Genomic DNA, 41,039 nt, shown 5'->3' with positions numbered 1-41,039 from the left:
ATTCCTGCGTAGCTCAGTTGGCAGAGCATCCGACTGTTAATCGGACGGTCACTGGTTCAAGCCCAGTCGCAGGAGCTCATAGAAAAGCCCCGGATTGCTCCGGGGCTTTTTCGTTAGCAGGTTGCCTATGGCCCTCTGGTATGTTCGAGTTATAGAACATTGTGATATCTGTTTGATATTCATAACATTATCTTGCTGATTTATGTTAGAATAATCTAACAATTGAGGTTGTGTTGAATGTGCCAGACAAAGGGGCAGACATGCGTGTAATGAGTAGTGTGGTGTCCATGTCGCAATTGGCCGTGACAATGCGAGACGCCCGGATCGTACAGAAAATGACGCAGGCGGAACTTGCCGAACGGGCCGGCCTGACACGTCCTTGGGTCAGCCAATTTGAACAAGGGAAAATCATCAATGCCAGCTTCGCGCGAGTGCTGTCGATGTGTCAGGTGCTTGGAGTGGCAGTGACGTTGGGATACGATGCCCCCGATTGTACCGAAGAAACGAATACGGAAGAATCGCATCCGGCGGCCGTTCTACCTCGCACTGATACGCAAGTCGAAACAGATGCAAAGACGCCAGTGGCCGAAGTGATGCCGATTACGGCTGCCTTTAATCAGCAAGGCCATGATTATGGTGAGGAATTGCAGTCGAAACTCCGTGAGTTTCGGAAGTCAATGAGTGTATCTACGGAAGATTATCTTAAGGGTCTGAGCGCATCCTAGCGAGATGGCTGAAGATTGGGCGTGACGGTCGTTCTTGGCGTGCGAGATAGGAAGGCGGCAAAGATGTCGGCAATCAAGGAACTGATTGTTCTGCTTGAGGGGCGTAAAGTCGGTGTGTTACGTGAAGAAGCCTCAGGGAGGCACACGTTTACCTATGACCTGAGCAGTTCTGATGTTGCGCAATTGTCCCTTGCTATGCCGAGACGAGTCGAACCATGGCGGGGCAACGCCGTAGAAGCATACATCGATGGCATTCTCCCCGATGATTCTTCCGTGCGTCAGAGAATTGCACGCCTGTATTCGGTGAACGCGCGTAATCCATTCGCTCTCCTGACCGCGATTGGACTTGATTGTGGCGGCGCCGTGCAATTTGTGGCACCTGGCACTGAGACGGGGAAAATGGTAGAAGTCCTGACTCCGATTAATGAAGAACAAATCGGCCAGAGGCTTGAATCTGTTACCGGTGCGGCACAGGCATCTTGGCAGAACAATGGCGAGCATTGGTCGTTGAATGGTGCGCAGGACAAATTGGCGTTACGGTATACCAATAATCAATGGTACGAAGCTGAAGGCGCAGCAGCTACGACGCATATCATCAAACCGGGCATACGTGGTCTGCGGGAACAGGCATTTAATGAATACCTATGCTTGACGACGGCCCGGAAAATTGGACTATCGGTTGCTCGATCCGATTATCGGGTATTCGGCAATGTGCCGGCTATAGTAAGCGCTCGCTGGGATAGACGCATAGATGATTCCACCATGCCGGCTACAGTGACCAGAATCCATCAGGAGGATTTCTGCCAGGCAATGGGAGTGATGACCAATCAGAAATACCAATCTGATGGTGGGCCAAGCCCTCAGGATATTGTGCGCTTTATGCGTGCTCATGGGTTTCTCGAGGAAGATGTGAAGGCGTTTTTCGCAGCCTTGATTTTCAACTATCTGATTGCCGGCTCCGATGCTCATGCAAAGAATTACGCGATTCTTGAGATTCCAGGGAAAGTACCGAGACTTGCGCCTTTATATGATATTGCTTCGCTGTTTGCCTACGATACACAGCGTAAAGATCGGAAACTCGCAATGAGTATCGGTGGAGAATACAATTGGGAGCGTATTGAGCTAAGAAATTGGCGGAAATTGGCAGAACAGTGCGGTAACGATAGTTGGAGCGTCATTGCACCCATGCTGCTGGATATTTCGTTGCGGATTCTTCCTGCGTTTGATGAAGCCGCAAAAGATGCGTTGGCCTGGTCCGGTATGCTGCCACATTGCACGGTGGAAAGTCAACAAAATAAGATGCTACTTATCGGACGAATTCGTGAGGGTATTGTGGCGCAGAGTGTGAGGACTCTGGACTGGTTTGCTGCTGAGCAAATAGGATGACGATCTGATTGCGGGTAAGGCTAGGGGTGCCATTGTCATGTTGTCATGCAATGGCACCCCTAGCCGTTGGTCGGAATGTTTGCCGTGCGGATCAGGCGGCCTTCTTGCGGCCGCGGCGCTTCATGGTGCCGGCGGTGGCGTTGGCGACGTCGAAGATCACGGTCTTGCTCTCCGGGTAGGCGGCACCGTTCACGGACTGGTAGGCCACCTCGCCCTCCGGGGCTTCACCCACGGGCAGATACGCCTTCACGGCCTCGACCAGCACCGGCTCCTTCACGCTCACGGAAGCGGCACCCGCCTTGGCGAACTTAACGGCGTTATCGGCCTTTTCGGTGGCCGGAGTCACGGCGATTTGCTTGGTCTTCTCGTTGATGAGCACCTTGACGTATGCGGGGGAGCCGAGCACCTCCACGGTCGCCTTGTTGAAGCGGATGGCGGAATCGGTGACCGTCATCACCGTCTTGCCCACCGGCTTGACCAGCTGGACCTCTTCAAATCCCTGCAGCAGAGAAGCCATAATTTGCTCCTTATTTGTCGAAGTTATTTGCATTCGTTATTGATTGTATGGGTGTGCGGGAAATATGACAAATAAATGGGCTTTCATATGCTTTATATAAAACTATGTTAAACCAAGATTGACATGGATCCATGTCTGACTACCCCTCAGTCAGCTTCGCCGACAGCTCCCCTGACAAGGGGAGCCAAAAATAAGGGCTATGTCGATTTTGATTTAACAGAAACTTATTTACGGTATCTTTTATGGACTGCTCCCTCGGTCACCTTTGGTGACAGCTCTCCTAACAAGAGAACCAAGGGCGGGCTTATAAGACTGTTTTACTCGCCGATTGTGTGGAATATGGTGTCGATGCCGTGTTTGATTTCGGCGTATACCTGCTCGAATACCTCGCGAGATTGGCGGTGGGGATCCACGGTTTCGTGTGCGACGGGCAGGAACGGGCGGATCATGGACATGGAGTCCGCCACTTCGCGCAATTTGGCTTCAATGGAGTCTCCGGGAATCGGGCCTTGATTGCCTAGATAGGCGCACGCATTGACGAAGTCGTCGAAGAGAAATGTCTTGCGCACGGCGGCCGGGTTCTGGCCCAACAATTCAGCGATTTGCGCGCGTTCAAAGCACAGGATGAGATTGGCGGTGCGAGTGATTTCCGCACTGATTGGTGCGGAACGGTGCGCGGTGGCGTCAATGCCGTCGGACGCAAGCATATCGATGGCCAATGGGTCGGCGGCGTGCGGTGGATATTGCAGCGTGCCGGCGCTGGAAACGGTGACGGCATCGGTGGTATTTTCGGCGTCGTTACCGAATTGGGTCAGACGGAATCGACAATAATATTCGGCCATCACCGAGCGGCACTGATTGCCGGTACATACGAAAAGCAGCTGCATACGTTCCTTTCTATCGCACAATACTGTGGCGGAGATTTCGGCTAATTATACGAGAGTGGAGAATTATCGTTTTCTGGCTTCTTCTTAATCTAGGAACTACCCCTCAGTCGGCTGCGCCGACAGCTCCCCTGACAAGGGGAGCCAAGAGGAAGGGGCAGTGGTTTTGCAAGGCATGAAAAAACCGGGAATCGGAAGTGATTCCCGGTTGAATTATTTACCATTTGAAACTACCCCTCAGTCACCTTCGGTGACAGCTCCCCTGACAAGGGGAGCCAAGAGGGTAGGCGCATGGCGTGCGCTCAGTGCTGGTTGGAGCTCTTGCGAACGGCGAACAGGGCGATGCCGGCGGCGGCCAGCATCAGGGCGGCCACGCCGTACGGGGCCACGGAGGCGCCCGTGTTGGCGGTGGTGCCGGAGCCGTTCAGTGAACCGGTGGCACCGGAGCCCGTGCCGTTGCCGGACTGGTCGCCGGCACCGGTGGCCGGCACGGTGATCTCGGCGGTGCGGGAACCGGTCTGGGCGCCCACGGCGGTCACGGTGATGGTCTGGCCGGCCTGGCCGTCCTTGAAGATGTAACGCAGGTTCAGGGAACCGTCGGCGGCGGCGGTGAACGTCTTCTGGCCGATTTGCTGCACATCGGCGATTATGGCGTCGTCCCAGGTCACGGTCACCTGCTCGTTCGGCTGGAACGCGCCGGCCGGGAAGGACACGGTGGCGGTGTTGCCGCTCACGGTCACGGATGCGCCGTAACCATCGCCGTCCACGGCGAATGCGGTGTTGGTGGCGAAGCTCAGGCCGAGCACCGCCGCGATGGTGGCCAGAACGGCCAGAATCTTCTTGGTCATGCTTTTCTCCTTATATGGTCCCCGATGCGGTGCACGCAACGCACAATGCCGCCTGTGGAAAGGAGCTATTGGCGAAATATCGGAATCCGCGGGCCGTGAAGGCGCGCCTGCCGTGCAAGCGCCGTAAGCATCCGGCCTGTTCCTGTGTTCGATTGTGTTGGGCTATGCCGCGCTGAGGGGAATCCCCGTGCAAACGCCCCCTAGTGTACATGCCCCCGTCCGACGAATTTCGGCCGTTTGGGGCAACCGAAGGGGGTGTGAAGTGGCATATGCCCAGCCGGGCCCGTGCTGCACGTTGGCACACCCCTTGGAAACCCTAGAAATCACTGGGATTCTGGCTACCGTCCGGTAAGCGCGAAGGCGGCTGTCCTGTATCCACATAGCGACACGCCGCGGTGGAAATGCCAACAAAAAAGCCCCGCACAGCAACGTGGCGGGGCTTCCATCGGGCATTCCAACCGGTGGGGAAATCAGCAGGAACGACGGCCGATCAGTAGTTGTTGTACGTGATCCAGTGGTTGTAGGCCGCGGTGATGCCGCCGTAACGCTGGTTGCAGTAGTCGATGAACCACTTGAACTGGGTCTGGTAGTTGGTCTGCCAGTCGGCGCCGGCGGAGGCCATCTTGCTGCCCGGATAGGCCTGGGCCAGACCGTACGCGCCGGAACTTGGGTTCGTGGCGGTGGGGCTCCAGCCGGATTCATGGCTGATGATGTAGTTCGCCGCGGTGAAGTCCTCTTCGGTGTACCCGTTGGCCAGCAGATAGTCATGCGCCCAGGACTGGATCTCACCGGCCGGCGTGGTGGTGCCCAGATCGTTGGCCGCCACGGTGGTGGAGGAGGAGCCGGTGCCCACCAGAATCACCTTATCCACGGGGGCCTTCTTGACCCAGGATGCGAACACGTTGGAGGAGACGATCTTGCCGCCCGCGCGCGTGACCAGCGACGTGGTCTCCATGATGCCGTTTTCGCCCTCGGTCTCCACCTTCTCCTGGCCCTTGGGCAGGCTGGAGGTCTCCTTGCGCACCTCGTTGAAGGCGATGGCGGTCTCGTTGGTCTCCACGTCCGCGCCGGCGCGGTCGATGGTGATGACCGTGGCCTCGGTCACCTTGGTCTTGAGCGACGGGTTCACCGCATCATCCGGCTCCAAAGTGATGTTGCCGGTCTCCAACACATCCTTGACGGTGGTCATGTCCTGCTTCTCGCCGAGCACCGTGCGTGAGTCGCCGTTGATCTTGACGGTGACGAACGTGGTGTTCTTGTCCGCGCTGTCGATGGCGCCGCGGGCCGCGGAACGGGAGGCCGCGGAATCGGTGGCCGAGAATGCGGTGACGTCGGAGAACGACTTCGGTGCATCGTTCTGATAGAAGTTACGGGAGACCACACCCGCCGCCCCGATGAATCCCACTGCCGCGATCACCGCCGCGACCTTGGCCCACTGGCGCTTGCTCAGGGATTTCAGCAGGGGGGTATGCCTGACGTGCTTCGACATTGCGCTCCTTGGTCGGATTACTCCGGTTGGATTTCACACACTGCCTTCCATGATAGGCGGGTGAGTGGATGAACGGCAAGCGACGATGGCGAATGCGTCCTAGATGTAGTGTCTGCAAAAAACAAAAACCGCCACATATGGTGGCGGCTGGAAAACTGAATCGTTCACCCGGCGCTTCCGGTTCGAGGTCGGGGCTGAACGGGACCGGCTCAGTTCTGCTGGGCGGCGGCCTGGGCCTTGGCGGCCGCGAGGTCGAGGGCCTTGGCCTGGGCGATCAGATCGTCCAGATCGGCGGCCTGCAGCGCGCCGGCCTGCTGGAAGATGACTTCGCCCTGCTTGGCGATCATCAGCGTGGGCACGGCCTGGATGCCGGCGGCCTGGGCTAAATCCTGATTGGCGTCGATGTCCACCTTGACGAAAGCGATGTCCGCGTTCTCCGGCTTGTCGGATGCGGCCTCGAAGATCGGACCGAACGCGCGGCACGGACCGCACCACGTGGCCCAGAAGTCAACGAACACGATCTCGTTGTCGGTCACGGTCTTCTCGAAATCGGCTGAGGTGATGGCCTTGGTTGCCATGATGCTTCTCTCCTCTTATATAGCGGGCACGCGCGGGGCGTGGGATGAATGGGAACTTCCGTTGTGCTGCGTACCAGCTTTCCAGTACCACCCAACATTTTTGCCCCGAGACGAACAGGCCGTGGCGTGTGCCCGAGCCATGCCTTCCGCGATGCGGGGAATATTCGGGATGCTTCCACCGCACGTGCGACTTTCGCGCGATAATGGGAGGCATGCCAGTCATGAATGATGAAGTGCCCGACGAGGGCGACTACGACGCCGGTCGCAACCGCGGCGAATTCGACAACATCACGCCCGAGGACTTCATCCATGGAGGCGGCTCGGGCCACGGCAACCCGCCGGGATGGCTCGGCCCGGCGGACATCAACAGGGCCCGTCACCAGATGCCCATCGCCTACGTGGAGATCGTGCCGGTGCGCACGGATGATCTGGGCCGCATCGCACAGGTCGGTTCTCTGCTGCGCGTCTCCGATGACGGTTCCATCGAACGTACGCTGATCACGGGCCGTGTGCTCTTCCACGAGACGCTGCGTGAGGCCATCGCCCGTAACGTGGCCAAGGACCTGGGCGACATCGCCCTGCCGATGCTGCCCGCCTCGCTTCAGCCGTTCACCGTGGCCGAATTCTTCCCCACGCCGGGCCTGAGCGAGTACTACGATCCGCGCCAGCACGCCATCGCGCTGTGCTATGTGGTGCCGATCGCCGGCGACTGCAAGCCGCAGGACGAGACTCTGGACGTGGAGTGGGTGGCGCCCAAGAGCGACATGATGGACACGTTCATCGCCCAGATGGTCAACGGCCACGGGCGCATCGTGCGCCAGGCGCTGGCCTGGGCTGGAGTATAGGTGCAAAAGGAGCGATAATGACAATCGAATTGGCCAATCATGTGATTCGCGACGGCGAGGGTGTGCCGGTGGTGCTGATGAACGCCTACCCGGTGGACCATCGCATGTGGGACGTGTGCGCGAAGGCGCTCGCCGACTTCGCCGATCTGGACGACGTGCCGCCGTTCCCCATCTGGGCGCCGGATATGGCCGGTTCCGGTCAGTCCCCGGTGCCGAGCGAGGCCGACTCCGGCCCGCGCATGGCCAATGGCGCATACAGCGAGGCGCTGGACCGTTTGGCTGAGGCCTACGTGGATCTGGTGAAGGCCGCGAGATACGGCAAGGCCATCTGGGTGGGCCTTTCGATGGGCGGCTACGTGGCGATGGACATCCAGCGCCTGCACCCCGAAGCCGTGGCCGGTCTGGCCCTGTGCGACACGATGGCCGCGTCCGATGGCACAGGCGGTGAGGGGCGCCTGACCATGGCCAACGCCGCCGAGGAGACCGATTCCGTGGAACCGGTGATGCACTTCGCGTATCCCGCCGAAGGGGATTCCACGGTGAAGCGCTCGCCGGAATTCATTCAAACGATGACCGAGTGGATCAGCGAACAGAGTCCTGCCGGCTTGGCCTGGCGTCAGCGCATGACCTACGGACGCCCCGAAATGGGGGAGGTGCCGGCCACCATTACGGTGCCCACCGTGGTGGTCTCTGGCGAGAACGACCCCACCAGCAACCCGAGCGTGATGAAGCCGCTCGCCGAGAAAATCCCTGGTGCGGAATTCGTGGCCATTCCCGACTGCGGCCACTTCAGCGCCGTGGAACACCCCGACACCGTGGCCCGCGCGCTGCTCTCGCTCGTCAAGCGCGTGCAGGAGCGCTGAGGGATTTGGCACTCTGACGTCCCTCTCCGAGGGGAGCTGGCGGCCCCGACGGTTGCCAGAGCCTTGGGCGTTGGCTGGCTTCCCTCTCTGAGGGGAGCTGGCGGCGAAGCCGGCTGAGGGGAGTGGCCGTGCATCCGTGGACTCCCCTCGGTCACCTGCGGTGACAGCTCCCCTCAGAGAGGGGAGCCAAAAACAGAGCTTGAATCAAAAGGAGTTTGGCATGACCGCCGATATTCATTTCTCACCATTGGCGCTGACGCGCGCGCTGCCGTTCCTGCCGTTGGCACAGGGCGACATCGATTATCAGGTGGATCGGCGTGACGAACCGGATCTCATCGAGAACCTGCTGACTGACCCGAACACCAAAGTGGTGCTCACCCGCGGCGGCCGTATCGCGGTACCGCGCGGACAAGGCGACCTGGTGGATTACGAATCCGTCAAAATGCGGCTCGCCACGCTGCCGGGCGGATACGTTGCCTCCGAGCTGAGGCGTTACCCGGAAGCGGTGGCCATGTTCCTGGGCTCCTATGGCGGCGCACGCGGCGCATCCGTCGTCGCGGTGGACATCACGCGCGTTCCAGAAACGGGCGCGTCATCCGAAATCAGCGGCCCCCGTCACGGCAACGGCGGCAATAACGGCAACGGCATGGATCCGGCCTCCTGCGGCAGCGGAGTGCCCGGCGTGCTGGGCGTCCAGGACTCCGGCACGGTGGACGGCGCGATGGGCCAGTCCAACCTGCCGTCCTCCGCAAGTCGCACGACCGCATCCCATACGGCCGGACAGCACATCGCCAGCCCGCTCGGCGTCTCCGATTCCGCCGGCCAGGGCGCGGACGATGCCTTCGACGACACCATCGACCCCTCCGCCGGGCACGAGGCTCCCAAGCCCACGTTGCTCCAGCAGGCCGTGGGCCGATTCGACTGGGTGGACCTGCGCGGATTCGCGCCCCACGCCAACGCGCGCGAGGCCGGACAGGCCACCAGCGCCATCACCCTGAGCATCTGGCATTCCCGCCAGCGGTTCTGCCCCACCTGCGGCGCGCCGGTGAAGGCCGCGCTCGCCGGCTGGGCGCAACGCTGCACCAATGAGGCGGACGGGCATCGCATCCTGTTCCCGCGCGTGGAGCCGGCGGTCATCACCGCCATCGTGGACGGCCAGGATCGCCTGCTGCTGCAGCACAACGCGGCCTGGAAGGATCCCAAACTGTATTCCGTGTCCGCCGGATTCGTGGAGGCGGGGGAGAACCTCGAGCACGCCTGCCGCCGCGAGGCCATGGAAGAGACTGGCATCAAGCTCGGCGAGGTGCGTTACCTCGGTTCGCAGCCGTGGCCGTTCCCCGCATCGCTCATGATGGCGTTCAAGGCGCATGCGATCACCACGGACGTGCATGTGGATGGTGCGGAAACCATGACCGCCCGCTGGGTCACGCGCGACGAATACACCGCCGAACTCATCTCCGGACGCATGGTGGCCCCCGGCAAGGCCACCATCGCACGCTACATGATCGAGGAGTGGCTCGGTCGCGAGCTGTGAGGTAGGCCGCGGCCTTGACGTCTGGCCGCACCGACCGATTTGGGTTAGGCTGGTGTGCATGAACGAAAATGACAACGAACAGCCATTGAACCTCGACATCCCCGACCACCTCGAATACTCCGAGGAACACGTGTGGGTGGACCGTTCGGTCGACCCCGCGATCATCGGCATCACCGAATACGCGGCCGACCAGCTCGGCGAGCTCGTGTTCGTGGACATGCCCGAGCCCGGCTCCCGCGTGGAGGCCGGCGACGAAGTGGTGGAGCTGGAGTCCTCCAAGGCCGTCCAGCCGCTCATCAGCCCCGTGGCCGGCACGGTGAAGTACGTGAACCATGACGTGGCGGACGATCCGTCCGTGGTCAACGGCGATCCGTACGGCGAAGGCTGGATCCTGAAGGTCGAGCTCGACGATGACGAGCCCGACCTGCTCTCCGCCGAGGAATACGCCAAGGTCGTCAAGTAGGCCGGCTGGGAGGGGTGGGCCACCTAAGTGCTCCCCTTAGGAGGGAGCCGAGTTTTCAGGGTGGAACTTAGCCCACTCATAACCACCATGGCCTAGTATGGGAGACCATGAGAAGCCCACGCGAGGATTTTGAAGCGGCCGAAAGGCGCTTGGCACGGCATTATCATGCAGGATCGGACCTCGATCCCGCTGGTGGAAGCACGCCGGATCTGGTGTCTGCAGACATGCAGACCGCCGGATCCGCAAGCGCCGCCGCGCCCGCTTCGTTCCATGCGGACAGCGCCAAACAGGCGGTCCCGAGCCCGTCCTCCGGCGATGACATGCCCACCGTACCCATCCCCGCGCGCAAGGCCATCACCACCTTTGATGCCGCCTCCAAGCGCGAACGCATCGAAGTCAAGCCCTTCGCCACCCGTCTGATGCGCCGCACGGTGACCGGCGCGTTCGGCATCTGGTCGCGCATCTCCACCACCGTGGTCCGCCGTCTCGGATGGTATCCGCGCGTCGAACCGTATGTGGGGTACGGCACCGGCGACTACTCCCGGCTCATCTGCCGTACGGTGTACTCGCCGGAGCACGCGCAGTCCGGCGTACTGATTCGCGGCATCCGCGGCATGCTCGCCGTGGCCGCGCCGCACACGCACGTGCAGGCCAGCATCGATGGCGTGCCGCTCAACACCGTTCAGGTCGGCGTGTCCGAAGTCTACGACCGCGTGGATTCCGCACGGGCCCATGGGGTGGAATACGCCGTCTCCGATTCCGCCGGCTACCTCGACCTGGTGGCCGCCCGCCGGTTGGAACCGGGCATTCACAGCGTCTACTACAGCGTGGAGAACCGCAAACCCGTGGCGGCGAACCTCTACACCATCCCGGCCAGCGCCAAGGTGGGCATCATCTCGGACGTGGACGACACCATCATGATCACCCAGGCGCCGGTGTTCTGGAAGGCCGCCTACAACCTGCTGCTGCTCGACCCCAAGAAGAAGGCCTCCGTGCCCGGCATGAGCGTGCTGTTCGCCCGCATCGCCGACCTGTTCCCGGGCGCCCCGTTCTTCTACCTGTCCACCTCGCCGTGGAACGTGGAGAGCTCCATCCGCAACTTCATCACCGATCACGGCTTCCCCGAAGGCCCACTGCTGCTGCGCGACCTCGACCCGCGTCCCAAAACCTTCGTGCCCACCGGCCCGCAGCACAAACTGGAGTTCGCCGAACAGCTCATGGCCGACTTCCCGGACATGAAGTTCATTCTCGTGGGCGACGACGGCCAAAAGGACCCGACCACCTACGCCACCATCGCCCGGCGATACCCCGGTCGCGTGCTGGCCATCGCCATCAGACAGCTGAGCCCGAAGGAATCCACCGGCATCGCCTCGGTGGCCGGCGTGACCGCCACCCAGCCAATCCCGGTCACGGACGTACCCGTGTTCACCGGCACCACCGGATCGAACCTGCTCAAGACCATGCTGCCGTATCTGAAAGCTCATCTGGATACGCTGGACTGACGCTCGGCCGGCGTTCAGCGGGGCGATGCCATGGCTCATGCCTATAATCGCGTTCATGACTGACCAGAGCAAGAACGGGGCGGCCGCGATGCCGCCAGTGGCCAAGCGCGAACCCAAGCGTCGCGAATTCCACGGGGACGTATTCGAAGACGATTACGAATGGATGCGGGACAAGGAATCGCCCGAAGTCCAGGACTACGTGGCCGCGCAGAACCGTTACTGCGACGAGCGCATGGCCCATCTGGCCGGATTCCGCCGCACCCTGTTCGAGGAGCTCAAGGCGCACGTGGAGGAGACCGACATGTCGGTGCCCACGCGCGTCAACGACTACTGGTACTTCACCCGCACCCAGCAGGGCAAGCAGTACGGCGTGCAGTGCCGCATGCCCGTGCGCGGTACGGACGACTGGGACCCGCCGGCCGTGGACCCGATGGGCGCGCCCGGCTCCATGCCCGGCGAGCAGATTGTGTTCGATGCGAACGTGGAGGCCGAAGGACACGACTTCTTCCGTCTCGGCGGCATGGATCTGAGCCATGACGGCCGCTGGCTGCTCTACGGCGTAGACGTCGCCGGCGACGAACGCTACGATTTCCGCATCCGTGACCTTGAGCATGACACGGCCGACGGCAAGCCGGTCGAGCTGCCGGAGGTGTTCAAAGGCATCGGCGGGGCATCCTTCACCCCAGACGGCAAATGGGTCTTCTGGGTGGAAGTGGACGATTCCTGGCGTCCCTTCGCCATCTGGCGGCACAAGGTGGGCACACCCGTGGACTCGGACGTGTGCGTGTACCGCGAGGAGGATGAACGCTTCTGGGTGGGCGTCGGCATCAGCTTCGACGAACGCAGCATTGTGATCGGCACCGGCTCCAAGACCACCACCGAGGTGCTCATGCTGCCGGTGGCTACGCCCGAAGGCGAGTTCCAGGCGTTCATCCCGCGCCAGACGGACATCGAATACGACGTGAGCTTCGCGTGCTTCGAAGGTGCCGGAAAGAACGGCGAGGACATCCCGCTGGCCGTGGTCTACCACAACGCCGCCAACCCGAACTTCGAAATCGATGTGATCGACATGCGCGACCACGAGCCGCCGTACCGTCTGGGCGAAGGCGTGTGCGTGGCCGCCGGCTCGCCGTACGGCTGCGAGCACGGTGAGCCTGACCGACCCATCACCGAGGCATATTTCAACCCCGTCAACCCTGCGATCCTGCAGGGCGCGCACGGTCTGGGCATCGAAGGCATCGGTCTGCACCGCAACTTCGTCTCCCTGAGCTACCGGTCCGATGGCCAGCCGCACGTGGCGTACATGACCAAGGCCGACGCCGCCGAAGACTTCCTGGCCGGCCGCCCTTGGCGGTTCCGTGAGCTCCTGCCGCCGCCGCTGGAGGACGACTGGGATATGGTGGCCGCCGACCGGTCCGACATGACCGGTGACCATGGCGAGACGCTGTGGCAGAACGGCGAATCCGGCGTGGGCGGGGCGCAGGACACCCATCCGACCGATCACACCTCTTCCTCGGACGGTGCCAGCGACGACCATCTGCCCGGCGAAACCCGCCGCCTCTACACCATCGGCATCGGTGGCAACCCCTCGTACGATGCGCCGCGCATGCGCTACTCCTTCGCCAGCTACACGCGCCCCGGCGAACTGCACGAGATCGACCCGGTGACCGGCCGTGACACACTGCTCAAGCGCGCCACCGTGCTGGGCGACTTCGACCCGCGCAACTACATGGAACGCCGCGTGTGGATCACCGCGCGCGACGGCGAACGCATTCCCGTCTCGCTGGTGTGGCACCGTGACTTCCCCGCGCAGGACTCGCCGATGTTCATCACCGGCTACGGTGCGTACGAGATCTCCTCCGATCCCGGTTTCTCGGTCTCCCGTCTGAGCATGCTCGATCGCGGTGTGCTGTACGCCGTGCCGCACATCCGCGGCGGCGGCGAAATGGGTCGCGCCTGGTACGAGCAGGGCCGGCGGCTCAACAAGATGCACTCGTTCGAGGACTTCGTGGACGCCACGCGCGCCCTGGAGGCCGCGCACCTGGCCGACCCGCGCCGCACGGTGGCCAACGGCGGTTCGGCCGGCGGCCTGCTCATGGGCGCGATCGCCAACATGGCCCCCGAATGCTATGCCGGCATCGAGGCGGACGTGCCGTTCGTGGACGCCCTCACCTCGATCCTCGACCCGGACCTGCCGCTGACGGTGACCGAATGGGACGAGTGGGGCGACCCGTTGCACGATCCGGAGGTCTACCGGTACATGAAGTCGTACACGCCGTACGAGAACGCGCCGGAGGCCCCCGTGGATGCCAAGGGCTTCCCGCGCATCTTCATCACCACCTCGATGAACGACACCCGCGTGCTGTATGTCGAACCGCTCAAATGGCTGGCCCGGCTGCAGACGGCCGGCGTGGATGCGGTGGCCAAGATCGAGGTCGAGGCCGGCCACGGCGGCATTTCCGGACGGTACAAGCAGTGGGAGGAAGTCTCCTACGAGAATGCCTGGTGCCTGGACGTCATGCATGTGACCCGCTGACGCCGTTGGGCGCCTTCCGCCGATTGATGCTGGTCATGCCGCGTGTCCATAAACTGAGCGCGGCGTGACCGTCCAGCGGATGCGCGACTAGGCTCCAGAAGCTATGGCAAAGACATACAAGATCGCCGTCATCCCCGGCGATGGCATTGGCAAGGAAGTCACGCCCTGGGCACAGAAGGCCCTTGAGAAGGCCGCTGAAGGCGTGGCTGATTTCGAGTACGAGCACTTCGACCTGGGTGCCGAGCGTTACCTGCGCGACGGTGCGATCCTGCCCGAGGACGAGGAGGAGCGCATCAAGCAGAACGACGCGATTCTCCTCGGCGCCGTGGGCGACCCGCGCATCAAGGCCGGCATCTTGGAACGCGGCCTGCTTCTGAAGCTCCGCTTCGACCTCGATCAGTACGTGAACCTGCGCCCCTCCAAGCTGTACAAGGGTGTCACCTCGCCGCTGGCCAACCCCGGCGACATCGACTTCGTGGTGGTGCGCGAGGGCACCGAGGGCCTGTACTGCGGTGCGGGCGGCGCCGTCCGCCGCGGCACCCCGAACGAGGTGGCCACCGAGGTGTCCATCAACACCGCGTACGGCGTGGAGCGTGTGGTGCGTTACGCCTTCAAGCTGGCCATGAAGCGCCGCAAGCACGTCACGCTGGTGCACAAGAAGAACGTGCTGGTCAACGCCGGCGACATGTGGCAGCGCATCGTGGACAAGGTGGGGGAGGAGTACCCGGAGGTCTCCCATGACTACCTGCACATCGACGCCACCACCATCTTCCTGGTCTCCGACCCGTCCCGCTTCGACGTGATCCTCACGGACAACCTCTTCGGCGACATCATCACCGACGAGGCCGGCGCCGTGGTGGGCGGCGTGGGCTACTCCGCCTCCGGCTGCATCAACGCCTCCGACGAGTACCCGTCCATGTTCGAGCCCATCCACGGCTCCGCCCCGGACATCGCCGGACAGAACAAGGCCAACCCGACCGCTGCCATCCTCTCCGCCGCCATGCTGCTCGAGCATCTCGGTTTCGACGATGCGGCCAAGAAGATCCACACGGCCGTCGAGGCGGATATTGAGGAGCTCGGCTCCACGGTCCGCAGCACCGACCAGGTCGGCCAGGACATCCTGAACCGTATGTGACGTCGTAGCGCTTGCTGCGCGGTATGCGACGTGATGGCCTCCATCGGATTCCCGGTGGAGGCCATTGTCGTATGTGCGGCACTCTCTCTGGCTCCCCTTGTCAGGGGAGCTGGCCGCGAAGCGGACTGAGGGGTAGTTCTGCGACAGAAAGACGCCATTGCACTATGGTGGGTGGCTATGGCTGAATTCGTGACGACCAAACGTGGGGAATGCAAGACGCCGGGCGGCAAGCTAGCGGCTGTGACCGTGACGTTCGCGGCCGACAGCACCGTGGCATCCTGCCGACTGGACGGGGATTTCTTCGTGGAATCACCGTCGGATGCGGCATCGCAGGAACTGCTGCACGGCATCGAAGAGGCGTTGACGGCGGGTGAGTCGGTGCAGGCCGTGATCGATGCCCACCCCGAAGCCCGTCTGATCGGCACCGATGCCGCCGCAATCGAAACTGCATACGGCAGGGCGATGGGGGAGCGGAAGGCCGATCAGGTCCTGTCCAAACCGCACGGTTCCGTTATCCCGGACGCTTCCGGTGCCGATTATCAATCGCGATGGGAGTCCCTGAAGCAGGACCTCGTCGTCCTTCACGACACCCCGCGAAGCCCCGCCGAACAGATGGCGATCGACGAAACCTGGGCCCGCGAAGTCGCTGTAGGCAAGCGCCGGTCAACCCTGCGCATCTGGGAATGGGCCGGGCCCGCCGTGGTGATCGGCAAATTCCAGTCGGCCCCGGACGAAGTCAACCTGGACGTGGCCGAACGGCTGAGATTCGACGTAGTGCGTCGCTGCACGGGCGGCGGCGCGATGTTCATCGAACCCGGCAACACCATCACCTATTCCCTGTACGCGCCGCTCGATTTCGTGGCGGGCGTGAGCATCGAGGAATCGTACCGGCTGTGCGACTGGTGGTTGGTCGAATCGCTGCGTGGACTGGGCCTCGATGTAGGGTTCGCGGGGCTTAACGACATCGCCTCGCAGTACGGCAAGATCGGCGGCGCGGCGCAACGGCGGTTCCCGGACGGCACGCACGCGGGGCCGGGCGCGGTGCTGCACCACGTGACGATGGCGTACGACATCGACGCCGAAGCGATGGGACGGGTGCTCAACACCAGCCGTGAGAAACTGTCCGACAAGGCGGTCAAATCCGCCGTCAAGCGCGTGGATCCGATGAAAAGCCAGACTGGTCTGAGCCGTGAGGCGATCATCGACCATCTGCTGGCGTGGTTCGGGGAGCGGATGGATACGGCGACTCGGTAGACAGGGCGGACGCGCTACAATATGACGGACAGCCGACGACGGCCCACGATAAGGCAAGGATGGTGCGATGAGCTTGGATACGCCGAACGCTTTTGCCGACGAGGAGAACATCCTTCTGCACACGGCGTTGTTCAAGCAGGTTTCTCCCACCGAGGCCGAGGAGTTGCTGCCGCACCTGAGGCGCGCGGTGTATGACAAGGGCGACTACATCTTCTCCGAAGGCGATACCGACCACCGCATGTACCTGCTGGAGCAGGGGCGCGTCAAGCTGATCCGCACTTCCTCGGACGATCGCGTGCAACTGTTGTCCATCCATGCGCCCGGCGAGGTGCTGGGTGAGATTCCCGTGTTCGACCCGCACGGAGGCCCCCGCACCGCATCCGCCGTGGCCATGAGCCATGGCACGCGCGTGGTCTGGCTGGAACATGACGCCCTGTTCGCGTGGTTGGACGAGCATCCGCGCGTGGCCATCGACATGCTGCAGGTCATGGCCAACCGTCAGCGTGCCAACAATGAACGCATCTCCGATCTGGTGTTCATGGATGTGCCGGCCCGACTCGCCAAGACGCTGCTCAACCTGGGATCCCGGTTCGGCGAGCCGGTGGAGCAGGGACTCAAGGTGCCGCACGACCTGACCCAGGAGGAGTTGGCCCAGCTGGTGGGCTCCAGCCGCGAGACGGTGAACAAGGCGCTCATGGACTTCTCGAACCGCGGTTGGATCGCGCGCGACGGCCGGTCCATCATCATCTTCCAGCCTGGCATGCTGATTCGGCGCTCGCGGCGATAGGCCCGAAGCCGATAGCCGCATTCGGCGAATATTCAGCGAATCCTATGCTGGTGCGGTTCTTGTGATGATATGTCCGTAAGGCTGAAGTGAAACACGGGTTGGTAGGGCGGCACCTTTAGAATGGGCCGCATGCCCAAAAAGAAGTCCCTCACAGTCCATCGTGTGCTTGTTCTCCTGCTGGCCTACATCATGCTCGCCGTCTCCGGCGGCGTGGTGGCCAGCGTGCTGCTCGTGCCGGGCGTGTTCGCCGCCAACAACGCAGCCAAGGCCGTGATCCCCTCGCTGAAGGTGGAGAACGTGGACTTCGATGTGACCAGCCTGCCGCAGAAGTCCATCATGTACGCGAACGACGGCAAGACCGTGATCGCCACGTTCTACAACCAGAACCGCATCGTGGTGCCGCTGAGCAAGATCTCCAAAACCATGCAGCAGGCCGTGGTCGCTCGTGAGGACCGCCGATTCTGGACCCACGCCGGCATCGACGTGCAGGGCGTGATGCGCGCCTTCGTACAGACCTACATGCTGAAGAACAGCCAGCAGGGCGGTTCCTCCCTGACCCAGCAGTACGTCAAGAACGTGCTCCTCATGCAGGCCATCGAGGACGACGACTCGATCGCGCAGTACCACGCCACCGAGGACACCATCGCCCGCAAGGTGCGTGAGATGCTCATCTCCGTGCAGATGGAGAAGAAGTACACCAAGCCCGAAATCCTGCAGGGCTACCTCAACATCGCCCAGTTCGGCGTGAACACGTACGGTGTGGAGACCGCCGCCCAGCGTTACTTCGGCGTGTCCGCCGCGGACCTCAACGTGGTGCAGTCCGCCACCATCGCGGCAATCACCAAGAACCCGAACAAGTACGACCCGCTCATCGAGGCGAACCTCAAGGAAAGCCAGAATCAGCGCAACATCGTGCTCAAGCTCATGCTGCAGGAAGAGTACATCACCCAGAAGCAGTATGACGAGGCCGTGAACACCCCGCTCAAGGACACCCTCAACCCGCAGAGCGTGAACGTGGGCTGCCAGGACACCGGCGACTACGCCTTCTTCTGCGACTTCGTGGTGCACCGCATCCAGAACTCCAAGGAATTCGGCAAGACCCGCGCCGAGCGCAACAAGCTCCTCCAGGAGGGCGGCCTGAAGATCGTGACCACGCTTGACGTGGACGCCAACGCGCAGATGATGGAGGCCGCGCGCAACGCCATCCCCGCCAACGATGCCAGCGGCATGGAGATCGCCATGGCCTCGGTCAAACCGGGTACCGGCGAAGTACTGGGCTTCGGTCTCAACCGCTACTATGACGCCACCTCCGCCGCGGACAATGACCCGACCAAGTCCGGACAGAACTTCGCGGTCGACCTCGCGGACGGCGGCGGCTCCGGCTGGACCATCGGCTCGTCCTGGAAGCCGATCAACCTCATCGCATGGATGGAAGCCGGCCATTCCATCAACGACAACCTCCAGACCACGACGCTTTACCCGACCACGGACTTCGCCTGCAGCAACTACACCGGCGGCGCGGATTCCTGGAGTGTGCAGAACGCGCTGGGCTCCGGTACGGTGAACCCTGAAAGCCCGTTCCTCGGTCTGGTCCGCTCCCACAACACCACGCAGGCCTCGATGGGTACCATCCTGAAGCTCTGCAAGGTGGCGGACACAGCCACCGAGGTGGGCTACCACGATGCCGCCACCGGCGAGACCATCGACAAGACCGCCCAGTACACCCCGTCCATGATGATCGGTTCGGTCAACGTCTCCCCGCTGACCATGGCCAGCATCTTCGCGGTGTACGCCTCCAACGGCGTGCAGTGCAGCCCGATCGCCCTGAAAAAGGTAACGGACAAGGACGGCAACGACCTCAAGGTGCCGTCCGCCAATTGCCACCAGGCGGTGGACAAGGACATCATCCAGACCTTGGCCTACACGCTGAACCAGGGTGTGGTCAGGTCGGACGGTGCCGGTTTCGCGTTCCAGCTCAACAATGGCCGCAAGTCGTTCGGTAAGACCGGTACGAGCGACGATCTGGCGATTTCGGCAGGATCGTTCATCCCGAACCAGATCGCCACGTTCGCCGTGGCCGGCGACGCGCAGAACCCGTACGCCAACCGCATCGCCAACATGACCATCAACGGTGTGTACGAAAGCGTCTGGGATGGTTCGATGATCCCGGCCCCGGCCGTACGCAACTTCCTCAACGCCTATGCGGACAAGAAGCAGTTGCCGGTAGACAACGACTATGGCACGCCGTCTTCCAAGTACACTGCCACGGGCAAGTACTACGGCATCGGCGGCCGTGAATACAGCGTGCCGCAAAGCACGACTAACAACAACCAGAACAGCACGACCACCAACAACGGTCAGGGTCAGACCACCACGAACGGCCAGCAGAACCAGACCAACAACGGTGGCACCACCAACACCACGCCGGGCACTGAGAACAACGGCCAGAACCAGAATCAGAGCCAGAACAACGGCGGCCAGACCAACAGTGGCCAGTGAGTGATGCTGGCGGCCGGCTGATTCGGCGGTGAAAAAATTACGTAGTTAACGGGCGTTCGTCTTTCAGACGGCGCCCGTTCTACAATATCTAGGGACTATATGGTCAGTCCTGTCCACAGGCCGCCGGGGACGGCCGACCAACGAAGGGGAGCGATGAACGACACCGATCAGCATGATGATCTCAAGCACGAGAATTTCGATTTCCGGGGGTTTGACTTGCCGGAGCTGAAGGCGGTCACCGAGGCCGCCTCGGCGAAGTCCGGGAAGAATTCGGCGAATGGGGGAGCGCCGCAATCCTCAGTGAAGACCAAGTCCGGCAAGCGTAAGCCGGTGGAAGGGCCGGACGCCAAGTCCGGCAAGAAGAAAGGCAAGGCCGTGGCCAAGGAAGACAAGAACGCCAAGAAAAACCGTCCCGGACTGTTCACGCCGATGACGCTGCGTGGCCTGACCGTGCGCAACCGCATCTGGCTGCCGCCGATGTGCACGTATTCCGCGTTCGCGCGCGACGGCCGTCCCACGCCGTTCCACTACCAGCATTATGTCTCCCGCGCATTCGGCGGATTCGGCATGATTATCGCCGAGGCCACCGCCGTGGCGCCGGAGGGGCGTATCTCCCCGTGCGACGTGGGCCTGTGGGAGGACGGCCAGATCGATGCCTGGCGCTGGATCGTGGACGGTATCCGCGAGGCCGGTGCCGTGCCCGCCGTCCAGCTCAACCATGCCGGCCGCAAGGCGTCGACCGGTTGCTTCGCCGTGGGGTATGAAGGCCAGAGCGTGCCCGAAGAGGCCGGTGGCTGGCCCACCGTGGCACCCTCGCCGATCGCCTTCGGTGGATTGAATACGCCGCGCGCGCTGTCCGTGGATGAGATTCACGGTCTGGTGGGGGCGTTCGCCGCGGCCGCCGGCCGTGCGGTGGCGGCGGGCTTCCAGGCCATCGAGATCCATGCGGCGCATGGTTACCTGATCTCCCAGTTCCTCGACCCGCTCATCAACGAACGTGAAGATGAATACGGCGGCGATCTGAACGGCCGTTCGCGTTTCCTAGTGGAAGTGGTAGATGCCGTGCGTGGTACGGTGCCGCAGGAGATGCCGGTATTGGTGCGTGTCTCGGCCACCGACTGGGCCGCAGGCGGATGGGACCTTGACCAGACCATCGCGCTGAGCAAGGTACTCAAGGAGCATGGCGTCGATTTGGTGGACGTGTCCACTGGCGGTATGGTGTCCGGCGTGTCCATTCCGGTCAAACCCGACTATCAGGTGCCGTTCTCGGAGCAGGTGCGGCTCAAGGCCGATGTGCCGGTGACCGCGGTCGGGCTCATCACCAAGCCCAAGCAGGCCGCCAAGATCCTCGCACGCGGACAGGCGGATGCCGTGGAGATCGGCCGCGCGGCGTTGCGCGACCCGTCCTGGCCGTTGCGTGCCGCCAGCAAGCTCGGCGTGCCCACGGCCGAGGCCCCGTATGCCCCGCAGTACGTGACCGGTGCGTACTAATTCCTTGTGATTTTGGCTCCCCTCTCTGAGGACATTGTCGTAAAGCAAACAGCACGGTGTGCTGTTTGCAGACAATGTGCGAGACGGCAGTCGAGCTAAGAGAGTGCTGGCGTAGCCTGTCCGTAATTGCGGGACGAGCTGTCAGCGAAGCTGACTGAGGGGAGTACTACGGGTTATTCGTGGTGCTCCCCTCAGTCTCACTGCGTTCGACAGCTCCCCTCAGAGAGGGGAGCCAAACATGGGTGAAGTCACGCATCCACGCCGACGGCGTCGGCGACGTGCTCGAAGCCGTCGCGGCGCAGCAGTTCGGCCAGTCCGCGCTTCAACACGGTGATTTGCTGCGGGCCGCGGTACATCAGCGAGCTGATGAACATGACCAAGCTCGCGCCGGCGCGGATCTTGGCATAGGCCTGCTCCGGAGTGAAGACGCCGCCGATGCCGGCGATGGCGAAACGGTCACCGTAGTCGCGGTACACGTTGCGCACCAGTTCGGTGCTGGCCACGGCGCACGGGCCGCCGGAGAGACCTCCCTCCCAGTCGCGCGGAATCTCGAGACCGGTGCGGTCCTTCTGCAGGTTGGCCAGCGAGACGCCCTGCACATTGTGCTCGGCCAGCACGTCCAGCAGCTCCTTGAACTCCGGCCATGGCTTGTTCAACGGCATCTTGACCAGCGTGGGCTGGGGACGGTCGATCTTGTCCAGCGCGGTGAACAGGCGGTCGAGCGCCTCGGGGGAGGACGTGAACGGCTCGCCCACGTGCGTGTTCGGGCAGGAGACGTTCACCTCCACCATCGCCGTGCGGCCGGCGGCCCGGCGCATCGAGATGCAGTAATCCTCGATGCCCTCGTCCAGATCGCCGCACAGCGCGTCGTTGGTGCGGGCGATGGAGACGGACACCTGCATCTGGCGGGCCTGCGTCCAGGCCTTCTCCGCGCGCTCGATGACCTTGTCCGAGCCGATGTTGGCCAATCCCACATGCACCATCATCGAATCGTATTCGGGCAGACGGTGGAACCACGGCTTGGCGTTGCCGGGGCATGGGCGGGCGGTGGTGGAACCCACGGTTTCGAAGCCGAAGCCGGCGTTGTCCAGCAGCACGGGCATCTCGCAGTTCTTGTCCAGGCCGGCGGACAGGCCGAACGGGTTGCTGAAGTCCACGCCCATCACCTGCGTCTCCAGAATCGGATCCGTGTAGTCGAGCATCGTGCGTTCGGCCCACAGCAGCGGCGGCATGTGCCTGACCGCGGAGCAGAAGGCGATCATCTGGTCGTGCGCCTCGTCCGGGCGATGATTGAATACGAAGTTCGGCTTGATGATGTGCTTATAGCCGAAGGTGAAGAGGTCGGTGGTGGCTTTGTTGACGGCATCATGCCAGAAGCTTTGCGAAACGTAGGTCATGACTCCTATTGTCTCACGGGTTCCGCATGCCGGACGGACCTGGGTCATGCGCCGTGGAACCGGTATCGGGCTGCCGGTTTGTGCGGCCCGATGTCCTGATGCCCCCGAGAAATGTGCGATTTTGCGCGATTTCGGGGGATCGTGCCGTGATTCGGCGAGGAAAAGTACAAGAATTTCAGGATTTTGTCCTCAAAACGCTCAGGCCGGTTTGTTTTGTGAGTTTTTGTGTGCGATAATGTTCGTATGATTTCGTCACAACGTCAGCACCTGATCCTGAGCAGGCTGCGTACGCGCGGTGCCGTACGCATCACCGCGCTCTCGAAGGAGCTGGGTGTGTCAGCGATGACCATCCGTCGTGACATCGCCGAGCTGGCGGACAAGGGTCTGCTCAAGCGCGTCCATGGCGGTGCCGTGACCACCAGCACCTTGTTGAGCGAGCCGCTCTTCTCCGTCAAGTCCCAAATGGACATCGGGCTCAAGGATGCCATCGCGCAGGAGGCCGTCAAGTACGTGGCCCCCGGCGACGTGATCGCCATCGGCGGCGGCACCACGGCGTACGTGTTCGCCCAGCATCTGCTCGAATCGCAGCAGTCCAGCGGCATCACGATCCTGACCAATTCGATCCCCGTGGCCGAACTGGTGCAGGCGCTCGAATCCAAGGACGTCGAGGTGATCGTGACCGGCGGCGTGATCACCCGATCCAACTCGCTCGTGGGCCCCATCGCCGACAAGGTGGTGGCCTCCCTGCGCGTGAACACCGTATTCCTCGGCACCCACTCGGTGTCGATTCCCCGCGGCTTCCTCATGCCGAACTCGCTGGAGGCCGCAACCGATATGGCGATGATGGACATCGCCGATCGCACCATAGTTTTGACCGACCACACCAAGTGGAGCTGCACGTCGTTGTCCCTGTTCGCGCGCTTCGATCAGGTGGACACGGTCATCACCGACGACGGTCTCGATCCCGACTCCGCCGCCAAAACAAAGGATTTGGTCAAGGAACTCGTGCTGGCCCACCAGAGCGAGACCAATGAGGAAAGTGAGTGACACCCATGGCTGATTTCGCCAACTACACCCCTGGGGAGTACGCGAAGAAGCACATCCGCATCACGCCGACGACGCTCGCCGACGGCCGTGATTTCTTCTACCTGGACGACGATCCGGAGTACGTCTCCGGCGCCAAGACCCGCGAGCTCAAGGATCCGCGCCCGCTGGCCTACCGCTTCGCCCCGCACCTGGACGCCGACGGCAACGAAGTGCCGTACGCCGCCCCGCAGATGCGTCGTGATCCGCTCACCGGCGACTGGATCCCGATGGCGACCGCCCGTATGAACCGCCCGATCACCGCCGGCCCCGGCGCCACCGCCAAGGGCAACCCGCTGGCCGCCCGCAAGCCCGGCGACCCGTACCAGGACGGCGAGGTGCCGGACACCGATTACAACGTCGTGGTGTTCGAAAACCGCTTCCCGTCGATGGTGCGCGTGCCCGGCGTCTCCGAGGACGTGACCTACGTGGACGGCAACCCGCTGTGGGAGAAGAAGCTCGCCGCCGGCCGCTGCGAGGTCATCTGCTTCGACCCGAACGAGCACGGCCTGCCGGCCGACCTGCCGGTCTCCCGCCTGCGCACCGTGGTGGAGGCCTGGGCCTTCCGTACCGCCGAGATCTCCAAGATGGAGGGCATCGAGCAGATCTTCCCGTTCGAGAACCACGGCCAGGAGATCGGCGTCTCCCTCGCCCACCCGCACGGCCAGGTCTATTGCTACCCGTTCATCGCCCCGAAGATGGAGAAGGAACTCCAGCACACCGAGGCCTACCACGAGAAGACCGGCGGCAACCTCCTCAAGGACATCATGAACGCCGAGCTCGAAGCCGGCGAACGTATCGTGATGCGCAACCACAGCTGGGTCGCCTACGTGCCGGCCGCCGCCCGCTGGCCCCTCGAGGTCCATGTGGCCCCGGTGCGCGACGTGCTTACCCTCGACGAGCTCAACGACGACGAGCGCTGGGATCTGGCCTCCATGTACTCGCACCTGCTCAAGCGCGGCAACGCCTTCTTCGACAAGGGCGACGGCAAGGGCATGGACCTGCCGTACATCGCCGCCTGGCACCAGGCTCCGATCCACGACAAGCGCCGTGAGAACTACCGCCTCAACCTGCAGTTCTTCTCCTTCCGCCGCGCCGCCAACAAGATCAAGTACCTGGCCGGTTCCGAGTCCGGCATGGCCGCCTGGATCTCCGACACCACGCCGGAGCTCATCGCCAAGCGCTTCCACGAGCTCGGCGACATCGACATCGCCGACTGATGCACTATTGAGGCTCCCCCAGCCCGTTTGCGGGCGGATTCCTTCAGGAAGGGGAGCCTCGATATATGAACACGTATAGAAAGAAAAACACCAATGACTGCTGTTGAATTCATCGAACCGATCTCCCATGAAGGCGGCGTGGAGCAGGCCGAGGCCCTGTTCTCCAAGACGTACGGCTCCAAGCCGGAGGGCGTGTGGGCCGCTCCGGGCCGTGTGAACCTCATCGGCGAGCACACCGACTACAACGCCGGCCTGTGCCTGCCGATCGCCCTGCCGCACCGCACATTCATCGCCCTCTCCCCGCGCGAGGACACCAAGGTGCGCGTGGTCTCCGACGTGGCTCCGGACAAGGTGGCCGAAGCCGATCTCGAAGGCCTTAAGGCCCGCGGCGTGGATGGCTGGTCCGCGTACCCGACCGGCGTGGCCTGGGCGCTGCGCGAGGCTGGTTTCGATAAGGTCAAGGGATTCGACGCCGCGTTCGTCTCCTGCGTGCCGCTGGGAAGCGGCCTGAGCTCCTCCGCCGCCATGACCTGCTCCACCGCGCTGGCGCTCGATGACGTGTACGGCCTGGGTTACGGCGACTCCGACGCCGGCCGTGTGACCCTGATCAACGCCGCCATCAAGTCCGAGAACGAGATGGCCGGCGCCTCCACCGGCGGTCTCGACCAGAACGCCTCCATGCGCTGCGCCGCCGGCCATGCGCTGCTGCTTGACTGCCGTCCGGAGCTCACCCCGCTGGAGAACGTCTCCCAGCAGGAGTTCGACCTCGACAAGTACGGCCTCGAACTGCTTGTGGTGGACACCCAGGCCCCGCACCAGCTCAACGACGGCCAGTACGCCCAGCGTCGCGCCACCTGCGAGGAGGCCGCCAAGATCCTCGGCGTGGCCAACCTGCGCGTCACCGCCGACGGCATCGCCAAGGCCGACGACCCGTTCCAGGCCCTCAAGGAAACACTGGATGCCCTGCCGGACGAGACCATGAAGAAGCGCGTGCGCCACGTGGTCACCGAGATCGAGCGCGTGCGCTCCTTCGTGCACGCCTTCGCCAACGGCGACATCGAGGCCGCGGGCCGCCTGTTCAACGCTTCCCACGATTCCCTGGCCGCCGACTACGAGGTCACCGTGCCCGAACTCGACGTGGCTGTGGACGTGGCCCGCCACAACGGCGCCTACGGCGCCCGCATGACCGGCGGCGGCTTCGGCGGCTCCATCATCGCCTTGGTCGACAAGGGCCGCAGCCACGAGGTCGCCCAAGCCATCGCCGACGAATTCGAAAAGCGCGGCTTCCACGCGCCGAGGGCTTTGGCCGCTGTGGCGGCGCCGAGCGCATCGCGTGAGGCGTAGTCACAGTCCAGTGGACTGTGACTAGCCACGGCCGAGGTGAGCCGATAGGCGAACCGAGGTGATGATGAGCCGGCCGAAGGCCGTCCGTAATTGCAGGACGTTGCCGCGGCTTCGGCGTCACGCGAAGCCTAAAGTCTCCTCTTCCGGCTCCCCTCTCTGAGGGGAGCTGTCAGCGAAGCTGACTGAGGGGAGCATCCCGCGACACGCGCGGCCGTACTTACGAAAAATCGAAAAACGTATTACGGTGACTTCTTGTTTTGAATAATCGCATGCCAACCGGCGTATTACTTGTCGGATGGCATGCGATTTTTTGTTGCCGAATGTGACCCGGACGTTAGGGGTTTTCGGCGCCCGCCAATGAAGTCGCACACCGCAACCCGCGGAATCACGCGGGAGCCGGTGGGCTGCGGCATGCATGGCGCGCGTCGCGCAACGGCAACGAGTACAGAGATACAGAAGAGGATTCCGTTGTCCGACAAGCAGACAACCATTCGTAATACCCAATTCGACGATTCCGCGTTCGTGCCGGACCATCACCAGCACTTCGACCACCCGCACAAGGTCATGCTCGGCCTGTACATCAGCGTGTTCTTGGGCATGCTGTCCGAAACGTCCATGAACATCACCCTGCCCGACCTGATGACCGATTTCGGCATCTCGTCCGGCACCGCGCAGTGGATGGTCGTCGGCTACATGCTGGCCATCGGCGTGGTGCTGCCGTGCGTGGGCTTCATGCTCAAGTGGGTCAAGGCCAAGACGCTCGTGCTGTTCGCGCTGGTCTGCTTCCTGATCGGCGCAATCGTATGCACCATCGCGCCCACCTTCCCGATTCTGCTGGCCGGCCGCATCCTGCAGGGCGTCAGCACCGGCATCGTGCTGCCCACCATGTACGCGGCCATCATGCGCGTGTTCCCGCTGCACAAGATCGGTGCGGCCAACGGCGTGGCGGGCCTTGTCATCATGTTCGCCCCGGTCATCGGCCCGACCATCGCCGGCGCGCTCATCGGCGCGTTCTCCTGGCGTGCGATCTTCGCGCTGTTCGCGCTCGTCGCCGTCGTTGCCATCGTATGCACCGCGCTGTTCTTCGTCACGCCCATCGAACGCACCCGTCCGAACGTCGACGTGATCTCCATCATCGCCTCCGCGATCGGCTTCGGCTGCCTCGTCGCCGGCGTGAGCCTGATCAGCGACATGGGCTTCTCGCCGCTGGTCATCGGCCTGCTCGTGATCGGCGTGCTCGTGCTGGCGTTCTACGCCTACCGTCAGCTGCACATCGCCGACCCGCTGCTCGATCTGCGCGCGCTCGGCATCGCGGCGTTCCGCACGCCTGCCATCATGATCAGCTGCTCGTTCTCCTGCACGCTGGCGTTCATGTATCTGGTTCCGCAGGAACTGCAGCGAGGCATGGGACTGAGCTCCACCGTCGCCGGCCTGCTCATGCTGCCCGGCGGCGTGATCAACGCGCTGTGCACGTTGGCCGCCGGCCGCATGTTCGATCGTTACGGTGCGAAGAAGCTGGTCTGGATCGGCTCGGTGCTGACCATCATCGGCGGCGCGCTGTTCTTCGCCATCGGCGTTTCGACGCCCGTTGCCCTGTTCCTTGCCGCGCACATCATCGTGATGGTCGGCATCCCGTTCATCCAGCAGTCCTCGCAGTCCGCGGCGCTCAAGTCACTGCCCGGCCACATGGCTGCGGACGGCAGCACGATCATGAACACCATGCAGCAGGTGTGCGGTGCCATCGCCACCGCCGTGGCCACCTGCCTGCTCGGCCTCGGCCAGACCAACTACACTGCGGCGGGTGGCACGAACCCTGCCCAGGGCTTTGTGGACGGCTCCCGCTATGGCTACCTGTTCGGCATGGTGCTGGTGGTCATCGTGCTGGTGTGCTCCTTCCTGCTCAAGGAACAGAAGGATGAGCCCAAGCTCGTGCCGGTGCACGTGGACATCGAGAAGCTGGCTGCGTGACGGTTCCGACTGATTGCCGGTTTCCGTTGGCGCGCCGCTGAGACGCACCATAAACCGTAACGGGTGTTCCCCTATACTGGGAGCACCCGTTTTTCATATGTTCGAAAATCCTATTTCCGATCAGCATCAATCAGGGAGCGCCATGAACAAGGCCATCATCACCGTCGTCGGCCAGGACACCGTCGGCATCATCGCACGAGTCTGCACCTACCTTTCCAACCATCACGTCAACGTTCTCGACATCTCGCAGACCATCATCGATGGCTTCTTCAACATGATGATGATCGTGGACTACTCCGCCTCCGACAAGGAGTTCAGCGCCATGGTCGGCAATCTCGAGGATCTCGGCGACGACATCGGCGTGCGTATCCGCTGCCAGCGCGAGGAGATCTTCACCAAGATGCACCGCATCTGATTGTGCCGGATCCACTGAAAGGAAACGCCATGCTGAATATCATGGAGGTCCACGAGACCAATCAGATGATCGAGCAGGAGAAGCTCGATGTGCGCACCATCACGATGGGCATTTCGCTGCTCGACTGCGCGGCGGACACGGTCGAGGAGACCTGCGACAAGATCTACCGCAAGATCACCACGTATGCCAAGGCCCTCGTCTCCACCGGCCAGGCCATCGAAAACGACTACGGCATCCCGATCGTTAACAAGCGCATCACCGTCACCCCGATCTCGCTCGTCGGCGCCAGCTGCTGCAAGACCAGCGAGGACTTCGTCCAAATCGCCCATGCGCTTGACAAGGCGGCCAAGGAAGTCGGCGTGGACCTCATCGGCGGCTACTCGGCGCTCGTCTCCAAGGCCATGACCCCGGCCGAGGAACTGCTCATCCGCTCCCTGCCGCAGGCCCTCTCCGAGACGGACATCGTCTGCTCGTCGGTCAACGTGGGCTCCACCAAGACCGGCATCGATATGAACGCCGTCGAACTGCTCGGCCGCATCATCAAGGACATCGCCTACAACACGCGCGACAACGACTCCTACGGCTGCGTGAAGTTCGTGGCCTTCTGCAACGTGCCGGACGACAACCCGTTCATGGCCGGCGGCTTCCACGGCGTGACCGAAGGCGACGCGGTGATCAACGTGGGCGTCTCCGGCCCGGGCGTGGTCTCCCGCGCGCTCGACGCCGCCAAGGGCAAGGACTTCGAGTTCCTGTGCGAGACCATCAAGCGCACCGCCTTCAAGATCACCCGTGTGGGCCAGCTTGTGGCCCAGGAGGCGTCCCGCAGGCTCGGCGTGCCGTTCGGCATCATCGACCTCTCCCTCGCCCCGACCCCTGCCGTGGGTGATTCGGTGGGCGAGGTGCTGGAGAAAATCGGCCTCGAACAGGTTGGTGCCCCCGGCACCACCGCGGCGCTCGCGATGCTCAACGACCAGGTCAAGAAGGGCGGCATCATGGCGTCCAGCTATGTGGGTGGACTGTCCGGAGCGTTCATCCCGGTCTCCGAGGACAAGAACATGATCGATGCGGCATCCTCCGGATGCCTCACCATCGAGAAGCTTGAGGCCATGACCTGCGTGTGCTCGGTGGGTCTCGACATGATCGCCATCCCCGGAGACACGTCGGCGGCCACCATCTCCGGCCTCATCGCGGATGAGGCGGCCATCGGCATGGTCAACCAGAAGACCACCGCCGTGCGCGTGATTCCCGTCTACGGCAAGGGCGTGGGCGAGATGGCCAACTTCGGCGGTCTGATGGGATACGCGCCCATCATGCCGGTGAACCAGACCAGTTGCGAGGCGTTCGTGACGCGCGGCGGCCGCATCCCTGCCCCAATCCACAGCTTCAAGAACTGAAATAGGGCCTTGGACGGAGACATCTCGCTTACGAGGGGCTGATTTCGCCTGTCAGGAACGTCTATCTGCGTTACGAGGGGCTCTTGTACGGAATAATCCCGGGTACGAGCGTTGCGATTGCAACGTACATACCCGGGATTATTGCGTTTTGCGACCCCTCGTAACGCAGATAGGTCTTCCGCAAGGCGGGAGTCAGCCCCTTGTAAGCGAGATATCCCTTTGAAATATCCGGATTCGCGGCTGTCTACCGTCCGCCGGCAAAGTTCAGCTGACGCCATGCCTCGTAGATGGCGATGGACGCGCAGTTGGTGAGGTTCAGGGAACGCAGGGACGGGCGCATCGGCAGACGCACCTGCTCGGCCACATGCGGACCCGCCATGATGTCCATCGGATCGGGGATGTCACCCGGCTCCGGACCGAACAGCAGAATGTCGGTCGGACGGTACTCGATGTCCGTGTACAGCTTGGTGGCGTGTGCCGTGAACGCGATGATGCGCGAGTTGGGCATCGACTCCACCAGGTTCTCGAAATTCGGGTGCAGCACCACATGCGCCATATCGTGGTAGTCGAGGCCGGCGCGGCGCAGCTTGGTGTCACGCAGGTTGAAGCCCAGAGGCTCCACCAGATGCAGGATCGTGCCGGTCACCGCGCACAGGCGGATGGCCGAACCCGTGTTGCCGGGGATGCGGGGGGAGTAGTAGCACAGGTGTGGCGTCACGGTCTCGGTGGCCGCGGCCTTCTCGGCGGACAGCATCGCGTCCACCACGGAGATCGGATTGCCGTGTGCGTCGGTCACCAGTTCGTCGGGCCCGTAGTTCGACTTGCGGTAGCCGTATTCGAACATCTTCTCGACCTTGGCTTCCGGATTTTCTGGGGTTTGCGGGTTCAGTTCAGCCTCGTTCGTCATAGCTGCTAAGAATAAGAACGATGAACGACACAGCACAGCCCCACTCCGATCAGCGTCCCCGCAGGTCCCGCGGCACTTTGCTCGCCCGGACGCCCGTGCCGGAGGACGCCGCCGTCCATGACGACGTGGCGTTGCGCCTGGCCGCATGGTGGGAGTCGAACGCCCGCGACCTGCCCTGGCGCTTCGGCCGGACCACACCGTGGGGCGTGCTCGTCTCCGAGGTGATGAGCCAGCAGACGCAGATGAGCCGCGTGGTGCCCTACTGGACCGACTGGATGGCCCGCTGGCCGGATGCCCGAGCGCTCGCCGACGCCCCCAAGGCCGACGTGATCACCGCCTGGGGACGTCTCGGCTACCCCCGCCGGGCCCTGCGCCTGCAGGAATGCGCGCAGGTGGTGGCCCGCGATTACGCCGACGAACTGCCCCGCACCTATGATCAGCTGACCGGCCTGCCCGGCATCGGCGATTACACCGCCTCCGCCGTGATGAGCTTCGCATTCGGCGAGCGGATCGCCGTGATCGACACCAACATCCGCCGCGTATTGAGCCGTGTGTTCCTCGGTGCCGAATCGCTCGGGGGAGCGGCCAGTCCCGCGGAACGCGCGCTCGCCGCACATGTCCTGCCCGAAGCCGTCCGTGATTCGGTGACGTGGAACCAGTCGGTCATGGAATTGGGCGCCGTGATGTGCACGGCCAAGTCGCCCATGTGCGAGGTCTGCCCGATCGCGCACGATTGCCGGTTCCTGAAGCTCGGCAGGCCCGGACTGGGGGAGCGGCGCACCAGACCCCGCCAGCGCTTCCAGGGCACCGACCGTCAGGTACGCGGGCTGGTGCTTGCCGCGTTGCGAGGATTGCCCGCCGGTGCAACGCTCGCAAGGAGCGATGCCGAAGCGCTGTGGAAGGACAAGGCCCAGCTCGCCGCTTGCATCGCCAGCCTTGACGACGACGGCCTCATCGAGATGACGGAGGATGGTGCGCTGCGTCTGCCGCAAGGCTGATGTCCGAGTGGATGCTTTAAGGCTGGTGTTCTCGTGAAAAACGCCCCGGCGTCGTGTGTGTCCGGGTATGCGGCCGTAGACTGGAACCGTTATGGCAGTGCAGAGGAACGATTCGGGCATGAGGAACGCGCGGGGGAGCAGGACTGGAGCCGGAAGGGCCGGCAAATCCGGTAGAGGGGGCTCCGGCAGGTCGACCATGCCCGGACGCGCCGGCGTATCCGGGCCCAAAAAACGTAAACGCAGGATCAGCAAGAAGCAGCAGGCGATTTACCGTCGCCGCCGCATCGTGGTGGGCGTGATTCTGCTGCTGATACTGGCGCTGATCGGCTTCTGCATCTATAGTCTCGGCCGCGGCGTGAGTGCCATCAACACCGCAATCCACCATGACGAAGTGTATGCGATCTCCCGTGAGAGCGTGCCCACGCCGAAGAAGACCAGCAGCGTGAAGGACTGTTCGACCAAGAACCTTTCACTGCAGCTGTCCTCGAAATCCCAGTCCATGCCGGTGGGAGGCACCATGGAATTCACCGCCACCCTCGTGCATGAGGGTACGGGCAGCTGCCTGGTGGACGGTTCCGATTCGAGCCGCATCCTGACCATCACCTCCGGCAACGAGACCATCTACAGATCCGACGTCTGCCCGGCCGACTCCCGTCTTCTGCTCATGGCCAAGGGAGACAAGGATTCCCAGCAGATGAAGTGGAACGGCAATGCCAATGCCACACTCACCGAATGCACGGACCAGTCCGACTGGCCCACGGTCAACGCCGGCACGTATGTGGCGCAGCTGAGCCTCAAGGACGATCCGAAGGTCAAGAGCGAGAAGGTGGTGTTCACCGTCCAGTAGGAGGCGTGAAAGCACAGGGCGTTTCACGGTGCCCGGTCCGTCAACCGGGAAAGGCACTGGAACCCTTGATTTGTCGCTCCATAGCGCTAATATTGAGATTTTGCATAGGGTATGTCATATTGCGGGCATGCCATCGACAATGAAGCGTCCGCATAGGCATATGGTGGCCATGCCGGCGCTCCCAGGGGAAATTACTCAATAAGCGAGCGATAAGGAACGTCCATTGGCTAACACAGCTACGACGAACACCACCACCATCATCGCACGCGCCGACCAGCATGACATCGATCTGCACAAGGCGTCGGACCGCGTGAACTTCGGTTCCATCAAGGAACCTATCGATGTGCCCTACCTGCTGGGCGTGCAGACCGACAGCTTCGACTGGCTGATCGGCAACGAGCGCTGGAAGGCGCGCGTGGAGCAGGATGAGAAGAACGGCACCAACACCGTTCCCCACGTTTCCGGTCTTGACGAGGTCTTCAACGAGATCTCCCCGATCGAGAACTTCGCGCAGACCATGTCCCTGACCTTCTCGGATCCGTACTTCGAGGAGCCCCGCCACACCGTGCAGGAGTGCAAGGAGAAGGACTACACCTACTCCGCCCCGCTGTACGTGAACGCCGAGTTCGAGAACGGCGACACCGGCGAGATCAAGTCCCAGACCGTGTTCATGGGCGACTTCCCGCTGCAGACCCCGCACGGCACCTTCATCATCGGCGGCACCGAGCGAGTCATCGTCTCCCAGCTCGTGCGCTCCCCGGGCGTCTACTTCGACCGTCAGCAGGACCGTACCTCCGATAAGGAGGTCTTCGGCGCGAAGATCATCCCGTCCCGCGGCGCCTGGCTCGAGTTCGAGATCGACAAGAAGGACCAGCCGCAGGTGCGCGTGGACCGCAAGCGCAAGCAGTCCGCCATCGTCTTCCTCATGGCCATCGGCATGACCAAGCCTGAGATCCGCGAGGCCTTCAAGGACTACCCGCTGGTGCTCGACGCCCTGGACCGCGAGACCCTGGAGACCCAGGACGAGGCCCTGGTGGACCTGTACCGCAAGATTCGTCCGGCCGACACCCCCACCCCCGAGTCCGGCAAGAACCTGCTCGACTCCTTCTACTTCAACACCAAGCGCTACGATCTGGCCCGCGTCGGCCGCTACAAGATCAACCGCAAGCTGGGTCTGACCGCCGACTTCAACGACCGCTCCCTGCACCGCGAGGACATCATCGCCACCATCAAGTACCTGGTGGCCCTGCATGACGGCGCCGCCACCTTCCCGGGCAAGCGCAACGGCGAGGACGTGGACCTGCGCGTGGACGTGGACGATATCGACCACTTCGGCAACCGTCGTATCCGCCAGGTGGGCGAGCTGATTCAGAACCAGCTGCGTACGGGTCTGTCCCGTATGGAGCGTGTGGTGCGCGAGCGCATGACCACGCAGGACGCCGAGGCCATCACTCCGCAGTCCCTGATCAACATCCGCCCGGTGAACGCCACCATCAAGGAGTTCTTCGGCACTTCCCAGCTCTCCCAGTTCATGGATCAGAACAACCCGCTCTCCGGTGTGACGAACAAGCGTCGTCTCTCCGCCCTGGGCCCCGGTGGTCTGTCCCGCGACCGCGCCTCTATGGAGGTGCGCGACGTGCACCCGTCCCACTTCGGCCGTATGTGCCCGATCGAGTCCCCTGAAGGCCCGAACATCGGTCTGATCGGCTCCTTGGCGACCTTCGGCCGTGTGAACCCGTTCGGCTTCATCGAGACCCCGTACCGCAAGGTCGTCAACGGCCATGTGACCGACGAGGTCGAGTACATGACCGCCGACCGCGATCTCGACCACGTGATCGCCCAGGCCAACCAGGAGCTGGACGAGAACGGCAACTTCGTGCAGAAGTCCGCCCTTGCCCGAGTGGGCGAGGAAGAGGCAGTCGATGTGCCCGTGAGCTCCGTGGACTACATGGACGTCTCCCCGCGCCAGATGGTCTCCCTCGGTGCCTCCCTGATTCCGTTCCTGGAGCACGACGAGGGCCACCGAGCGCTGATGGGTACCAACATGCAGCGTCAGGCCGTGCCGCTGATCGAGTCCGAGCGCCCGCTGGTGGGCACCGGCTCCGAGTGGCGCGCCGCCAACGATTCCGGCGACGTCATCAAGGCCGACAAGGACGGCGTGGTGACCTACGTCTCCGCCGACCTGATCCGCGTGATGAACGACGACGGCACCACCAGCTCCTACAAGCTGGCCAAGTTCCAGCGTTCCAACCAGACCACCTGCTACAACCAGCGCCCGATCGTCCATGACGGCGAGCGTGTGGAGGCCGGTTCGGTCCTGGCCGACGGCCCCGCCATCCAGAACGGCGACCTGGCCCTGGGCAAGAACCTGCTCATCGCCTTCATGCCGTGGAACGGCTACAACTACGAGGACGCCGTGATCATCTCCCAGCGTCTCGTGCAGGACGACACCCTGTCCTCCATCCACATCGAGGAGTACGAGATCGACGCCCGCGAGACCAAGCTGGGCGCCGAGGAGATCACCCGCGACCTGCCGAACGTCGGTGAGGACGCCGTGGCCAACCTCGACGAGCGCGGCATCATCCGCATCGGTGCCGAGGTCGAGGCCGGCGACATCCTGGTCGGCAAGGTCACCCCGAAGGGCGAGACCGAGCTGACCCCGGAGGAGCGCCTGCTGCGCGCCATCTTCGGCGAGAAGTCCCGCGAGGTGCGCGACACCTCCCTGCGCGTGCCCCACGGCGAGACCGGTACGGTCATCGGCGTCAAGGAGATCACCCGCGAGGATGCCGAGGAGGACGGCGACGAGCTGCCCAACGGCGTGAACCAGATGATCCGCGTCTACATCGCCCAGCACCGCAAGATCACGGTGGGCGACAAGCTCTCCGGCCGCCACGGCAACAAGGGCTGCATCTCCCGCATCCTGCCGGAAGAGGACATGCCGTTCCTGGCTGACGGTACCCCGGTGGACATCATGCTGAACCCGCTGGGCGTGCCTTCCCGAATGAACCTGGGCCAGGTGCTGGAACTCCACCTGGGCTGGATCGCCCACTCCGGTTGGGACATCTCCCTCGACCCGAACCTGGAGGCCGAGTGGAAGAAGCTCATCCCCTCCGGCGCAGAGAAGGCCGAGCCGGGCACCCCGGTGGCCACCCCGGTGTTCGACGGTGTCAAGCCCGAAGTCCTCAAGGGCCTGCTGTCCACCACGCTGCCGAACCGCGACGGCGACCGCCTCGTGGGTCCGGACGGCAAGGCCACGCTGTTCGATGGCCGCACCGGCGAACCGTACGGCAAGCAGATCTCCGTGGGCTACATGTACATGCTGAAGCTGCACCACCTGGTGGACGACAAGATCCACGCTCGCTCCACCGGCCCGTACTCCATGATCACCCAGCAGCCGCTCGGCGGTAAGGCCCAGTTCGGTGGCCAGCGTTTCGGTGAGATGGAGGTGTGGGCCCTCGAGGCCTACGGTGCCGCCTACACGCTGCACGAGATGATGACCACCAAGTCCGATGACGTCGACGGCCGCGTGCGCGTCTACGGCGCCATCGTCAAGGGCGATAACCTGCCGCCGGCCGGCATCCCCGAGTCCTTCAAGGTGCTCCTCAAGGAAATGCAGTCCCTGTCCCTGAACGTCGAGGTGCTCAACGCCGAGGGCGTGGCCATCGACATGAAGGACGAGGACGACGATCCGGCGAACTCCACCGACGACCTCGGCTTCAACATCGGTGCCCGCCCGGACGCGGCCGCCAAGGAAGACCAGAAGGCCGAAGAGCCCGAGTACCAGTGATCCCTCGGGCCGTCCGCGGTCGGACCCGCCGCCTGCTCCATCGTCGAGCGGGCGGTTGGTCCGGCCCGGACGGCTCCCACAGCGTGAACACGCCAAGACGCCGACATCGCCACGATGAGGCGCGAACAAAACTTTTTCTGAAAGAAACGGATTAACAAGTGCTGGACGTCAACGCATTTGACAAGCTTCGCATCGGCCTGGCCACCACCGAGGACATCCGCGGCTGGAGCCACGGCGAGGTCAAGAAGCCTGAAACCATCAACTACCGCACCCTGAAGCCCGAGAAGGACGGTCTGTTCGGCGAGCAGATCTTCGGCCCGACCCGTGACTGGGAGTGCGCCTGCGGCAAGTACAAGCGCGTGCGCTTCAAGGGCATCGTCTGCGAGCGATGCGGCGTGGAGGTCACCAAGTCCCGCGTGCGCCGTGAGCGCATGGGCCACATCGAGCTGGCCGCCCCCGTCACCCACATCTGGTTCTTCAAGGGTGTGCCGTCCCGTCTCGGCTACCTGCTGAACGTGACCCCGAAGGACCTGGAGCGCGTGATCTACTTCGCGTCCTACATGGTCACCGAGGTGGACGACGAGACCCGTCACAACGACATGCCCGGCCTGCAGGACGAGTTCGACTCCGAGATCAAGCGCCTCGAGCAGCGCCGCGACGCCGACATCGAGGCCCGCGCCAAGAAGGTGGAGGAGGATCTCGCCGCCCTGGAAGAAGCCGGCGAGGCCAAGGGCCCGGCCCGCGCCAAGCTGCGCAACGGCGCCGAGCGCGACATGACCGCCATCCGCACCCGCTACAACGACCAGATCGCCCGCGTGGACGCCGTCTTCGACAAGTTCAAGAAGCTCAAGCCCGGCGACATGGTCGACGACGTGGACCTGTGGCGCGAGATGCAGGACCGCTACGGCGACTACTTCGACGGCTGCATGGGTGCCGAGGCCATCAAGAAGCGTCTGCAGTCCCTCGACCTGGAGGCCATCTCCAAGGAACTGCGCGAGGAGATCAAGGACGCTTCCGAGCAGCGTAAGACCAAGGCCCTCAAGCGTCTGAAGGTCGTCAACGCCTTCCTGACCACCGGCAACAAGCCGGAGGCCATGGTGCTCGACGTGATTCCGGTCATCCCGCCGGACCTGCGCCCGATGGTCCAGCTCGACGGTGGCCGCTTCGCCACCTCCGACCTCAACGACCTGTACCGTCGTGTAATCAACCGCAACAACCGTCTGAAGCGACTGATCGAGCTCGGCGCCCCGGAGATCATGCTCAACAACGAGAAGCGCATGCTCCAGGAGGCCGTGGACTCCCTGTTCGACAACGGCCGTCGTGGCCGCCCGGTCACCGGCGCGTCCAACCGTCCGCTCAAGTCCCTGTCCGACATGCTCAAGGGTAAGCAGGGTCGTTTCCGTCAGAACCTGCTCGGTAAGCGAGTCGACTACTCCGGCCGTTCCGTGATTGTGGTCGGCCCGTCCCTGCGCATGCACCAGTGCGGTCTGCCGAAGCCGATGGCCCTCGAGCTGTTCAAGCCGTTCGTCATCAAGCGCCTCGTGGACATGAACTACGCGCAGAACATGAAGTCCGCCAAGCGCATGGTGGACCGCGGCGACACCGAAGTGTACGGCGTGCTCGAGGAGGTCATCTCCGAGCACCCGGTGCTGCTCAACCGTGCACCTACGCTGCACCGTCTGGGTATCCAGGCCTTCGAGCCGATCCTGGTGGAGGGCAAGGCCATCCACCTGCCGCCGCTGGCCTGCGCCGCCTTCAACGCCGACTTCGATGGCGATCAGATGGCAGTCCACCTGCCGCTGTCCGCCGAAGCCCAGGCCGAGGCCCGCTCCCTGATGATGGCTTCCGACAACATCCTGAAGCCGGCCGACGGCCACACCGTGACCATGCCGAGCCAGGATATGATCCTCGGTCTGTACTACCTGTCCACCGTCATCGAGGGCGCCAAGGGCCAGGGTCGCGTGTTCTCCTCCCTGGAGGAGGCCGAAATGGCCCTCGACCTGCACGAAATCGACATGCAGGCCAAGGTGCTCATCCGTCTGCCGGAGAACTTCGTGCTGCCGAAGAACTGGGAGCCGGGCGAGGTCAAGGTGCTCGACCCGCGTGAGGGCGAGACCGAAGTCGCCAAGGAAGAGCGCTTCCACGACGGCTCCGTGCTGTTCGCCACCTCCTACGGCCGCATCCTGTTCAACGAGACGCTGCCCACCGACTACCCGTTCGTCAACGACCAGGTGGCCAAGGGCCGTCTGTCCAAGATCGTGGACGACATCGCCATGCGCTACTCCACCCAGCAGGTGGCCGCCACGCTGGACGCCCTGAAGGATCTCGGCTTCACCCGAGCCCCGTGGTCCGGCGTGTCCTTCGCCTTCTCCGACGTGAACGAGCCTCCGGAGCGCGACGCCAAGATCGCCGAGTACGAGGCCAAGGCCGACAAGGTCAACGCCAACTACGAGATGGGCCTCTTGACCGAGGAAGCCCGCCGCCAGGAGCTCATCGACCTGTGGACCGAGTGCACCGCCGAGGTGTCCAAGGAAGTCGAGGACAAGTTCGACCCGACCTCCAACCTGGCCATCATCGTGCAGTCCGGTGCACGAGGAAACATGATGCAGATCAACCAGATCGCAGGCATGCGAGGCCTCGTGGCCAACCCGAAGGGCGAGATCATCCCCCGTCCTGTGAAGTCCAACTACCGCGACGGCCTGTCCGTGCTGGAGTACTTCATCTCCCAGCACGGCGCCCGTAAGGGTCTGGCCGATACCGCACTGCGTACCGCAGAGTCCGGCTACCTGACCCGTCGTCTGGTGGACGTCTCCCAGGACGTGATCGTGCGCGAGGAGGACTGCGGCACCAAGCAGGGCCTGATGATCCGCGTGGCCGACCGCGACGCCGAGGGCAACCTCGTGCTCGTCAAGGCCGCCGACGGTGGTCCGTACTCCCGTCTGCTCGCCGCCGACGTCATCGACCCGGCCGACGGCCAGACCGTGCTCTACAAGCACGACGACGCCCTGTCCATGGACGTGCTCAACGACCTCGTGGCCCATGGCGTGGAGGAAGTCAAGTGCCGTTCCGTGCTGACCTGCGAGTCCAAGCGCGGCGTGTGCGCCAAGTGCTACGGCTGGTCCCTGGCCACCAACAAGCTGGTGGACGTCGGCGAGACCGTCGGTATCGTGGCCGCCCAGTCCATCGGCGAGCCTGGTACCCAGCTGACGCTGCGTTCCTTCCACTCCGGTGGTGTGGCCGCGGCTTCCGATATCACCCAGGGTCTTCCCCGTGTGACCGAGCTTTTCGAGGCCCGTACCCCGAAGGGTGAGGCGCCGATCACCGAGTTCGCCGGCACCATCAAGGTGATGGAGAACGATCGCGGCCGCCAGATCATCCTGACCCCGGACGCCGATTCCGGCGCTCCGAAGGAAGAGGGCATCATCAAGCCGATCACCTACCAGGTGTCCAAGCGCGTGCCGCTGAAGGTCGCCGACGGCGACCACATCAAGGTCGGCACCCAGCTGGTCGAGGGTTCCGTGGATCCGAAGAAGATCCTCACCATCCTCGGCAAGCGCGCCGCCCAGGTGAACATCGTGGAGGAGGTGCACACCGTGTACCGCTCCCAGGGCGTGGATATCCACGACAAGCACATTGAGGTCATCGTGCACCAGATGACCCGTCGCGTGACCATCATCGACTCCGGCGACACCGACCTGCTGCCGGGCGAGCTGGTGGACAACGCCCGCTTCCGCGAGATCAACCGCAACACGGTTAAGAACGGCGGCAAGCCCGCCGTGGGCCGTCCGGCGCTCATGGGCATCACCAAGGCCTCCCTGGCCACCGATTCCTGGCTGTCCGCCGCGTCCTTCCAGGAGACCACGCGCGTGCTCACCGAAGCCGCCCTCTCCGAGAAGGTCGACGACCTCAAGGGTCTCAAGGAGAACGTCATCATCGGTAAGCTCATCCCGGCCGGTACGGGTCTCGCCCGTTACCGCAACGCTGTGGTGGAGCCCGACAAGGCCATCCGCGACACCATCTACCCGAACTTCGGTCTGGGTGGCGAGGGCGACCTGGGCGATGCGTCCTTCTCCGACGCCGACCTGTCCGACCTGAACTTCTCCAACCTGGAGTTCGGCGACCTGAAGCTCGGCGACGACTTCAACCCGGACGACTTCTACTCCGACCAAGGTGACGACGACCTCGGTCTCGGCGACCAGCAGTGAGCCGGTCCGCCGGCGGGCGGGTTTCTTGGGCCTTTTCGGCCTGAGGACCGCCGGCCGGTGACAGGTAGCAAGTCCTGAAACGACAAGCGGCCCGGAACCGTCCGCTGAGACGGGGGGGGTGCGGGGCGGGGGGGGTGG

At 63.3% G+C, this 41,039-nt stretch carries 30 protein-coding genes and 1 tRNA gene; 24 read left to right on the top strand and 7 right to left on the bottom strand.

Features of this window, described 5'->3' with window-relative positions; all coding sequences use genetic code 11:
• Nucleotides 1–2: 2 nt before the first annotated feature.
• The 3 genes from DF196_RS11310 to DF196_RS11300 all read left to right on the top strand — a co-directional run bounded on the left by DF196_RS11310 (nt 3) and on the right by DF196_RS11300 (nt 2,111).
• Nucleotides 3–75 (top strand) — tRNA-Asn (locus tag DF196_RS11310).
• A 185-nt stretch (nt 76–260) separates the two neighbouring features.
• Nucleotides 261–725: a helix-turn-helix domain-containing protein gene (locus tag DF196_RS11305; RefSeq protein WP_109057906.1), complete on the top strand. Its 465-nt coding sequence runs from the start codon at nt 261–263 to the stop codon at nt 723–725.
• A gap of 63 nt (nt 726–788) precedes the next feature.
• Nucleotides 789–2,111, top strand: a complete 1,323-nt coding sequence (locus DF196_RS11300) for a type II toxin-antitoxin system HipA family toxin (RefSeq protein ID WP_109057905.1) — start codon at nt 789–791, stop codon at nt 2,109–2,111.
• A gap of 91 nt (nt 2,112–2,202) precedes the next feature.
• Here DF196_RS11300 and DF196_RS11295 read toward each other — a convergent pair whose 3' ends face one another.
• The 5 genes from DF196_RS11295 to trxA all read right to left on the bottom strand — a co-directional run bounded on the left by DF196_RS11295 (nt 2,203) and on the right by trxA (nt 6,427).
• Nucleotides 2,203–2,628, bottom strand: a complete 426-nt coding sequence (locus tag DF196_RS11295) for a hypothetical protein (RefSeq protein ID WP_109057904.1) — start codon at nt 2,626–2,628, stop codon at nt 2,203–2,205.
• Nucleotides 2,629–2,945: 317 nt separating this feature from the next.
• A complete protein-coding gene (locus tag DF196_RS11290; protein ID WP_109057903.1) occupies nt 2,946–3,515 on the bottom strand; it encodes an arsenate reductase/protein-tyrosine-phosphatase family protein in 570 nt (189 codons plus the stop codon).
• Between the two features lie 299 nt (nt 3,516–3,814).
• Nucleotides 3,815–4,360, bottom strand: a complete 546-nt coding sequence (locus tag DF196_RS11285) for a hypothetical protein (RefSeq protein WP_109057902.1) — start codon at nt 4,358–4,360, stop codon at nt 3,815–3,817.
• Nucleotides 4,361–4,850: 490 nt separating this feature from the next.
• Nucleotides 4,851–5,849: an aggregation-promoting factor C-terminal-like domain-containing protein gene (locus tag DF196_RS11280; RefSeq protein WP_109057901.1), complete on the bottom strand. Its 999-nt coding sequence runs from the start codon at nt 5,847–5,849 to the stop codon at nt 4,851–4,853.
• A gap of 209 nt (nt 5,850–6,058) precedes the next feature.
• Entirely contained in the window at nt 6,059–6,427 is a 369-nt protein-coding gene (gene trxA, locus DF196_RS11275) for a thioredoxin (RefSeq protein ID WP_109057900.1), read from the bottom strand.
• Nucleotides 6,428–6,639: 212 nt separating this feature from the next.
• Between trxA and DF196_RS11270 the strand changes: the two genes are divergently transcribed.
• The 11 genes from DF196_RS11270 (at nt 6,640) to DF196_RS11220 (ending at nt 21,336) form a co-directional block, all read left to right on the top strand.
• Complete coding sequence (locus DF196_RS11270; protein WP_109057899.1) at nt 6,640–7,272, top strand: NUDIX hydrolase family protein; 633 nt, start codon at nt 6,640–6,642, stop codon at nt 7,270–7,272.
• Between the two features lie 17 nt (nt 7,273–7,289).
• Entirely contained in the window at nt 7,290–8,135 is an 846-nt protein-coding gene (locus tag DF196_RS11265) for an alpha/beta fold hydrolase (protein ID WP_109057898.1), read from the top strand.
• Nucleotides 8,136–8,577: 442 nt separating this feature from the next.
• Nucleotides 8,578–9,669, top strand: coding sequence for an NAD(+) diphosphatase (gene nudC / locus DF196_RS11260; protein WP_421728488.1), 1,092 nt, complete (start codon nt 8,578–8,580; stop codon nt 9,667–9,669).
• Nucleotides 9,670–9,727: 58 nt separating this feature from the next.
• Nucleotides 9,728–10,132, top strand: coding sequence for a glycine cleavage system protein GcvH (gene gcvH / locus DF196_RS11255; RefSeq protein ID WP_170115062.1), 405 nt, complete (start codon nt 9,728–9,730; stop codon nt 10,130–10,132).
• 320 nt (nt 10,133–10,452) lie between these two features.
• Nucleotides 10,453–11,634 (top strand): App1 family protein, encoded by a 1,182-nt coding sequence (locus DF196_RS11250; RefSeq protein ID WP_170115063.1) that lies wholly within the window; start codon nt 10,453–10,455, stop codon nt 11,632–11,634.
• A 55-nt stretch (nt 11,635–11,689) separates the two neighbouring features.
• On the top strand, nt 11,690–14,170 hold the full coding sequence (locus tag DF196_RS11245) for a S9 family peptidase (RefSeq protein ID WP_109057894.1): 2,481 nt from the start codon (nt 11,690–11,692) through the stop codon (nt 14,168–14,170).
• A 103-nt stretch (nt 14,171–14,273) separates the two neighbouring features.
• Nucleotides 14,274–15,305, top strand: coding sequence for a 3-isopropylmalate dehydrogenase (locus DF196_RS11240; protein WP_109057893.1), 1,032 nt, complete (start codon nt 14,274–14,276; stop codon nt 15,303–15,305).
• A gap of 189 nt (nt 15,306–15,494) precedes the next feature.
• Complete coding sequence (locus DF196_RS11235) at nt 15,495–16,559, top strand: lipoate--protein ligase family protein (protein ID WP_109057910.1); 1,065 nt, start codon at nt 15,495–15,497, stop codon at nt 16,557–16,559.
• A gap of 67 nt (nt 16,560–16,626) precedes the next feature.
• Nucleotides 16,627–17,346, top strand: a complete 720-nt coding sequence (locus DF196_RS11230; RefSeq protein WP_109057892.1) for a Crp/Fnr family transcriptional regulator — start codon at nt 16,627–16,629, stop codon at nt 17,344–17,346.
• Nucleotides 17,347–17,466: 120 nt separating this feature from the next.
• Complete coding sequence (locus tag DF196_RS11225) at nt 17,467–19,845, top strand: transglycosylase domain-containing protein (RefSeq protein ID WP_109057891.1); 2,379 nt, start codon at nt 17,467–17,469, stop codon at nt 19,843–19,845.
• 153 nt (nt 19,846–19,998) lie between these two features.
• Nucleotides 19,999–21,336, top strand: coding sequence for an NADH:flavin oxidoreductase/NADH oxidase (locus DF196_RS11220; RefSeq protein WP_170115060.1), 1,338 nt, complete (start codon nt 19,999–20,001; stop codon nt 21,334–21,336).
• Between the two features lie 248 nt (nt 21,337–21,584).
• Here the strand turns inward: DF196_RS11220 and DF196_RS11215 are convergent, their stop codons facing one another.
• Nucleotides 21,585–22,733: a quinone-dependent dihydroorotate dehydrogenase gene (locus DF196_RS11215; RefSeq protein WP_109057890.1), complete on the bottom strand. Its 1,149-nt coding sequence runs from the start codon at nt 22,731–22,733 to the stop codon at nt 21,585–21,587.
• A 243-nt stretch (nt 22,734–22,976) separates the two neighbouring features.
• Between DF196_RS11215 and DF196_RS11210 the strand changes: the two genes are divergently transcribed.
• From DF196_RS11210 to DF196_RS11185, 6 genes are all read left to right on the top strand, one after another.
• Nucleotides 22,977–23,780, top strand: a complete 804-nt coding sequence (locus DF196_RS11210; protein WP_033891309.1) for a DeoR/GlpR family DNA-binding transcription regulator — start codon at nt 22,977–22,979, stop codon at nt 23,778–23,780.
• Nucleotides 23,781–23,785: 5 nt separating this feature from the next.
• On the top strand, nt 23,786–25,036 hold the full coding sequence (gene galT / locus DF196_RS11205; RefSeq protein ID WP_109057889.1) for a galactose-1-phosphate uridylyltransferase: 1,251 nt from the start codon (nt 23,786–23,788) through the stop codon (nt 25,034–25,036).
• Nucleotides 25,037–25,129: 93 nt separating this feature from the next.
• The gene (galK, locus tag DF196_RS11200) at nt 25,130–26,380 is read left to right on the top strand and encodes a galactokinase (RefSeq protein WP_109057888.1); all 1,251 of its coding nucleotides are present in this window, start codon (nt 25,130–25,132) and stop codon (nt 26,378–26,380) included.
• 489 nt (nt 26,381–26,869) lie between these two features.
• Entirely contained in the window at nt 26,870–28,348 is a 1,479-nt protein-coding gene (locus DF196_RS11195) for a DHA2 family efflux MFS transporter permease subunit (protein WP_338323330.1), read from the top strand.
• A gap of 142 nt (nt 28,349–28,490) precedes the next feature.
• A complete protein-coding gene (locus DF196_RS11190) occupies nt 28,491–28,763 on the top strand; it encodes an ACT domain-containing protein (protein ID WP_109057887.1) in 273 nt (90 codons plus the stop codon).
• 29 nt (nt 28,764–28,792) lie between these two features.
• Nucleotides 28,793–30,157 carry a PFL family protein gene (locus DF196_RS11185; protein WP_109057886.1) on the top strand — a complete coding sequence of 455 codons (1,365 nt, stop codon included), beginning with the start codon at nt 28,793–28,795 and terminating at the stop codon, nt 30,155–30,157.
• 244 nt (nt 30,158–30,401) lie between these two features.
• Here the strand turns inward: DF196_RS11185 and DF196_RS11180 are convergent, their stop codons facing one another.
• Entirely contained in the window at nt 30,402–31,064 is a 663-nt protein-coding gene (locus DF196_RS11180; protein ID WP_109057885.1) for a tRNA (cytidine(34)-2'-O)-methyltransferase, read from the bottom strand.
• 2 nt (nt 31,065–31,066) lie between these two features.
• Between DF196_RS11180 and DF196_RS11175 the strand changes: the two genes are divergently transcribed.
• The 4 genes from DF196_RS11175 (at nt 31,067) to DF196_RS11160 (ending at nt 40,901) form a co-directional block, all read left to right on the top strand.
• On the top strand, nt 31,067–32,062 hold the full coding sequence (locus tag DF196_RS11175; RefSeq protein ID WP_421728487.1) for an HhH-GPD family protein: 996 nt from the start codon (nt 31,067–31,069) through the stop codon (nt 32,060–32,062).
• A 91-nt stretch (nt 32,063–32,153) separates the two neighbouring features.
• Complete coding sequence (locus DF196_RS11170; RefSeq protein WP_170115059.1) at nt 32,154–32,909, top strand: hypothetical protein; 756 nt, start codon at nt 32,154–32,156, stop codon at nt 32,907–32,909.
• A 223-nt stretch (nt 32,910–33,132) separates the two neighbouring features.
• A complete protein-coding gene (rpoB, locus tag DF196_RS11165; RefSeq protein ID WP_109057883.1) occupies nt 33,133–36,696 on the top strand; it encodes a DNA-directed RNA polymerase subunit beta in 3,564 nt (1,187 codons plus the stop codon).
• Between the two features lie 158 nt (nt 36,697–36,854).
• Nucleotides 36,855–40,901, top strand: coding sequence for a DNA-directed RNA polymerase subunit beta' (locus tag DF196_RS11160; protein ID WP_109057882.1), 4,047 nt, complete (start codon nt 36,855–36,857; stop codon nt 40,899–40,901).
• The last annotated feature ends 138 nt before the right edge of the window (nt 40,902–41,039 follow it).

Source organism: Bifidobacterium callitrichidarum (assembly GCF_003129905.1).
Classification (GTDB): Bacteria; Actinomycetota; Actinomycetes; order Actinomycetales; family Bifidobacteriaceae; genus Bifidobacterium; species Bifidobacterium callitrichidarum.
Note: the sequence above shows the minus strand (reverse complement) of the source record. Positions and strands in the feature narration are given on the sequence as shown.

What these genes read in the sequence shown, in the direction of transcription:
- DF196_RS11305 (WP_109057906.1), top strand. Translation starts at nt 261, where the DNA reads ATGCGTGTAATGAGTAGTGTGGTGTCCATGTCGCAATTGGCCGTGACA.
- DF196_RS11300 (WP_109057905.1), top strand. Translation starts at nt 789, where the DNA reads ATGTCGGCAATCAAGGAACTGATTGTTCTGCTTGAGGGGCGTAAAGTC.
- DF196_RS11295 (WP_109057904.1), bottom strand. Translation starts at nt 2,628, where the DNA reads ATGGCTTCTCTGCTGCAGGGATTTGAAGAGGTCCAGCTGGTCAAGCCG.
- DF196_RS11290 (WP_109057903.1), bottom strand. Translation starts at nt 3,515, where the DNA reads ATGCAGCTGCTTTTCGTATGTACCGGCAATCAGTGCCGCTCGGTGATG.
- DF196_RS11285 (WP_109057902.1), bottom strand. Translation starts at nt 4,360, where the DNA reads ATGACCAAGAAGATTCTGGCCGTTCTGGCCACCATCGCGGCGGTGCTC.
- DF196_RS11280 (WP_109057901.1), bottom strand. Translation starts at nt 5,849, where the DNA reads ATGTCGAAGCACGTCAGGCATACCCCCCTGCTGAAATCCCTGAGCAAG.
- trxA (WP_109057900.1), bottom strand. Translation starts at nt 6,427, where the DNA reads ATGGCAACCAAGGCCATCACCTCAGCCGATTTCGAGAAGACCGTGACC.
- DF196_RS11270 (WP_109057899.1), top strand. Translation starts at nt 6,640, where the DNA reads ATGCCAGTCATGAATGATGAAGTGCCCGACGAGGGCGACTACGACGCC.
- DF196_RS11265 (WP_109057898.1), top strand. Translation starts at nt 7,290, where the DNA reads ATGACAATCGAATTGGCCAATCATGTGATTCGCGACGGCGAGGGTGTG.
- nudC (WP_421728488.1), top strand. Translation starts at nt 8,578, where the DNA reads ATGCGGCTCGCCACGCTGCCGGGCGGATACGTTGCCTCCGAGCTGAGG.
- gcvH (WP_170115062.1), top strand. Translation starts at nt 9,728, where the DNA reads ATGAACGAAAATGACAACGAACAGCCATTGAACCTCGACATCCCCGAC.
- DF196_RS11250 (WP_170115063.1), top strand. Translation starts at nt 10,453, where the DNA reads ATGCCCACCGTACCCATCCCCGCGCGCAAGGCCATCACCACCTTTGAT.
- DF196_RS11245 (WP_109057894.1), top strand. Translation starts at nt 11,690, where the DNA reads ATGACTGACCAGAGCAAGAACGGGGCGGCCGCGATGCCGCCAGTGGCC.
- DF196_RS11240 (WP_109057893.1), top strand. Translation starts at nt 14,274, where the DNA reads ATGGCAAAGACATACAAGATCGCCGTCATCCCCGGCGATGGCATTGGC.
- DF196_RS11230 (WP_109057892.1), top strand. Translation starts at nt 16,627, where the DNA reads ATGAGCTTGGATACGCCGAACGCTTTTGCCGACGAGGAGAACATCCTT.
- DF196_RS11225 (WP_109057891.1), top strand. Translation starts at nt 17,467, where the DNA reads ATGGGCCGCATGCCCAAAAAGAAGTCCCTCACAGTCCATCGTGTGCTT.
- DF196_RS11220 (WP_170115060.1), top strand. Translation starts at nt 19,999, where the DNA reads ATGAACGACACCGATCAGCATGATGATCTCAAGCACGAGAATTTCGAT.
- DF196_RS11215 (WP_109057890.1), bottom strand. Translation starts at nt 22,733, where the DNA reads ATGACCTACGTTTCGCAAAGCTTCTGGCATGATGCCGTCAACAAAGCC.
- DF196_RS11210 (WP_033891309.1), top strand. Translation starts at nt 22,977, where the DNA reads ATGATTTCGTCACAACGTCAGCACCTGATCCTGAGCAGGCTGCGTACG.
- galT (WP_109057889.1), top strand. Translation starts at nt 23,786, where the DNA reads ATGGCTGATTTCGCCAACTACACCCCTGGGGAGTACGCGAAGAAGCAC.
- galK (WP_109057888.1), top strand. Translation starts at nt 25,130, where the DNA reads ATGACTGCTGTTGAATTCATCGAACCGATCTCCCATGAAGGCGGCGTG.
- DF196_RS11190 (WP_109057887.1), top strand. Translation starts at nt 28,491, where the DNA reads ATGAACAAGGCCATCATCACCGTCGTCGGCCAGGACACCGTCGGCATC.
- DF196_RS11185 (WP_109057886.1), top strand. Translation starts at nt 28,793, where the DNA reads ATGCTGAATATCATGGAGGTCCACGAGACCAATCAGATGATCGAGCAG.
- DF196_RS11180 (WP_109057885.1), bottom strand. Translation starts at nt 31,064, where the DNA reads ATGACGAACGAGGCTGAACTGAACCCGCAAACCCCAGAAAATCCGGAA.
- DF196_RS11170 (WP_170115059.1), top strand. Translation starts at nt 32,154, where the DNA reads ATGGCAGTGCAGAGGAACGATTCGGGCATGAGGAACGCGCGGGGGAGC.